Source organism: Taibaiella soli (assembly GCF_003236175.1).
GTDB lineage: Bacteria > Bacteroidota > Bacteroidia > Chitinophagales > Chitinophagaceae > QKTW01.
In genome coordinates this window covers 83,195-140,865 of the sequence record NZ_QKTW01000006.1, presented here as the reverse complement: position 1 = coordinate 140,865, position 57,671 = coordinate 83,195, and the positions used below count along the sequence as shown (strand labels likewise).

Annotated in this window: 45 protein-coding genes and 1 tRNA gene (1 of these 46 cut by a window edge); 35 read left to right on the top strand and 11 right to left on the bottom strand. The window is 44.1% G+C overall.

Annotated elements, in window-relative coordinates; translation table 11 throughout:
• Together DN068_RS22035 and DN068_RS04145 are read right to left on the bottom strand one after the other, a co-directional pair.
• Positions 1–75, bottom strand: partial view of a hypothetical protein gene (locus DN068_RS22035; RefSeq protein WP_165836274.1) — the 5' portion only. Its footprint begins 66 nt before the window's first position; 75 of the gene's 141 nt are visible here — the first part of the coding sequence; its start codon is at positions 73–75; the stop codon falls past the left edge of the window.
• Between the two features lie 272 nt (positions 76–347).
• A tRNA-Gln gene (locus DN068_RS04145) sits at positions 348–418 on the bottom strand.
• 194 nt (positions 419–612) lie between these two features.
• Here DN068_RS04145 and mrdA point away from each other — a divergent pair.
• The 3 genes from mrdA (at position 613) to DN068_RS04130 (ending at position 5,003) form a co-directional block, all read left to right on the top strand.
• Positions 613–2,634 carry a penicillin-binding protein 2 gene (gene mrdA / locus DN068_RS04140; RefSeq protein WP_110997631.1) on the top strand — a complete coding sequence of 674 codons (2,022 nt, stop codon included), beginning with the start codon at positions 613–615 and terminating at the stop codon, positions 2,632–2,634.
• Between the two features lie 34 nt (positions 2,635–2,668).
• Positions 2,669–4,003: a rod shape-determining protein RodA gene (gene rodA / locus DN068_RS04135; RefSeq protein ID WP_110997630.1), complete on the top strand. Its 1,335-nt coding sequence runs from the start codon at positions 2,669–2,671 to the stop codon at positions 4,001–4,003.
• Between the two features lie 250 nt (positions 4,004–4,253).
• Positions 4,254–5,003, top strand: a complete 750-nt coding sequence (locus tag DN068_RS04130; protein ID WP_110997629.1) for an MBL fold metallo-hydrolase — start codon at positions 4,254–4,256, stop codon at positions 5,001–5,003.
• A gap of 50 nt (positions 5,004–5,053) precedes the next feature.
• On the opposite strand, the gene DN068_RS04125 is transcribed toward DN068_RS04130, so the two are convergent.
• Genes DN068_RS04125 through DN068_RS04115 form a run of 3 tightly spaced genes read right to left on the bottom strand, consistent with a single transcriptional unit; the run spans position 5,054 to position 6,815 of the window.
• Positions 5,054–5,497 carry a Spy/CpxP family protein refolding chaperone gene (locus tag DN068_RS04125; RefSeq protein ID WP_110997628.1) on the bottom strand — a complete coding sequence of 148 codons (444 nt, stop codon included), beginning with the start codon at positions 5,495–5,497 and terminating at the stop codon, positions 5,054–5,056.
• 24 nt (positions 5,498–5,521) lie between these two features.
• On the bottom strand, positions 5,522–6,223 hold the full coding sequence (locus DN068_RS04120; RefSeq protein WP_110997627.1) for a hypothetical protein: 702 nt from the start codon (positions 6,221–6,223) through the stop codon (positions 5,522–5,524).
• Between the two features lie 31 nt (positions 6,224–6,254).
• The gene (locus DN068_RS04115; RefSeq protein WP_243630087.1) at positions 6,255–6,815 is read right to left on the bottom strand and encodes an RNA polymerase sigma factor; all 561 of its coding nucleotides are present in this window, start codon (positions 6,813–6,815) and stop codon (positions 6,255–6,257) included.
• Positions 6,816–6,945: 130 nt separating this feature from the next.
• Between DN068_RS04115 and fmt the strand changes: the two genes are divergently transcribed.
• The 7 genes from fmt (at position 6,946) to DN068_RS04075 (ending at position 21,461) form a co-directional block, all read left to right on the top strand.
• Entirely contained in the window at positions 6,946–7,881 is a 936-nt protein-coding gene (gene fmt, locus DN068_RS04110; protein ID WP_110997626.1) for a methionyl-tRNA formyltransferase, read from the top strand.
• Between the two features lie 151 nt (positions 7,882–8,032).
• Entirely contained in the window at positions 8,033–9,037 is a 1,005-nt protein-coding gene (locus DN068_RS04105; protein WP_110997625.1) for a glycosyltransferase family 9 protein, read from the top strand.
• A gap of 199 nt (positions 9,038–9,236) precedes the next feature.
• Positions 9,237–12,170, top strand: coding sequence for a T9SS type B sorting domain-containing protein (locus DN068_RS04100; protein ID WP_110997624.1), 2,934 nt, complete (start codon positions 9,237–9,239; stop codon positions 12,168–12,170).
• A gap of 192 nt (positions 12,171–12,362) precedes the next feature.
• Positions 12,363–15,500, top strand: a complete 3,138-nt coding sequence (locus DN068_RS04095; RefSeq protein WP_165836273.1) for a gliding motility-associated C-terminal domain-containing protein — start codon at positions 12,363–12,365, stop codon at positions 15,498–15,500.
• 302 nt (positions 15,501–15,802) lie between these two features.
• Positions 15,803–18,928 carry a gliding motility-associated C-terminal domain-containing protein gene (locus DN068_RS04085; protein WP_165836272.1) on the top strand — a complete coding sequence of 1,042 codons (3,126 nt, stop codon included), beginning with the start codon at positions 15,803–15,805 and terminating at the stop codon, positions 18,926–18,928.
• Between the two features lie 169 nt (positions 18,929–19,097).
• Complete coding sequence (locus DN068_RS04080) at positions 19,098–20,846, top strand: T9SS type A sorting domain-containing protein (protein WP_110997620.1); 1,749 nt, start codon at positions 19,098–19,100, stop codon at positions 20,844–20,846.
• Between the two features lie 120 nt (positions 20,847–20,966).
• Positions 20,967–21,461, top strand: coding sequence for a low affinity iron permease family protein (locus tag DN068_RS04075; protein WP_110997619.1), 495 nt, complete (start codon positions 20,967–20,969; stop codon positions 21,459–21,461).
• On the opposite strand, the gene DN068_RS04070 is transcribed toward DN068_RS04075, so the two are convergent.
• From DN068_RS04070 to DN068_RS04060, 3 genes are all read right to left on the bottom strand, one after another.
• Positions 21,451–21,918, bottom strand: a complete 468-nt coding sequence (locus tag DN068_RS04070; RefSeq protein ID WP_110997618.1) for an SRPBCC family protein — start codon at positions 21,916–21,918, stop codon at positions 21,451–21,453. The genes DN068_RS04075 and DN068_RS04070 overlap by 11 nt on opposite strands.
• A 239-nt stretch (positions 21,919–22,157) precedes the next feature.
• Positions 22,158–23,375 (bottom strand): ADP-forming succinate--CoA ligase subunit beta, encoded by a 1,218-nt coding sequence (gene sucC, locus DN068_RS04065; RefSeq protein WP_110997617.1) that lies wholly within the window; start codon positions 23,373–23,375, stop codon positions 22,158–22,160.
• Between the two features lie 145 nt (positions 23,376–23,520).
• On the bottom strand, positions 23,521–24,414 hold the full coding sequence (locus DN068_RS04060) for a DUF72 domain-containing protein (protein ID WP_110997616.1): 894 nt from the start codon (positions 24,412–24,414) through the stop codon (positions 23,521–23,523).
• Between the two features lie 185 nt (positions 24,415–24,599).
• On the opposite strand from DN068_RS04060, the gene DN068_RS04055 reads away from it, so the two are divergent.
• On the top strand, positions 24,600–25,085 hold the full coding sequence (locus tag DN068_RS04055) for a hypothetical protein (RefSeq protein ID WP_123985229.1): 486 nt from the start codon (positions 24,600–24,602) through the stop codon (positions 25,083–25,085).
• Positions 25,086–25,142: 57 nt separating this feature from the next.
• Here the strand turns inward: DN068_RS04055 and DN068_RS04050 are convergent, their stop codons facing one another.
• The 3 genes from DN068_RS04050 to DN068_RS04040 all read right to left on the bottom strand — a co-directional run bounded on the left by DN068_RS04050 (position 25,143) and on the right by DN068_RS04040 (position 30,429).
• Complete coding sequence (locus DN068_RS04050) at positions 25,143–27,263, bottom strand: bi-domain-containing oxidoreductase (protein WP_110997614.1); 2,121 nt, start codon at positions 27,261–27,263, stop codon at positions 25,143–25,145.
• A 146-nt stretch (positions 27,264–27,409) separates the two neighbouring features.
• Entirely contained in the window at positions 27,410–29,302 is a 1,893-nt protein-coding gene (asnB, locus tag DN068_RS04045) for an asparagine synthase (glutamine-hydrolyzing) (protein WP_110997613.1), read from the bottom strand.
• Positions 29,302–30,429, bottom strand: coding sequence for a glycosyltransferase (locus DN068_RS04040; RefSeq protein ID WP_110997612.1), 1,128 nt, complete (start codon positions 30,427–30,429; stop codon positions 29,302–29,304). The genes asnB and DN068_RS04040 overlap by 1 nt, the downstream gene beginning before the upstream one ends.
• 120 nt (positions 30,430–30,549) lie before the next feature.
• Between DN068_RS04040 and DN068_RS04035 the strand changes: the two genes are divergently transcribed.
• The 24 genes from DN068_RS04035 (at position 30,550) to DN068_RS03920 (ending at position 57,174) form a co-directional block, all read left to right on the top strand.
• The gene (locus tag DN068_RS04035) at positions 30,550–32,058 is read left to right on the top strand and encodes an MATE family efflux transporter (protein ID WP_110997611.1); all 1,509 of its coding nucleotides are present in this window, start codon (positions 30,550–30,552) and stop codon (positions 32,056–32,058) included.
• 367 nt (positions 32,059–32,425) lie between these two features.
• Positions 32,426–32,779, top strand: coding sequence for a 6-carboxytetrahydropterin synthase QueD (gene queD, locus DN068_RS04030; protein ID WP_110997610.1), 354 nt, complete (start codon positions 32,426–32,428; stop codon positions 32,777–32,779).
• Between the two features lie 126 nt (positions 32,780–32,905).
• A complete protein-coding gene (locus DN068_RS04025; RefSeq protein WP_110997609.1) occupies positions 32,906–33,649 on the top strand; it encodes a DUF3289 family protein in 744 nt (247 codons plus the stop codon).
• Complete coding sequence (locus DN068_RS04020; protein WP_110997608.1) at positions 33,643–34,077, top strand: hypothetical protein; 435 nt, start codon at positions 33,643–33,645, stop codon at positions 34,075–34,077. Before DN068_RS04025 ends, DN068_RS04020 begins: the two co-directional genes overlap by 7 nt.
• 153 nt (positions 34,078–34,230) lie before the next feature.
• Positions 34,231–35,619, top strand: a complete 1,389-nt coding sequence (locus tag DN068_RS04015; RefSeq protein ID WP_110997607.1) for a dicarboxylate/amino acid:cation symporter — start codon at positions 34,231–34,233, stop codon at positions 35,617–35,619.
• Between the two features lie 121 nt (positions 35,620–35,740).
• Positions 35,741–36,433 (top strand): DedA family protein, encoded by a 693-nt coding sequence (locus DN068_RS04010; RefSeq protein WP_110997606.1) that lies wholly within the window; start codon positions 35,741–35,743, stop codon positions 36,431–36,433.
• A gap of 2 nt (positions 36,434–36,435) precedes the next feature.
• On the top strand, positions 36,436–37,680 hold the full coding sequence (locus DN068_RS04005) for an MFS transporter (protein WP_110997605.1): 1,245 nt from the start codon (positions 36,436–36,438) through the stop codon (positions 37,678–37,680).
• The gene (locus DN068_RS04000; RefSeq protein ID WP_110997604.1) at positions 37,680–39,014 is read left to right on the top strand and encodes a hypothetical protein; all 1,335 of its coding nucleotides are present in this window, start codon (positions 37,680–37,682) and stop codon (positions 39,012–39,014) included. The genes DN068_RS04005 and DN068_RS04000 overlap by 1 nt, the downstream gene beginning before the upstream one ends.
• Positions 39,015–39,674: 660 nt before the next feature.
• On the top strand, positions 39,675–40,283 hold the full coding sequence (locus DN068_RS03995; protein WP_110997603.1) for a thioredoxin family protein: 609 nt from the start codon (positions 39,675–39,677) through the stop codon (positions 40,281–40,283).
• Between the two features lie 292 nt (positions 40,284–40,575).
• A complete protein-coding gene (locus DN068_RS03990) occupies positions 40,576–41,244 on the top strand; it encodes a succinate dehydrogenase cytochrome b subunit (protein WP_110997602.1) in 669 nt (222 codons plus the stop codon).
• Between the two features lie 37 nt (positions 41,245–41,281).
• Positions 41,282–43,261, top strand: coding sequence for a fumarate reductase/succinate dehydrogenase flavoprotein subunit (locus tag DN068_RS03985; protein ID WP_110997601.1), 1,980 nt, complete (start codon positions 41,282–41,284; stop codon positions 43,259–43,261).
• Between the two features lie 25 nt (positions 43,262–43,286).
• A complete protein-coding gene (locus tag DN068_RS03980; RefSeq protein ID WP_110997600.1) occupies positions 43,287–43,895 on the top strand; it encodes a hypothetical protein in 609 nt (202 codons plus the stop codon).
• Between the two features lie 21 nt (positions 43,896–43,916).
• Entirely contained in the window at positions 43,917–44,693 is a 777-nt protein-coding gene (locus DN068_RS03975) for a succinate dehydrogenase/fumarate reductase iron-sulfur subunit (protein WP_110997599.1), read from the top strand.
• Between the two features lie 68 nt (positions 44,694–44,761).
• Entirely contained in the window at positions 44,762–45,904 is a 1,143-nt protein-coding gene (locus DN068_RS03970) for an Lnb N-terminal periplasmic domain-containing protein (RefSeq protein ID WP_110997598.1), read from the top strand.
• 2 nt (positions 45,905–45,906) lie between these two features.
• Positions 45,907–46,716 (top strand): alpha/beta fold hydrolase, encoded by an 810-nt coding sequence (locus tag DN068_RS03965; RefSeq protein WP_110997597.1) that lies wholly within the window; start codon positions 45,907–45,909, stop codon positions 46,714–46,716.
• A 2-nt stretch (positions 46,717–46,718) separates the two neighbouring features.
• Entirely contained in the window at positions 46,719–48,653 is a 1,935-nt protein-coding gene (locus DN068_RS03960; RefSeq protein ID WP_110997596.1) for a PKD domain-containing protein, read from the top strand.
• Positions 48,654–48,775: 122 nt separating this feature from the next.
• Complete coding sequence (locus DN068_RS03955) at positions 48,776–50,692, top strand: PKD domain-containing protein (protein WP_110997595.1); 1,917 nt, start codon at positions 48,776–48,778, stop codon at positions 50,690–50,692.
• Positions 50,693–50,901: 209 nt separating this feature from the next.
• Positions 50,902–51,684 carry an SDR family NAD(P)-dependent oxidoreductase gene (locus DN068_RS03950; protein ID WP_110997594.1) on the top strand — a complete coding sequence of 261 codons (783 nt, stop codon included), beginning with the start codon at positions 50,902–50,904 and terminating at the stop codon, positions 51,682–51,684.
• Positions 51,685–51,703: 19 nt separating this feature from the next.
• The gene (locus DN068_RS03945; protein ID WP_110997593.1) at positions 51,704–52,117 is read left to right on the top strand and encodes an acyl-CoA thioesterase; all 414 of its coding nucleotides are present in this window, start codon (positions 51,704–51,706) and stop codon (positions 52,115–52,117) included.
• Between the two features lie 6 nt (positions 52,118–52,123).
• Entirely contained in the window at positions 52,124–53,374 is a 1,251-nt protein-coding gene (locus DN068_RS03940) for a CinA family nicotinamide mononucleotide deamidase-related protein (protein WP_110997592.1), read from the top strand.
• Positions 53,371–53,889, top strand: coding sequence for a shikimate kinase (locus DN068_RS03935; RefSeq protein WP_110997591.1), 519 nt, complete (start codon positions 53,371–53,373; stop codon positions 53,887–53,889). Before DN068_RS03940 ends, DN068_RS03935 begins: the two co-directional genes overlap by 4 nt.
• Positions 53,871–54,257, top strand: coding sequence for a DUF423 domain-containing protein (locus DN068_RS03930; protein WP_110997590.1), 387 nt, complete (start codon positions 53,871–53,873; stop codon positions 54,255–54,257). Before DN068_RS03935 ends, DN068_RS03930 begins: the two co-directional genes overlap by 19 nt.
• Positions 54,258–54,396: 139 nt before the next feature.
• Positions 54,397–55,137: a 3-deoxy-manno-octulosonate cytidylyltransferase gene (kdsB, locus tag DN068_RS03925; protein WP_110997589.1), complete on the top strand. Its 741-nt coding sequence runs from the start codon at positions 54,397–54,399 to the stop codon at positions 55,135–55,137.
• Positions 55,138–55,176: 39 nt separating this feature from the next.
• Entirely contained in the window at positions 55,177–57,174 is a 1,998-nt protein-coding gene (locus DN068_RS03920; protein WP_110997588.1) for a peptide-N-glycosidase F-related protein, read from the top strand.
• The last annotated feature ends 497 nt before the right edge of the window (positions 57,175–57,671 follow it).

Genomic DNA, 57,671 nt, shown 5'->3' with positions numbered 1-57,671 from the left:
CACATACCAGCCATACCATTTGCGGTTGGTTGTTTGGGGTGTGTCTGGATGGGATGAATGTAAATCTTGCTTCATAAAATAGCGCCGGACTACAGTATGTCCGGAAACACAAGTGTCTGCAATACTACGCTTTCTAAGAGAAAGCAGTTTGTTAAAAAAATTGGCATTTGGCTTTGGTTGCTTTGGGTATCATTTTATATTGACTGATAAAAACAGAAATGAATGGATCCGGTATTTCGATACGCCGGAGGATTATGAATTGCCTTTAAAAACGGCCGCCAGAAACTAATTTTGATTGAGGAAGGATAAAAAGGAAAAACCCGCTCAGTTGAGCGGGTTTTTTTCAGTAGTTCCACCTGGATTCGAACCAAGACTAACTGAACCAAAATCAGTTGTGCTACCATTACACCATGGAACTCTGTGTGTTTCCGTTGTTTGTGGATGCAAAAGTAGGAGCAGTTTTTAAAAAGTCAAAACTTTTTTCAAAGAAATTTTTTAATCATGTATTTTTTGCCCCAAAAAATAAACATTTCATTAGGCTGTAACACGCGTTAAAAGTGGGTTTTTTGCCTTAGGTTTGTAGCTGTTAGCCAAAAAATTAATTCACAACAAATGTCTCTTGCGGCCAACCCGCGTCAATACGTAGTCAGGTTTATTTTCATCGGCATCGCTTTGGTGATGCTGGTCCGTCTTTTATTTCTGCAACTCTTTGAGGATAAGTACAAGGTCATGGCAAATGACATTGCAATCTTCCGGAAAGTGATGTATCCGCCACGTGGTGTGATCTATGACCGGAAGGGGAAAGTGCTTTGCTTCAACGAAAAAGTGTACGATCTGATGGTCACTCCGAATGAAGTGTCCAAAACCATCGATACGATGCAGTTCTGCAATGCCCTGGGCATTGATACTGCGACGTACAACAAACTTTTGCAGAAGGCAAGATTCTTTAATGGACCAATGCGTCAAGGCGTATTTATTCAACAGCTCAGTCCTTCGCAGACGGCGCGCTTTCAGGAAAATGCTTACCAGTTCAATGGCTTTCAGTTGTTGGAACGGTCCATTCGCAGTTATCCGAAACCGGTTGCCGGCGTGGTGCTTGGATTTATCGGTGAAGTTTCGCCGGGCATGTTGAAGACGGAACGGTTTTCATCTTATCTGCAAGGTGATTACGTCGGGAAAGATGGTCTGGAGCTTTCTTACGAAGAAGTGTTGCGCGGACAGCGTGGGGTAAACTATCTGGAGAAAGATAACTTCAACCGTCCGCGTGATTCCTACAAAAAAGGTGCGCTGGATACACCAGCTATTTCTGGCCGGAGTCTGCAACTATATCTCGATCAGGCATTGCAGGAATACGGTGAAAAGCTGATGCAGAATAAGCTTGGTAGCATCGTTGCTATAGATCCGCGAACCGGCGGTATTCTTGCGATGGTAAGCAGTCCAAGCTATGACCCGAATCTGTTGCGTGGTTCTGATCGTGCTAAAAACTTCTCTGATTTATACAGTCTGGCGACCAAGCCATTGTTTAACCGCGCTATCAAAGCATTTTATAACCCGGGTTCTACGCAGAAGCCGATGACCGCGCTTATAGGGCTGGATGTCGGTGCGATTACACCTTCGTTCGGCTATCCGTGTGCCGGAGGCTATTATGCCTGTGGCCGGAGAATCGCCTGTACGCACTCGGGGGGCGGTCACGCTGCTAATCTTCGTTTGGCGTTGGCCAATTCCTGTAACTCGTATTTCTGTGATGTCTACCGTCGTTCGGTAGATCTGGGAAAATTCGGTGGTGTGAAAAAAGGCCTTGAAGACTGGTACGAACATATGTTCAGCTTCGGTATGGGACATCCGATCGGTGTTGATATTCCATATGAGATCGGCGGTACACTGTTCGACTCAAACGCCTACAACAAAATGTATCGTGGTGTCTGGAACTCCTGTACCAACGTATTCATTGGTATGGGGCAGGGTGAGTTGGCTGAAACGCCGCTGCAGATGGCGAATGCAATGTGTATTATCGCCAATCACGGGTACTATTATAAGCCGCATTTTGTGCGCGCCATCAACAATAATCCAAAGGATACAGTACTGGCTCCTTATCTCGAGAAGGAGGTGGTAACGCATATTCCGGATACCAATTACGCCATTGTAGCATTGGGTATGCAAGACGTAGTGGAGCGCGGTACGGCAAAAGTGGCGCAGATTCCAGGTATTGATATCTGTGCCAAAACCGGTACGGTAGAAAACAAAGCAAACATCAACGGTGTTGCCACAAAATTGCAAAACCACTCAATGTTCGTTGCTTTTGCGCCTCGAACTAATCCGAAGATTGCGATCGCTGTAGCAGTAGAGAACGCCGGTTATGGTGCTACATGGGCCGGTCCGATCGCCAGTTTAATGATTGAAAAATATCTGAACGATACGATTGCTACAAACCGTAAAGCGCTCGAAGACCGGATGTTTAAAGGCAATGTGATCAGTAAATATGTGTACATTCTCGACTCTGCGCAACGTGCTAAAGACCGTCTCAGAGAAATGAGAAAAATGGAAGCGCAGCAAATGGCTGACAGCATTGAGCAGGCGAGAAGATGGAGACAAGTGCAGTTCGTAGTCGACAAATACTATTACAGAAAAAAATAAAATACCGGCAATCCGTTAAAAATAGAAATCTTTCATGACGAGCAGTAGTGTAAACAGGAAAACATTTGCCAACCGTATCGACTGGTTTACGTTGTTCTTATATCTGTTGCTGGTAGGCATTGGTCTGCTGGCGGTTTTTTCTGTGGAGTACAAAAGCACTGATCCTAGTTTTTTCATGCCGGGCAAAAGCTTTGTAAAACAAGCAATCTGGCTGGGACCTTCACTTTTTGTCGGCATTATCATTTTGATGACGGACAGTAAGTTCTTTTCGTCCATAGCCTTTTTGTCATACACGATAGCCATATTTCTGCTCGTTATAACCATATTCGCCGGTAAGGATGTGAAAGGATCACATTCCTGGCTGGGTATTGGTGGCTTTGCGTTTCAGCCGGGCGAGGTTGCTAAAATATTTACATCATTGGCACTGGCACGTTTTCTTTCCATGCCGGAAACCAATTTTAAAACGCTTAAAGACCGTATGATTGGCGTGGGTATTGCTATGTTGCCTGCACTTATTATCATCCTCCAAAATGAAACCGGTCTTGCACTTGTGTACTTTTCTTTTTTCCTGGTGATGTACCGTGAAGGGTTGCCGAATGCGGTGCTGATCGTAGGATTTTCGTTGGTTGGACTTACGCTGGGAACGCTATTGATTTCGGGAAAAATATTGTTCATTATCATAACAGTATTAGCTGTTCTGATCGGTGTATTAATTCGAAAAACACTGAAACGCGATGCCGTAGCCCGTATTCTGATATTGGCGATCTGGGGAGCGTGTATTTTATTTTCGCAGGTAATTGTTCCTTTCGCTTTCAAGAAAATGCACGGTTATCAGGTAGAGCGTATCTACAATATGCTTGGTCAGGAAGTGCCGGACGAATTTAGAAAAGAGCCGACGCCTGGTGAAATGGAGAAGGCCAAGAAAAAGGACACGGATTACAATGTGCGTCAGTCGAAGATTGCAATTGGCTCTGGTGGCTTGTGGGGCAAAGGCTTGCTAAATGGTACTTCTACTAAAAATGATTTTGTCCCGGAGCAGCACACGGATTTTATCTTCTGCTCTATTGGGGAACAATTCGGTTTTGCCGGCAGTTTTGTTTTGATCGGGTTATACATCACGCTGATGTTACGCCTGGTGCATCTGGCCGAAAGACAGCGTTCCGCATTTAGTCGTATTTATGGCTATTGCGTCGCTTCTATCTTGTTTTTTCACTTTGCTATTAATATCTCCATGACCATCGGTTTAGCACCCGTAATTGGTATTACATTGCCATTCCTGAGTTATGGTGGTTCATCTCTGTTGTCGTTCAGTATTCTGGTGTTTATCATGCTCCGACTGGATATGGACAGGCAGGTCATGATACGATAAGCCTTCGCTAATTCCTCCGCGGGCGGTTTTCCCGCAAAGATGCATAAGGGAGCAAAGGACACAGCGCGTGTTTTTCTCACAGAGGTGCGTAGAGGGTCCTGACGTTTGACAAGCATTGGCGCATTGTCATTGTTTAATCGATTATCAAAATATTAAATCTCCCTATAGCCCGCGCTGAGCGGCTTTAAGTCTTACGCTTTGAGCTTTTAGCTTAATTTTGCTTTTGACTTTGAATTTTGACTTTTTATCCATGGCTAAGATATTTCCTTTGTCCGAAGGCGTTTTTACGGTTGGTCGCGACAAACAATTTATTCCTTTCGATCTCAATAATGATGAACTGACTGACCGCTCTACGGGTTCGTTGCTGGTAGAAGTGCAGCCGTTTCTGGTAGTGACGGATAAAGATCTGATCGTTCTTGATGCAGGTTTAGGTTTCTCCGGAAAAGACGGCATTATGCAGATTCATGCAAACATTGCGCAGGCTGGTTACAGCTATGAAGATGTAACGAAAGTATTACTTTCTCATCTGCACAAAGACCACACTGGTGGCGTATTACAGAAAGATGCAAACGGGCTGGTGAAGCCAACTTTTCCAAATGCAGAGTACTATGTATATCGTCCGGAGGCGGATTACGCGCTGAAAACGGGTTACCCTTCTTATCATCCTGAGGAAATAGAAGCTTTGCTTTCTACTGCGAAAATTCACTGGTTGGATGGACAGAGTGGCCTGATTGATGATTATATCACATACACACATTCCGGCGGCCACTGTCCGGAGCATATTGTTTATTTAATTGATGATGGTTCGGATAAGGTTTTTTACGGTGGAGACGAAGCACCACAGCTGAAGCAGATGAAAATGAAGTATGTAGCGAAGTACGATTTTGACGGAAAAAAAGCAATGGCTTTACGTGAGCAATACGGTGAAGAGGGTAGAAGAGAAGGATGGAAATTTCTGTTTTATCACGATGTAACCACACCAGTTGCGGTGTTGAGCTAACGATAAAAAAATAAGGGCGACCAAAACGGTCGCCCTCGTTGTTTCGTGTTCTATTTTTTAGTTTCGTTTTTGTCTTTAAGTTGCTGCAGCAGCAAGCCTTTGAAATCTCTTTCTGCCTGATAGAGCTGTGCCAGTTGTTGTGGCGTAAGTACTTTCAAAAACTCATCTTTATACTTTCTTTTCAAGTTAAGTTGCGCTTCCTGAAAATTTAGATTATCGTCAATGTACTTGCGCGATTCTGCCTCGCTAAGAGTCTTGTTTTGTCCGGGCTGACCATACTTGTCAAAATAGCTGCGGCGCAACGATCTGATGGCGTCGTCGTATTGGTTGTAAACTGGCCAGAAACGAGCAGCCTGTTCTGAAGTAAGATTCAGTTTGTCGGTAATATAACTCACTTTGGCAGCATGAATCCGCTCAAAGCGTTCTTTCTGTGGTTGTGCATTGCTGGCTGTAAATCCGGCAATGATTAAAATAATAAGCAACAAGCGCTTCATAGGTCTCAATCTCTTTGTAAAATATTAATTAGTTTCATTTTTCTCACTCCATCCGGTTTCATTCAGATACTGGATGATTTCATTCTTGTCGATTTTGTTGATTTGCGAATGATATTCGTCCTGGCGCACCGTTTTCGCAGTTGCAACATTATTCTCCAGCATATCGGCATCAAATTCGTCCAGGTTTGCCTGTACAAATGCACCGATCGTATCTGTTGAAATTCGGGACATGCGATGTTCTGCAGACGGGCTGACCGGATAAATCATTTTATAAGAACCAATACCTATGCTGCTGATCAAAATTGCTGCAGCGGCCCATCTGATGGACCCCCAGAAATTTATCTTTCGTTTGCGGATTGGTTTATATTCTACCGGTTCATGATCTGCTTCGTTTTCTACCGCAGCCATTATATTGGCAGAAAGATTTTCAAAATAATTTCCTGGAACAGTGAATGGATTTGATTTCGGAAAACCGGCAAGCATTTCTGCTTCGATACGGTTCATAATCACCTCCGGATTTTTCTCGAAGTAATCTTGTGGAACCGCAAATGGCGGATTGGCCACTTGAGGCAGAAGCCCGTTTTCTATTGCCTGAATTGCAATAATACGATCACTCAATGCCTCGAAATATCCATCTGGAATTTCATAGGGCATTTTACGCGACATCCCAGCCAGTGGGCTATTCCAGGCGCTCAGTTCCTCTACTATGTCGTTATGAATGTTCATTTATCTATTGACTTTCTGATGGCGAAATGGTTTAATCATTTTTGATGAAAGCCTCTACTTTTTTCACTGCGTGATGATAAGAAGCTTTTAGTGCACCTACCGAAGTATCAAGCACTTTGGCCATCTCTTCATAAGGCATCTCATCGTAATAACGGAGATTAAAAACAATGCGCTGTTTGTCCGGTAATGCCTGTATCGCCTGTTGTAACCGCCATTCCAGTTTGTTGGGATCAAATCCTTTCTGTGCTACCAATTTGTCTGCCAGCGCACTTTCATGATCGCTGAGTGAAAAAGCAGTTCTTTTTTTCTGCTGGTCAATCCAGGTGAGCGTTTCGTTGGTGGCAATCCGGTAGAGCCAGGTATAGAGGTTTGATTCTTCTCTGAAAATCAAAAGGTTTTTCCAGACTTTGATAAATACGTTCTGTAAAATATCGTTAGTATCCTCATGCTCCGTTACCATTCTTCTGATATGCCAATACAAACGCTCCTGATATTTTTTTATCAGTAGGGTGAACGCTTTTTCGCGGGTCGCTTCATCCCGGAATGCGATTAGTAATTGCTGGTCATCTTGTTGGGCCTCGATAGGCATCATATTCGCTGCAGTTGTAACATAGACGGGGTCAAGGTAGTAAAGTTTAACCACATATGGCTGACGATAAACACTTAACATAATATTTGCATTACTGGTTAGAGCAAGTGTATTGTATTAAATTTGTGAGATCATGCGATCATTTCAAGATTTAAGAATAGTTTTTTTCGGAACGCCCGATTTTGCCGTAGCCTCTTTGGCCGCTCTGGTGGAAGCGGGAGCGAATGTAGTGGCGGTTGTTACTGCGCCCGATAAGCCGGCCGGCCGTGGCAAGCAAATGCATTCGCCAGCGGTAAAAGTTTATGCAGACAGTAAAGAGATTGCCGTATTGCAACCGCCGAAACTGAAGAACGAGGAGTTTTTAGCTGAACTTAAATCGTTGAATGCGGATCTGCATGTGGTTGTAGCGTTCAGAATGCTGCCAGAGGTAATCTGGAATATGCCGCCGTTGGGCACCATTAATGTGCACGCGTCACTTTTGCCACAGTATCGCGGCGCGGCGCCAATCAACTGGGCAATTATCAATGGTGAAACAGAAACTGGTGTTACCACGTTTAAATTACAGCATGAAATAGATACAGGGAATGTGCTGTTGCAACATAAGGAAACGATTTTGCCGGAAGATAATATTGGTACACTGTATGAAAAACTGATGAATGCAGGGGCCAAATTGCTGATTGAAACTGTGAAAGGCTTGGCAGAAGGTAGTTTGAAGGAAATGCCGCAAACTGAAATGAATGCAGCGACGTTGAAGCACGCGCCGAAAATCTTTAAGGAAGACACTTATATCAACTGGAACAATACTGCCGAAAGTATTCATAACCTGATTCGCGGTATGTCGCCACATCCGGCAGCGTATTCAGATCTTGGCGATAAAATCGTTAAGGTTTACCAATCTCATTTTGAAAATGTCGAAACCGGCTTAACTCCGGGTACTTTTGACACCGATCACAAAACTTATCTTCGTTTTGCTGCCTCTGACGGATGGTTGTATTTTGATGAATTACAGCAGGAAGGGAAGAAACGGATGAATGTGGCTGATTTTTTGCGCGGATTCAGAATTGCCTGATTTAATGTGTTGATAGTGAATTGATTATTTTGCAATAAAATGCCAGTCGGGTATTTTGCTTTTTAACTTAATTAATTCATTGATATGTGGTTGTCCACATTTGTTGAAAATCTTTTCTGCGCTTTGCGCTAAACTTTTGTATGTTTTCAAAATGAAGGTACTTATAGTACGTTTTTCTTCTATTGGTGATATTGTGTTGACTACTCCGGTAGTGCGTTGTTTGAAACAACAGCGGCCTGATGCGGAGGTGCATTACCTGACAAAATCGGCTTATCGCGCAGTTGTCGCACATAATCCGTATATTGACAAATGCATTTACCTCGAAGACGACCTCAATAAAACGATCGAAGAGCTGAAAAAGGAGCGGTATGATTATGTGATCGACCTTCATAACAATCTCAGAACTGCGCGTGTAAAAAAAGCCTTGGGTGCTGAAAGTCACGCTTTTCCGAAACTGAACGTTGAAAAATGGCTGCTGGTTAATTTCAAGATTGACATGATGCCGGATAAAAGCATTGTGGAGCGCTATTTTGAGGCGGTAAAACCGTTAGGAATCAGGAATGACGGGCAGGGGCTGGATTATTTTATTCCGGATACGCAAAAAATTACCAATGACGATATTCCGATGAGTCATTGGGCTGGATATGTGGCTTGTGTGATCGGTGGGTCTTATAACACTAAGAAGTTTCCTGTAGAAAAATGGAAAGAATTTTGTGCAGCAGTGCCATTTCCGGTGATGTTGCTGGGGGGGGCGGAAGACCGTGATGAAGGGCAATTAATAGTAGGTGAGGATAGTATTAAGATATATAACGCCTGCGGAAAATTTAATCTGAATGAATCGGCGGACCTGGTAAAAAGAGCTAAGGTTGTCGTGACAAACGATACCGGGCTGATGCACGTTGCGACAGCTTTTAGAAAAAATGTGATTTCGCTCTGGGGAAATACCTCGCCGGAAATGGGCATGTTCCCGTACTACGGCTTTAATAATCTTAAAGATAGGGTAGCTCCTCAGTCGGTCATTATGGAAAAAAAAGGGCTTCGTTGTCATCCCTGCAGTAAGCTAGGTTATGACAAGTGTCCTAAAAAGCACTTCAAATGTATGCGGGATTTAAATGTGACCACTATTGTTGAACAAGTTATAAGTTTTTGGAATTGATATATAATTTAAAAAAGTTTCTAAAATAATTGCTTGTCGACCCAACTTAATGCACTGTTTTTTTGTCTAATCATTTTAACGGGACAGTAAAAGCAAAATTTAGTTGGTCAATAAGTGTGAGAAGGGTTGCATAATTGCCATGAAATGGTAAATTTGTTACCGTCGCGTTAAAAATTGATTAAAAAATAATTAAAGTAACATGAAAAAAGTTACGTCATTACTTTATCTGTGTCTTGCTCTTGTTTGCGTGCTCTTGTTGCCTTCATCTGCGAAAGCTACACACTGTGCGGGCGGGGAGCTCACGTACACGTGGTTGCATGACTCAACTTATCAATTCACACTGCATTTTTACCGTGACTGTTCCGGTACTACCGGTGCCGGTCCGTTCCCGCTCTGTTATTATAACGCAGCGGGTACTTCCTATACGGCAGGTAACATGACACAGATCAGTGGTCCGGTGGAGATCAGCACAGGTTGTCCTGGCTATTCTACTCGTTGTGCAAGCAGTGCGAGTACATTGCCTGGCTATCAGGAATATGTTTTTACCGCTACGGTAATCATGCCTTCGCAAAGTAACAAGTGGACGTTCTACACTTACCTGAGCGCCCGTAACTCTGCGAACAACTACACTGGTCAGCCGTATTTTTACATCGATTGTACGATGGATAATCTGAACGCGCAGGGCCAGTCTTCGCCGTTCTTCTCTGTAAAGCCAGTTCCTTACGTTTGTATTAATCAGCCGTATACCTATAATAATGGTGCGATCGATCCGAACAATGACTCGCTGGCTTATGAAATGATTTCTCCACGCTCTATCAATACATTTACTTGTGTGGCGAATCCCTCTACTACAGACATTCTGAATACACCTACTTATAATCTTACAAATAACCCGTTCCCAACCGGTAACACCTTTGTGCTGAATGCGACAAATGGCCAGATGTCATTTACGCCCAACCAAAGCGGGCCAAGTGTGGTAACGATTAAAGTGAAAAAATACCGCAGTGGTATTTTGATCGGTTCGGTGCTTCGCGATATCCAGATTGTGGTATTGAACAACTGTAGCAACATTCAGCCAACCTTAGGCACTATTGCCAGCTCAATCACAGGTGCGATAACGGACACTTCCGGACGTATTCTGGGTTGTGCCGGTCAGGCATTGCATTTCTGTTTTGATTCTAAGTCTACAGATACGGGAGCTCGCCTGGTAGTTTCTGCCAACAATGCGGCAATTGCTCCGGGATCTACGCTTACATTCAATAATACTTACGCGGATTCTGTAAATACTTGTTTCGACTGGACTCCGGGCTTGCTGGATACAGGTGTTAGAAACCTTGTAGTAATCGTAAAAGACTCAGCGTGTAAACCGCCGGGAATCCTGATGCAGCAAAACTTCATCATCCCGATTTACATTGCGCCGATCACTCAGATCATGAATGATACCACTATTTGTCCGGGTGACTCAACAACGCTGACAGCAGTGGGTGGGTCTGTGTTTACTTGGACGGTACTGGCTGGTGGTTCTCCATTGTCTACATTAAGCTGTACCAACTGTAAAAGTCCGGTTGCGAAGCCGACAATGACAACACGATATGTAGTGACGTCAAACAACCTTTCTTATTGTAACCGCAATAAGGATACGGTGACGGTAACAGTTGTAACACCTGCGCCAATTAATGCGGGGCCTGATACCACAACATGTATCAACAACTCGTTGCAGATGAATATCAATCTTAACCCGATACCTGGTACAAACTACCATGTGCAGTGGACTCCGTCTACGGGTTTGAGCAATGATACAATTCCGAATCCGATTGCAACACCTACAACAGATATCATTTACTATGTAAAAGTAACACCAAGTGGTCTGGGACGTTGTGCATCATTTGATACCATCAGTGTACGCGTTCTGCAGGGTTACAAATTGTATACCCCGGATACTGCAGTCTGCGCAGGCAGCACAGTGAATGTGAAACTGCTGGGTGACAACCGTTATAATTTTAGCTGGACTCCAACGAACGGCGTGGTAAGTCCTACTGATATGGCGCCGGCAATTACACCGGATACATCACATCTTTATACTGTGACTGCATCTTATCCTGGTTGTCGCGACAGTATTTCGGAATTCTTCCTGGATCTGCAGCCAATACCGACAGTATATGCAGGTCCTGATCAGACACTTTGTTATGGTGATACGATGACGCTGCAATGGACAACAGTTTCTCCGTCTTCTTATCCTAATTACATCTACGACTGGAATCCAGGCGGTGGTCTTGATGATCCTTCCAAACTGCATCCGTTGTTTACTGCGGTATCAACTACAACATTAACTTTCACTGCGTCAACACCTGCAGGTTGTAAAGCGTCAGACGATATTCAGATGACTGTTAAGAAACCTAAATTCCTTACTGCATCTGCAGATACGCTCCTTTGTCCTGGTGATACAGCGCAACTACGCGTAACAGGTGATGCGGTTTCCGTAATCTGGACTCCGAAATCTTATATTGACAACGATACCAGCTTTGATCCTAAAGTTTATCCGACTGCAACTACAGACTATACTGTGGTAGGACGAGATAAAGATAATTGTGCCGATACAGCAACTGTGAATGTTACAATTAAACCAATGGCGGTAATTAATCTGCCAGATTCAACGACGATCTTCCCTGGTGAATCTTACCAGATGGATCCGGGTGGTAACTGTCTGTACTTCTCATGGTTCCCGCCGCTAGGCCTTTCAGCTACCAACATTGCTAACCCGATTGCATTGCCTGGCGTAAATACCCGCTACTTTGTAACAGGTACTACTGAGTATGGCTGTTGGGTTAAAGATTCTATAGATGTGTTTGTTTCTCCGGAATCTTATATCGATGTACCCAACGCTTTTGCTCCAGGAAACGGTCCTAATAATGTGATCATGCCAGTACACAGAGGAAATGTAACACTGAAGTCTTTTGTGATCTACAACCGCTGGGGTGCTAAGATGTTTGAAACAAACCGACTGGATGATGGATGGGATGGTCGTCTGAACGGACAACCGCAACCAATGGGTGTTTATGTGTACATGGTTGAAGCGGTAACACCAACAGGTAAACGATTCTACAAACAAGGAAATATTACGTTGTTACGGTAGGCTTCTGCCGTAACAATTTTAACGAAGCAACAAAAAACTTATAATAGGCACCACGAGAACCATAAAAAAGGTGCATAGTCTATCAGCCCTACAAATTTTAAAACCGATTTTTCATTCAAATTGTAAAGGAGACAGACTATGATCTCTAATTTTAAATTCACAAAGAAACTTCTCTTTTGTTTCGCACTTCTGATGTGCGCACTGGGAGTGGACAAAGCACTGGCTTCCCACTTTGCGGCTGCGGACATGTATGTAACCTACATCGGTACAGGCCCAACAGACCTTAAGTACAAGGTTGTATTGGATGTGTACAAGGCGTGTGAGCCAAACAACTCTGATCTTTACTATCCAGAGTACATCAGTTATTCATCTACAAAATTAGGGGTCAGCGTAGGTCAGATTGTAGTGGATACGGCAGGTACAGGTCACCGTAGCGATACGCTTGATCAGCTGTGTCCGAACTTTGCTCCGATCAACTCCTGCCGCGTGCCGGGCTCTCAGTGGCCGGGTTTCGTAATGTCGGAATACACTACGATTATCACATTGCCTGATACCAGCGATGACTGGGAAATTCTCTGGACTGATGGTAGCCGTAACTCTGGTATTGCAAACCTCTGTAACGCAGGTAGCCAGAATATCACGATTCGTGTAGGTATCAATAACGCGTTCCGTTATAATAACAGTTCTCCGCGTTTCACAGTAAAACCAATTCCGTATCTGTGTCAAAACCAGGCAGCGGCGTTCTTTAATGGACCTGTGGATCCAAACGGTGACTCGCTGCGTATCGAAAATAAACAACCGGAGGGTTGTACATTCGGTTCCGGTACCTGTTTGTGTGGTCCGAACACTGAAATCGGCTATAACACAGGTTTTTCTCTGACAAATCCGATTAACTCATCTGCTCCTTATACGGTAAGCCCAACGAGTGGTGTTGCGACATTTGTTCCTACTACGCAGGGTAAATTCGTACTGGCATTCCGTTGTTATGAGTACGACCGTACTACCGGTACACGTCTCGGTTATATTACCCGTGACGTACAGGTTTCTGTGCTTGGTTGTAACTCTCCGGCTCCGGTTATCGACAGTATTCCAATTAACGTACAGGGGGGTAAATTCACTTCCTCTTCTGGTAACGTAATTCTGGGTTGTCCTGGTTCTAACTTCTCGTTTAGCATGCAGGCACACTCTCAGTCTGCTACCAACTCTGTAAGCTTATACGCTGACACAACTGCAACTCCGGGTGCACTGTTTACAGTAACGAACAACGGCAGTGGTAACCCAATTGGTAATTTCTCATGGAATCCAACTAACAATGATATCGGAGATCACATCCTGATTATTCAGGCAGTTGACTCTACTTGTACCAACCAGCAACCAATCGTATTCCGAAGCTATCTCGTAGTACTTATTAAGGTAATTACCGGGGTAGATGCGGGGCCTGATAAATTTGGTTATTGCGCACTCAATAATAAACCGGTTCAGTTAGAAGCTTCTGCAGGTATTTCTGGTCTTTCTTATGTTTGGACAGACGTTAATGGCGGTCCGGCGATAGGCCTCAATAACCCGAATATTTATAATCCTCAGGCAATTGTTCACAGTACCACGTCATATAGGGTGTCCGTCATTAATAATCAGCTGCCGGCCAATTGTAAGCAGATGGATACGGTAACGATTCATATTGACAGTTCAAACACAGTAACGATCAGTCCGTCGACACCGGTTATTATGTGTCGTCCGGGTTATAAAGAATTCTCTTTAAAAACTACAGGACCTAATCCGCTGAGAAATCTGTCTTGTGGTACGCTTGATACGATTTCATGTGTACACCCGGATTCTTCCGATGTAATTCCTGATGGTCTGCTCCCGAGCGCAAACCTGACCAACTACAACAGTACACCGTTCTACGGATATTATAATACTTCTAAACACCAGTACCTCCTGCGTAAAGCGGATCTGTTGACAAGTGGTATACACTCTTCTACACTGAAAAGCGTTGCCTTCAAATTGAACCCGGCTTATTCTGGTCCGGCTACAATCAACAATCTGAAAATTGCGCTGAAATGTACAGGTGCATCAAACCTGAGCGCTACTACAGGTCTCCTGTCTGGTACAACACCTGTGTACACTGCGACAGGTCCGGTAACGGTTACCGCTGCAGCGAATGGTTATGTGAAATTTGATTTCGATACGCCATATAGCTGGGATACTACTCAGAACCTGATTGTAGAAGTTTGTTACGCAAATGCGAGCACATTCACTCCGATCTATACTTACTACATCAGCACTGGTTATGTAAGTACGCTGAATGAATACTACTACTCTGGTAACGTTTGCGGTAGTAATCCAACATTCTACGGCCCTTACGCTTATACTGAAATGCCACAAATGCGTTTCAACTATTGTGAAGCTGATACAGTTCCTTTCACTTTCACATGGAGCCCTGGTACATTCTTGTCTGATTCTACAAGTTCAACGCCATTGGCTTACATCGCTAAGAGCACGAAATACTATGTGTCTACAGCAGGCCGTAGCGGTTGTAAAGTAGTTGACTCCGTAGATATTTATGTTCCGATTCACAATGTAATTACCTGGCCAAAAGATACAGCGGTATGTGCTGGTGAATCAGTAATCCTGCACGCACGTAACAGCTACACTTACCACTGGTACGAAGACAAAAACTTCAATCCGGCAACAAGCCTGAGCTGTAACAATTGTGAGGATCCGCTGGCGACACCTCCTGCAGATCGCGACTACTACCTGGTAACAAGTGATAGCGTAAACTGTAACGACACATTTAAGTTGCACGTAACAGTGAAACCACTGCCAAATGTGAACATTCTGAACAACGATACAATGATTAAATACGGACAGAGCGTTCAGCTCCTTGCATCCGGTGCGTACCTCTACTACTGGTCGCCAACTGCAAGCCTGAATAATCCGAACGTGATTAATCCGATTGCTTCTCCTACTGAGCCGACTGTATACTACCTGACTGGTATTGCTACCAATGGTTGTCGTCAGATCGACAGTGTGAAAATCAGCATCGATTATCGTGATCATCTGATGATTCCTTCAGCGTTCACACCAAATGGTGACGGCCGTAACGACGTCTTCAAGATCGTGAACCTGACATTCCAGAAAGTAATGGAATTCCGCGTATTCAATCGTTGGGGCCAAGAAATCTTCAGTACTACAGATGGTACTAAAGGCTGGGACGGTACCTGGAAAGGTGTTACTCAGGAAATGGGCACTTACAACTACATCATTCGCGTAGGTTATCCTGACGGTTATGTAGAAACTTACAAAGGTGATGTTACACTCGTAAGATAATATTGGTTCTACCATAGAAAAATCCTCCCCGCGGTTTTGCAGGGAGGATTTTTTGTTTTAGCTCATCGGCTTTTTTCTTTAAAAAAATGCAAACCGGAATAAGATCCGGTTTGCATTTTTTCGTTGAAGACGTTTCAATTTGGCCTGATAATTGATATAAGGTTACATAGTCTAAACCCCGCATATGCTGCGGCGTTATTGACTCACAAATAGTTTTAACTCAAATTGTAACGAAAGAACGGATGAAGGTTAATTTTAAATTCGCTCAAAAAATAGTCTGGTGCTTTGTCTTAATCATTAGTTTGTCGGGAGTAAATAAGACGCTGGCTACTCACTTTGCGGCTGCAGATATGTACATTACCTATATCGGCACAGGCCCAACGGATCTCAAATACCGGGTTGTATTGGATATTTATAAAGCATGCGAGCCGGGGGCGGCTAACCTGACTTATCCGGAGCATATAAGTTATTCATCGGCGAAATTGGGCGTTAACGTTACGCAAGTCGCCGTTGATACCACCGGAACGAATCATCCAAGTGATACACTAGATCAGCTGTGTTCCAGTTTTACCGCTATTAATTCTTGCCGTGTACCGAATTCTCCGTGGCCGGGCTTCGTTATGTCTGAATACACAACAATCATTACGTTACCCGATACGAGTGATGACTGGGAGTTTGTCTGGCGGAATAGTTCCCGCAACGGAGGCATCTTAAATCTTTGCGTACCGGGTGGGGAAGATATTTTGATCCGGTTGGGTTTTAATAACGCGTTTCGTTATAACAACAGTTCTCCGCGTTTTACAGTACAGCCAATTCCTTATTTGTGTCAAAACCAACAGGCCATATTTTTTAACGGTCCCGTCGATCCGAATGGAGATTCACTGCGAATAGAAAATAAACAGCCGGAAGGTTGTGTCAGCGGAGGAAGCTGCGCCTGCGGCGTAAATACGGAGATACCTTATAGCGGAGGTTATTCGTCCCTGAATCCGATCCATTCAGGAATTCCTTATCATGTAGATTCAACCACTGGTATGGCTGATTTCTTACCAACGCTGCAAGGCAAATTTGTTCTGGCTTTCCGTTGTTATGAATACGACCGGGCGACGGGTACACGCCTGGGCTATATCACACGCGATGTACAGGTTTCTGTACTGGCCTGCAATTCCACTGCACCGCGAATTGACAGTATTCCTTTAAACGTACAGGGTGGAAAGTTTATTTCAACTTCTGGCAATGTACTTGTCGGTTGTCCGGGTACCACTTTCTCATTTGGCTTGCAGGCACATTCTCAATCTGCCAGCAATTCGGTAAGCTTATATGCGGATACCGCAGCAACCCCGGGTGCAACGTTTACAGTCACAAATAATGGTTCTGGTAATCCGATTGGGAATTTCTCCTGGCATCCGACCGTCAATGATATCGGCGATCATATTTTAAAGATTGATGCCGTAGATTCCTCTTGTACGACACAACAGCCCATAGCTTTCCGGAGTTCAATGGTAATATTGATTAAGGTTATCACCGGTGTCGACGCCGGTCCGGATAAATATGGTTATTGTGCACTTAATAATAATCCGGTTCAATTAGAAGCTGCCGCGGGTATTAGTGGCCTGTCTTATGCCTGGACGGATGTAAGCGGCGCCCCCGCAATAGGGTTGAATAATCCTAATATTTACAATCCACAGGCCATCATTCATAATACCACTACTTACCAGGTAAAAGTTGTCAACAACGGACTCCCGGCTAATTGTAAGCTGATGGATACCATAACAGTTCATGTTGACAGTGCTAATAAAATAACGATTACTCCAAATGCAGTTGTTCTGTGTCAGCCTGGTTATACGACGCTACAGGCCCAGGCTACAGGTCCTGCTCCTTTGAGGAATCTCTCCTGCGGCACTGTAGATATTGTATCCTGCACCGCTACCGATTCTGCCGACATAGTCCCGGATGGCTTATTGCCGTCAATTGCGCATTCAAACACGGCTACCAGTCCATTTTATGGCACTTATATCACCGCGAAACATCAGTACCTGCTCCGCAAATCTGACTTGCTGGGAAGTGGGGTACATTCCGCTACTTTGAAAAGCTTGTCTTTCCGGTTAAATCCTGCGTCATCAGGTCCGGCGGTGTTCAACAATTTAAAGATTGCATTGAAGTGCACAGGTATGTCAAATCTGAGCGCCACAACAGGACAGGTATCGGGCACTACACCTGTATACACCGCAACAGGTCCTGTCAGTGTAGTGGCGGGAGCAAATGGCTATGTGAAATTTAATTTTGATAAGCCTTATAGCTGGGACACCACGCAGAATCTGATCGTAGAGATTTGTTATGCCAATCCAAGTGCCGTGGCGCCAGTTTACACGTATTATATCAGCACCAGTTATATCAGCACTTTGACTACATACTATACATCTGGCAATATCTGTGGCAGTAATCCGGCATTCCTTGGTCCTGTTGCGTATACCGAAATACCGCAGATGCGCTTTAATTATTGCAATGCCGATACAATGCCATTCAGCTATACCTGGAGCCCGGGCATGTTACTGTCTGATTCAACGAATGCAAGTACAATTGCCTATGTGCCGGAAAGTACGAAGTATTATGTGAGTACAGTGGGGCACAGCGGTTGTAAAATAACCGATTCGGTGGGTATCTACGTGTCTACCCATAAAGCGCTTGTGTGGCCAAAAGATACTATTGTATGTATGGGAGCGTCTATTGTATTACATGCGAGCAGCGCCTATAGTTATCATTGGTATGAAGATGGAAATTTCAAACCTGCTGTCAGCCTGAGTTGTAGTAATTGTGCAAATCCTGTGGCGACACCTCCCGGAGATCGTGAATATTACCTGATTGTTAGCGATAGTGTAAACTGTCGTGACACATTTAAAATTCATGTAACAGTGAAGCCGCTACCGAATGTGAAGATTGTAAACAGCGATACCATGATTAAATACGGGCAGAGCGTTCAACTGCATTCGTCCGGGGGATATCTGTATTCCTGGTCTCCGACAACAAGCCTGAATAATCCTAACCTCATGAATCCGGTTGCTTCGCCTTTAGAACCTACAGAGTATTATCTGACGGGTATTGATTCCAACGGTTGCCGCGAAACTGACAGTATCAAAATCAGTATAGATTATAGGGATCATCTGATGATTCCCTCCGCTTTTACACCGAACGGAGATGGCAAAAATGATGTATTCAAAATCGTAAATCTTAGTTTCCAAAAGGTAACCGAGTTTCGGGTATTCAATCGTTGGGGGCAGGAAATATTCAGCACAGGCGATGGTCAAAAAGGCTGGGATGGGACCTGGAAGGGAGTTGCTCAGGATGTGGGTGTTTATAATTATATTATCCGGATTGCGTATCCGGATGGCTATGTTGAGACTTATAAAGGGGACGTTACACTGATAAGATAATGTTAGTTTCAAGCTATTGGAAAACCGCTACGCAATGTGGCGGTTTTTTGTTTTAGGTGAATATTCCCAGCGAACATCAGCAGGGATTTTTAATTAATTGCGATTATCAGTAAATGTTGATTGCTTTTTTTGTCATATGTTTTTATTTTAAAGTTGAAAAACCGAAAATATGAACAAGAAAACCCTGCGTACCGCAGTCCTATCGGCTTTAAGCCTGTTTCTTTCTTCCAGTTTCGCCCATGCACAATACAACAAAAACTACAGCGTCCCCAGGACTGCAGAAGATGTTGTTGCGTGTGCCAATGGAGAATACTGTACCGTTTCTTCTATTACCGGTTTTCGACGGTATGATTACAATGGCAATTTGTTATGGGAACGGACCTATTCTAATTTGCCGATGCACGTTGGCGATTATTGGGGTCGGTTAGTGCATACCGATGATGATGGAATTATTTTTTTTACGGTCGGCCAGTATTATAATCCCATGGCTATTAAAATCGATATTGGGGGAAATTTGGTTTGGGCTAAAGAGTATCTGTCTAATTCAGATTCGGTTAATTTAGATGCCGGCTTACGTATTGATGCGACACACATGGAGAACGCTTCTTCAGAAGGCTATATGATGGTTACTTCAGGACATACAGGGTATGTTGACTATAGAGATAACCTGGCGCCATATCGCTACCGTAGCGTATTGAATGTACTTAGAATTGATGGAGATGGTAATCTTGTCTGGAATAAAAAATATGCTGAAGACATCAGCGATGCGTATTCTGTAAATGATCTTGCTAATACAATTTCATATTCCGGCCGCGATGATTTTGGTAACAATAGTTACTATATCGGCGGGCTAAGAAATCAGAATCCGATAAGTCCAACCGATCCCGGCGGAAGTTTTTATTTCCAAATGAGTATCGACGAAAACGGTAACATTGTTAATGACTATCAGGCTTTGACCGCTTGTTCTTATCCGACTGGTTTTGATTCGGAGTACGATTGGGATGATAACACTGTAGCTGTGACATTCCAATTTGCAGCTTGCCCTCAGGCAGGTCCGGGAATTGCTTCTCAAATAGGCTTGATCAAAGTAGATCATTCCTTGAACATGACCATGCAGAAATTTTATTGGTTTCCGAGTTGCAACGAGGTAGTTCCCCATAGAATTCAGAAAAGTCAAATAGATGGTAGCTATTTAATTGCCGGGCAAGCAGCGGATCAGGGTACATTGTCACAGAGCATAATCAACTTTTTTCTGATTAAAGTTCGACCTGATGGAACTTCACTTTTTTCAAAAAGGTACATGGTTGCAGAAAACGGATATGCCAACGGATTAATTGTTAATTACAACCCATCCCTGCATGATGAAAATTATGTGATGATAGGGGCATCCGGGCCATATAATAGCACAACGATCGGATATGGGCGGATTTTGAGCACCGATCATAATGGGGTTGTTTGCGGACAGTGGGATTTTCCACTAGAAGACGGTAACGCGAGTTTACCAACCGCCAGCTATCATTATTCGTCTTATGATGTCTATGGCCAGAATGATTATAATATTCCGGAAATACAGCCATATGTTACTGGTTATCATGATTGCAATTTCTATCACGAAAGTGGTTATAGAACAATTCCGGCTAGTGTAGCGCAAACAGATGCACAATGCAAGGTTTATCCATCTGTGCTATCGGAAAATGAAAATAATCTGTCTGTTGACGTAACATTGAGTGCGGCTTCAAATTTGAGTATCGTTGTATATAGCATAGACGGTCGGAAAATCACTGAACAGCAATACCATGATGTTTCCATAGGAAAATTGAAAGTTTCATTGGGTGGGCTATTACCTGGCAACTATCTGGTAAATATTCAAAGTGACAATAAAGAAATTCGGAACACAACCCGTTTTTCAAAATTATAATTGAAAGGGCGCATAAGCGCCCTTTTTGTTTTGAAGTTCCATGTTAACCGTCAAGATAAACCATCAGCGATTTTGTGGCATTATTCTTATAGTATTTGATGCGACTATGGGCGTGATTTTATGAAAAAGAAGACTAGTAGACTCAGACTTATTTTTGACCGGTTTTCTACCAAAGTGACGCAAGTTACCGGAAGGCCTGTATCTTTTATCCTCGCCATTCTAATTGTTGTAGTATGGGGTGCCACTGGCCCCATTTTTCATTATTCGGACACCTGGCAATTGGTAATCAATACAGGCACTACGATTATTACTTTCCTGATGGTATTCGTAATTCAGCAGTCGCAAAATAAAGATACGGCGGCCATTCATCTGAAGCTAAACGAATTGATTGCCGCTTCGGAGACTGCAAGCAACAGATTAGTGAGCGCAGAAGATCTGACCGAAGAGGAGCTACTTACATTGAAACAATTTTACGTCACGATTAGTGAACTGGCGAAGAAGGATATTGAACTTTTTACCACGCATTCAATCGATGAAGCAAAGGAAAATCACGAGGAAAAATCAACTGCCAAGAAGCGAGATAAAATGTCTGAAAGTGCTAAAGCTAAAAACTGATCAGTTCGGCGTTGAGTAGTTGCGCTAATCCTTTCGCACCCCACTGCATTACTTTATCGTGGTTATGTTTGAATACAGGCCTGAGCAGAAATGCCAATTGGGTCATCCATTTTTTTTTAGTCCGTACCTGCCAGAGATGGTGGATATGACAGACTCCGTCTTTTTCTTCAAAACGCCAGGTGCCTTGTCCTTCGAGATCGCCCGAAACAGCGCCGCGCAACATCTGATAATCTACTTTTTCTTTTAATTCTATGGTAAAAGAAAGCGAATAGGGTAGATTACCACCTTTCCATTTATAGGCAAAGAGGACCCCGATGTCATTGACGGCTCCCTCCCGGATTTCTTTTACTTCCAGAACGCCTTTCCACCAGTCCGGCCAGGAAGCAGTGTTATAAAGCACGTCCCAGACTTTCTCAAGCGGTGCTTTTAGCTGCCAGTGTGTGGTAAAAGAATACATGAACTAAAGTTAAAAGTCAAAAGTCAAAAGTCAAAAACACTGGCGGGGGTCTTCCGAAGGGCGACTCGTGTCTATCATCTTTAGCAGTCTCGGACTGCAGCTTGGTATTTCACTGCTATGAGGTGCCAATAGGGAGACTGGCAAGATATTTAAACACTAAGAACGCTATGTAACTCTTGTGCCGGAAGCAAAAAAGCCTCCCGTTGGGAGGCTTTTTCAAAAAAATATGCTTGATGAGATTAAGCGCTCACAGCTTTTTGAACCAGTTCAGCAGCTTCGCTCAGCAGGATAGCAGATTGTACTTTCAGACCTGAGTTTTCAATCAGTTCTTTCGCGATTTCAGCATTGGTACCTTGCAGACGAACGATGATCGGAATATTGATTGTACCCATGTTTTTGTAAGCTTCGATTACACCAGCAGCAACGCGGTCGCAACGAACGATACCACCGAAGATATTGATCAGAATTGCTTTTACGTTAGGATCTTTCATGATGATACGGAAACCAGCTTCAACAGTCTGAGCGTTTGCAGTACCGCCTACGTCCAGGAAGTTTGCAGGTTCACCGCCCGCCAGTTTGATCATATCCATAGTAGCCATTGCCAGACCAGCGCCGTTTACCATACAACCCACGTTACCGTCGAGTTTTACATAGTTCAGGTTGCTTTCAGCAGCTTCTACTTCTGTAGGATCTTCTTCGCTTTTATCACGGAGATCAGCCAGATCACGATGACGCATCAGTGCGTTGTCATCGAGGTTCATTTTACAGTCAACTGCGAAGACTTTATCATCTGCAGATTTGAACAGTGGGTTGATTTCGAGCATCGCGCAATCCAGGCCAACATAAGCGTTGTACAGGTTAGTCACGAATTTCACCATGTTTTTGTGTGCTTCACCGCTCAGACCGAGGTTGAATGCGATGTTGCGCGCCTGGAATGGCAACAATGGAGAATTAGGCTCTACCCATTCTTTGTAGATTTTTTCAGGAGTGTGGTGTGCTACTTCTTCAATATCCATACCGCCTTCGGTAGAATACATGATTACGTTTTGTTTTTTAGCACGATCCAACAGGATAGAAATGTAAAATTCTTTACGCTCGCTAGGACCATCGTAATACATATCCTGTGCAACGAGGATTTTGCTTACTTTTTTACCAGCAGGGCCCGTCTGGATTGTTACCAGCGTATTACCCAGAATATTTTTAGCAACTTTTTCTACGTCTTCTGCACTTTTAATCACCTGTACACCGTGCTGCTCAGGCACTTCGATCATGGTACCTTTACCACGGCCACCTGCGTGAATCTGCGCTTTTACAACCGCAAATTTGCTACCAGTATTTACAGAGATCTCTTTATATGCTTTTGCTGCGTCATCAGCGTTGTCAACAGCGATACCTTCTTGTGTAGGTACGTTGTAACGTTTCAGCAGCTCCTTGGCTTGATATTCATGCAAGTTCATGTGTGCAAAAATTTTGGCGAAGATAGCGTAAAATGTATATGCCTGTCAAGTTTTTTGACCGTTATTTTAGGTTGGAAGTTTTAAGTTATACGTTTTAAGTTATACGTTATAAGTTTTGAGTTGTAAGCAGTGTGGTGTTTCGCTTTTAGAATAGCGTGTTTTCTTGTAATATGGGGGCTTTCAGTTCCGTATGGTTCTTTTTATTCATCTGCTCTACGAAATATTTGATCAGTTCCGGCGAATGCAATTCCTCGTGCTGATGCATAAAAAAATAACACTGTTGCAGTCCTTCTTTCATCCATTTGCCTAACCTGTCTACCCATTCGTCTATCCGTTCATAGTCGGTGTGGTGAAGTGAATTACCCACAAAACGGATAAAACATTCCGGTGTGCTCAGATGCATATGGACGCAATCTCTGCGGCCGGCGGCATCTGTAATAATTGTGCCCCGTTTGTGCTTTCGTAGAAATGCATACAGCTCAGGATTATAACCATCTGTGTAAAATTCTTCATTGCGGAGCTCCAGAAACAGGGCCACATCTTTCGGAAAGTCTTCAATAAATGCTTCAATATCCGGCAATGTTTTCAGGTTCATGGAAGGATGCGGCATCAGGAACAACGGCCCGAGTGTATCACCGAAAGCGTCAACGATATTGAGAAACGAATCGACCTCGGCACGGGTGTCTTTCAGTCTCTTAAAATGGGTAATGGATTGCGTGAATTTCGGACAGAATTTAAAGCCTTTCGGCACTTTTTCTTTCCATTTTTCTACCTGTTCGCGCGAATGCTGGCTGTAAAAAAATCCGTTAAACTCTATGGAATTGAACAAATGCGCATAATATTCAAGGAAGTCTTTTTCCTTAGTGCCTTTCGGATATAATTTCCCGATCCAGTCCTTCCGGCCCCATTTGGCGCAACCTACGTGAAATTTTGTTTTTCCTTTCCCCTTCTTCAGCGTTTCTGTGGTTACCGCAGGATCGGGCGGCAGTGTAAAGTCAATTTGCTCCAATTCACGTTCCGGTACTTTCCCAAAATCCATAGTTCATCGGTTTTATTTCAAAGTTAGCAAACAGAAAGGTTTTGGAAAGCGCTGCTCAGTGGATTGATTAATAGGTAAATAAAGTTGGCCTCAAATTTGATGGATGCAAAGAATAAGTAAATAAAGGATCGGATTAAGTGGTCCTCTTGTCTGTTGGAATTAAATGAGATGTATAAAAAGTGGTTATGGAATTGAAACACTACTACAAGGAAGCAGAGGGATATGTTTTAAAGAACAGCTTTACCCCAAAAAGAAAAATAGTCTGCAGAACGGTTCGAACCATTTTCTTTTTGATGTTTATTCTCATTTGTATGTTCAGCGCAAATATTAAGACGGTCATTTCCGCAGGCCTCGCGCCAATAGGGATGGAGATATTTGTATTTTTTTGTGCTCAGGTTGATGTCAGTGTCCGGCCGAAAAATGAGCTGATTGTTTTTTGTCGGGACAGCATTGAAAAGCAATATTATTTCAAGACACTTTTAAAACTAAAGAAAACGCCGGTAAAACGTTTTGGTTTTATGAAAGCACAATGGCGCGCCGTTATGTATTTTAACGAAGATGAAAAGGAAATGAAGGTGGTGCTTTGTGATCGGAAAAATGAGGCAACCGTAGACGAAATCATTTCAGAGACCGCCATGTTGCTTCATCTGGGAAAACGTGCAATAGCTTAATGTTTCGACAACCAAATTATTTCAGAACTACTTTTCGGGTAAAAGCACTTTTGACCGCTAATGATCACTGATTGGTATCCATCGCGCTTCAGTAAGACTCTGCAATGCTGCAATGCAAGCCTGGGTGGTGTTGATCAGGGAATCAAATGGAATCAATGCTGGTCCGCCATTTTTAAAACGGTTTAGTAACAATTGGAACTGTGCGGCGTGGCCCTTGTTCTGACTGCCTGATACAGACGAAAATCCTTTGAATCCGTAGCCCGTAAGTTTTTTCCAATTTTCGAGAACGAGTGTGCGTCCCTGGTTGTAAACTTCTACGCGTTCTTTATCATAAGCCTTGCTGCCGTTGGCAAAGAAATGGATGGTCGCATTCGTACCATTGGCATATTGCAGCAACAGGGTGACGTTGTCGGATGTAATATTTTTTTCCGGCCCCATTGCATTCATGCAAACAGCCTGCACATAAGACCCAGAAAGGAATGTGCAGAGATCTACAAAATGACAAGCCTCGCCGATAATTCTGCCTCCGCCGAGCGCCATATCCTGCAGCCAGTTATTATGAGGAATACTGCCCGCGTTTACGGTCACAATAATATTCGACGGGATATTTTCACTGCCGGAAATTAATTGTTTCATTTTTTGTGCCAGTGGAGCAAACCTGCGATTGAAGCCTACATTCAACGTTTTTTTGCTTTGCTGATAGGCCGTGATTACCTCGTTCAGTTCGCTTTCATTAATTGCCAAAGGCTTTTCCACAAATACATCTTTTCCGGCAAGCAGCACTTCTGAAACCATCGTTGCATGCTGATGATGACGCGTGGTAATAAATACTGCGGCTACCTGGTCATCGTTCAGAATCGAGCGATAATCACTCGTGACAGTCGGTATTTCAAATTTTTTCGCCAGAATAGCGGCGGAAAGTCCATTAGCACTCGCTATAGTCTTAATCTGTGCACCATTTTTTTTCAACTCCGGCAAAACAAACGACGAAGTGAAATTCCCTGCGCCAATTAATCCCAAAACAGTATTGCTTCCGGAAAAATCGTGGGTTTGCAATTGAATACTTGCCGCACGGTTCACCATTTCAGGGTACTCCATCAATGCTGCGATTACCTGATTGTCGGAAAGGTGATCGTAAATGTCTTTATAGTTTGTAAGTGGCACACGTTTGGTGATCAGCGGACGAACATCGAGCTGGCCGGATGCGATGGCTTGCAGCACGGCTTCAAAATTCCGCTTCGCTGTCCAGCGTACATAACCGATCGGGTAATCGCTGCCTTTCTCTTCGTATTGCAAATCGTAGCGGCCAGGGCCATAAGAGCAACTAACCTGGAAGCTGAGTTCTTTTTCGTAAAAGTCAGCGCGGTTCAGTTCGAGGCCAATGACGCCCGTCAATACAATGCGTCCGCGTTTGCGACACATATTTGCCGCCTGCGAGATAACTTCATTGCTTTGTGTTGTTGCCGTTATAATTACTGCATCGGCACCATATTGATTGGTTGCTGTATAAACGGCTGCAGCTGCGCTATCCGCGTGCACGGCTTCAATGCCTGCATTTCGCGCCAGCGTTAGTTTTACTTCATCAATATCAATGCCAATCACGCGACAACCATTTGCTTTCAGCAACTGCGCGGTGATTTGTCCGATAAGTCCTAAACCCGTAACCACAACGGTTTCGCCTAAAGAAGGCTGTACCAGCCGGATGCTTTGCAGCGCAATGGCGCCCGCTACTGTGAAAGCAGCAGCTTCATCAGAAACACTATCTGGTACCTTTGCAACCAGATTTTGTGGAACGGAAACAACTTCTGCATGTGCGCCATTTGATGCCACACGATCTCCAATCTGGAAACCTGATACATTTTTTCCGATGCCGATTACAATACCTGCGTTGCAATATCCGAGCGGCAATGGCTGGTTTAGTTTATTATTAACCGCGTTGAAAGTGGATTTTAGTCCGTCGGTTTTTATTTTATCGAGCACCATTTTTACACGTTCCGGTTGCTGACGTGCTTTTTCAATCCATCCGGCTTTTCCGAAGGCCACCAGCATCCGTTCTGTACCCAGTGAAACCAGGGTGTAGGTAGTACGTATCAATACTTCACCGTCTTGTATTGCCGGTGCCGGCACTGTTTCAAGTGTGGTATCGCCGTTCTTTAAATCCTGGATGATCTGGTACATGGGGTAAATTTAATGAATGTGCGGAATGTGTGTAAATGTGGTCAATGTGTTTAATGTGGGGAATGTGAAAATGGCATGTGACAAATGTGTTTAAATGTAGTGAATGTGTTTTTTCGTGTAGCACCACATTTTTCAGATTTCGCACATTAAACACATTTTGTAGAGAATTGCTGTAACCAAGAATCTATCGCCAACAGCGACCAGATGGCATAAGCGCCGTCTGTGGTGCCGGAGGCGGTATCGCTGATGAGTTTTTTCACGGCACTGGGTTCAAAAATACCAGACCGAAGAAGGGTTTCTTCACTTAATCTTTCGCCAACCATTTCTTTCATCTCATTATTTACCCATTGTCGGATCGGTGCGCCAAAGCCGGTTTTGGGACGGTAAATAATCTCATGGGGCAGATAGCGTTCGGCCAGTTTTTTTAGAATATATTTAGTCTCCTTGCCTTTCAGTTTAAGGGAAGGCGGCATTTTCGCGGCCAGCGCAATAATGTGTGTGTCGAGGAAAGGAACCCGGATTTCTACACCTGCAGCCATTCCCATTTTATCGGTGTAGTTCAGATTCTGATCGGGAAGAAAACTGTGTAGCTCCCAATACAGCATTTGATTGAGCGGCGATTGCTCGGCCGGAATTTCTTTTAGCAAATCCAGGAAAAATACGTCCAGGTCGGGTAGTGAGCTGCGCAGCTCCGTCCTGAATAATTCTTTTGTCTGCATTTGCGGCAACCAATAATAATAACTTGTTCTGCGTTGCAAAGGCGTTTGGCCAGGTTGTAGTAATTTTTGTACGCGTCTGGTTTGTGCATTTTGCGGCAGCAGTCTTGCAATAGTTTTAATCCCTTTCTGTACGGGCGTCGGAATTTTAGAAAGATATTTTTCCAGATGCAAAGCCAGATGCCTTTTGTAGCCTGCAAACACATCATCGGCGCCGGTGCCGCCTAATAAAACTTTGATTCCTTTTTCTCGGGCAGCGGTTGCAATTTGTTGCACAAATAAGGATGCGGGATCGGTTTGCGGTTCGTCCAGCTGCCAGATCATCTGATCGAAGTTCTTGAGCACATCGGAATCCGCAGGAATGACCTGCAACGGAACATTCAGCCATTTGGCCACTTTCTGTGCGTAAGGCAGGTCATCATCAAAACCTTCTTCTTTGAATAGATGACCCGTATCAATAGTGAAGGCCTGCAGTGGGAGGCCCGGTTGTAATTTTTTTGCGATAGCTAAAATTAAGCTTGAATCCAGTCCGCCCGAAAGAAAATAACCGACCGGAACGTCTGACAGCAATTGTTGTTTTACGGCGTTTGTGAGTTGTTTGTCCAGTTCGTCCAGCCATTCTTTTTCTGAAAGCGGCTCGTACTGGCCGTTAAACGGTGCGCGGTAAAAGGTTTTTTCTTCTTTGATTTTTCCCGAAGCAGTATCGATAACCAAATAATGACCGGGTAATAATTTATGGATATGCCGGAATGGTGTTACGGTACCAGGACTGTAAAGAAGCGATAAATAGCGGTAAAACGCTGTCTGGTCGAGGCTGTAGTTTAATGGCAGGTGCAGCAGACTTTTCAGTTCTGAAGCGAACAGAAAAGATTCGCCGTCGGTGTAATAATAGAGTGGTTTTACGCCAAGTGGATCACGGACTACCCAAAGTTCCTGTTTGCTTTTATTGTAAAGTGCAAACGCAAAAATGCCGTTCAGTCGCGACAGGCATTCTTTTCCGTAAGCGATATAGGCTTTGAGCAAGGTTTCTGTATCGGACTGTGAGCGGAACGAAAACCCTTTCCGCTGAAGATCTTCACGCAACGCAGCATTATTGTAGAGTTCGCCGTTGTAGACGAGCACATAATTTTCATCTTCGCTGACCATCGGCTGGTGGCCACGTTCCGAAACATCTTGAATGGATAGTCGTCGATGTCCGAGCCACAGATCGCCATCACGATACATACCCATATCGTCCGGACCGCGATGGGCCATTTTTTCGAGACAAGCCGCAGCTTGTGCATCGGTCAGGTTTTTATGTATGCTTCCAGCAATGCCGCACATTACTCAAACCTATCAATAATTTCTGAGAAAGATTGCGCTACGCGTTGCCAGTCGGGCATTTCGTCCAGTATTTCATGGCCTTTTCCAACTTTTGCAATGATTGCTTCGGGCTGCGCAAATGCGTCAGTGATGGTGCGTAAGATAGAACGGGCATCCAGCGGATTGAAATAAAACGCTGCGTCTTTGCAGAGATGCGTGGCGAAATCAAAACGGCTGGTAAATATTGGTTTGCCTGATTTCATTGCTTCCAGGTAAGTGCCCGAAAATGACTCCAGCAGCGTAGGAAAGAGTAGTCCGTCGTAATAATGGAAGGTCTGTTCAATCTCGGCCAGCGGCACATGTCCACGATTTTTAACGACATCCGCCAGTTGTTCTTTCTGAATGGTTTCCAGGAAGGCTGCCGTATCTTTTGATTCGTTTGCGTCCAGCGTAAGCGTAATCGTGATGTTTTGCTTTTGTTGTTTTATTTCTTTCGCCAGCGGCAACAGGATCTCGAAATTTTTATGCGCATAGTATTTGCTTAGCACCAGCAAACGAATGCCGTCGTTTTTCGCTGTTCCGATATTGTCATTTCCAGAAGAAGAATGCGCAATGGCATTCGGAACAATGGAAACTTTTTCCGGATCGATGTCAAAAAGCCTGCAAAGCCGTTCTTTCATTACAGCCGTTTGCACGGCATAAGCGCTGGCAAATTTGAGGTGTTTGGCGGTATACGCATTCATCATCCGGTTGTAAGTAAATTGCCTGATGTTCATTCTGCTCCAGGCGGGCGATTCCGGATAGAAAAGAAAAGCATTTTGTATCAATAGCAACTGTGTTATGCCTGGCGATGGAAATGCAATGTTGCCCAGACTGATGATTTTATCGGCATTCGCCTGCTTCGCCCATTTTTCAAAAACTGAACGATTGTAATAATACTTGCTGATGCGGGAATAATGAAAACGGTCCGGTACGAATATCAGCTGCACATTGGGCGTTTGCGCCAGTGATTCATAACCTGCGCCATTTGGCACTACAATCGTAATCTGATCGTTTTTCCGCAACGGCAATAATGCCTGCAATAGCTGCTGGGTAAATGTAATGCCACCGCCAAAGCGCAGATTGGATGCGTTGAAAAACAAATTCACGGGTAGTGCTTTTTAAATAATACTGCAAAGTCGTAAAATAGATCGTGGCCACAAAGAGTTTCAGAACGCATCGTATATTTAGGCGAGGAAATTTATGGACCATCAAACGCTGCATAGCCTATGAATAGCCGGAAAAGCATTGTAAAAGGTTCTTTCTGGGCAGGCCTCCGTTATGTAATGGTGTTTCTGAAAAGTATTCTGCTGCTGCCATTGATTCTTAGTTTTTGTGGCACTGATTTCTACACTTCCTGGATATTGCTTAATGCCGCGAATGCCTTACTGCTCGGCTTTTATGATGCTTACATCCGCTATGTTGCCAATCACTACAATCTTTATTTTTACGAAAACAAAGAAAAAGCCGGGTTTGTACTTGGGAGCGGCATCCGGTTTGCGTTGGCGATGAGTGTGGTCATCAGTGCGGGGTGTGCAATATTGCTTTTGCTTTTCCCTGGTGCTACTGCCTGGGTTTTTAAAACTTCGGCAGCGGTGGTTCAGGCGCAACATTTAAGTGTCGTGTTGTTTTCGTTTGCCGTTGGAAATATTTTAATGAGCCTGCTGCGGTTTTTCTATGCATTCAACGAGCCCGTCGGTAATCTCTGGAAGAACTTCCGGTACGAGGTCATTTTTAGTGTGTTTGAATTGCTGGTTTTACTGTTGAGTATCGTTTTTATTAAAGATTTTGCCAGCGTTATTTTGTGGAATTGCGCGGTGTATCTTGTCACTGCTATAATTTATATAGGCTTGGCGGTCCTTCGTCGCCCGGAAGCTTTTCTGCTGATCAGACAAGGCACTTATACAGAAGGCCGGAAGCAGTTTGCCGGGTCGATTCCCTTCATTGTTAATAATTTTATTGAAAAGCTGGCGACCGATTCTTATGCGCTGGTGCTTTCCTGGTTTTATTACCCACTGGCTGCAATACGTCAATTGGTTTCTGTTCGCACCATGACGAATGCCGCGTTGAGCGGAATCAATGTGTTTCAAACCGTGTTTGTGCCCAAAATGCAGGAATTTCAAACCAGGGGAAACAAAACACGGTTATTGTATCTCTTCCGTCTGATCTGGATGTTTGCGGCGGTGATTATGGGCGTGGCGGTGATTTTGTGCTATCCGCTGCTGGAACGTGTTTACCTGATCTGGAGCCGTAACAAGATTGAATGGAACGGCGTTGCTTTTGCCGGTTTGTTTATCGCCCTGCTGCTCACTTTGTTTGGTAATCTGATGTTGTTTTATCTGAAAATGATCAATAAAACACGTCCGGTTCTCATTGCCACAGCTACGAAAACGGTCTGTTTGCTTGGTTTGTTATGGATATTGCCGGTTAGTTTGCTTAATAGTATTCTGGCACTGGCTGGGGCGGAGATATGGGTAGGTATTTTGCTGTATCCATTCCTCCTTGCAAGGCTTTGGCAGGAAAATGGCCGCACACAGCTCCGGCTGCTTTATTCTTTTGTTCCCTTTCTGATTATTGCGGTTACTGTTCTTTGCTACCTGAAATGGGGCTATTCGCTGCCGCTGGCAATTGGTGGGTTTGTGGTGTTTGGTGGAGTCGTTGGGACGCAGGCGTTCAGATGGCTGCCAAATTCAAAAGTTAATTCCATTGATAGTGAACAGTTGACGGTTGACAGTTGACAGTTGCTCCGGTCGGGAGACCGGTTTCCACTTCGACAAAGTCTGGAGACTTTGCCGAACGCAGGGTCTACCTTATATTGAACAAGGTCCACCTTGTAAATCAGTAGGTCCACCTAGTTGTTGAACAAGGTTCACCTGGTAAATCAGTAGGTCTACCTAGTTACTGAACAAGGTCCACCTGGTAAATCAGTAAGTCCACCTAGTTGTTGAACTAGGTCGACTTCGTAAATCAGTAAGTCCACCTAGTTGTTGGACAAGGTCCGCCTGGTAAATCAGTAAGTCGACCTAGTTGTTGAACTAGGTCGACCTCGTAAATCGGTAGGTCCTCTCTTAAATAATGAGTATTTTTGCGGCGCAAATTGTTTTCATGCTTATATATAGAGAAATTACCTTTGATTCAGCCCATTTTCTACCGAATGTTCCGGAAGGACATAAATGCCGTCATATGCACGGGCATACATATCGCCTGAAAGTGTTTATTGAAGGGCCACTGACGAAAGAAGGCTGGGTAATTGACTTTAAGGACATGAAGGAAGCGATGATGCCGATTATAGATGTGGTAGATCATAAAGTATTAAACGACATTCCCGGTCTGGAAAATCCGACTTGTGAGCTGCTGGCGGTTTGGTTATGGGATCAGCTGAAACCCGTTTTGCCGGGTCTGAAGAAAGTGGAGCTCAACGAGACGCCGACTTCCGGTGCGATTTATGAGGGAGTTTGATCGATATGTGTTTTGTTGGCTAGCAAGCACTTAATTATTGCAAAATCAATGTTTTGATATACCTTCCCCGCCGGCTTCCATTATCGGGGCTTATTTTTAATAAAACAATTTTTATTAAAAACTACAATGGGGTACCAACTAACATTTTGGAAAAAACTGGTGAAATCCGATACCGACAAATATTATGATGCGGTCGGGCAGATACCAAACGATTGGCGGTACAATGACTATCCGCCAATACATGGGCTGGATCTGGTGCAGACCATGAAAAAAACAGATCAGGAGCTAAAAGACGATTTGTGGGCCCTGATATCGTGGACCTCTACAGGCAATTTGCAAGTAATAGCCAGTCATGCTTTTAGGCAATTTACTTGCCGAATGGGTGGCAAATTTTCAGACAACGAACTGACCAATATTGTAAAAAATGACGACAATACAGTTGCGTGGGTATCAAAATTTAAGAATGATTTTGATAAAGAGTTACAAAATGCCAAAGGAAATATTGATAAGGTTATCATGAGGGCGCCGTCGCGCCCTGTGTTTGACGACATGGGGTCGCGCATAGGGGGGCTGGGCATCTTAATACACCAGGTATGGGCCTATGAAGTGTGGCTAACCAAATTTTCGGTTGATCCTAAAAATGGTATGTACACTGGCAACTTGGAAATAAGATTTTACGATCATTTTGGGCTAGATGGGGAAGATGTGATGAAAGGTAATAAAAGATGGTTGCAACCCTACGGCAGCGAAGATGGTTTTAAGGCCTGGTGGGTGCTGCAGCACTACCGCGGCTACCCTCCATTACTGACGGAAATAATATTTAATACCCCGATTTTTGGCAAAATAAGGATCAACCAACACGCATGGTAAGAACATTCCTTTTATTGACCTTGATCGGCGGCTTGGTGGCCTGCCGCCGCGAGCCTATGCATATATACCCGCTCGCGCCATATGTGACATCTGTTTATGTGGAGGGTGTTGAGCGGATGCGGGAATATTATGTAGTGGAAAACTATCATGGAGATACTGCGGCGCTACGGCAGTATTTGGATAAATTTGTAGCTACGGTAATCAAAGACAAGCCGCAAAAACACGACCAGTTTTATCTGTACATATACCAATCTTCGGGCAACGCCAATAAAAATACGTCGAATACCGGCCATATAGAACCTGAGTTTGACTATGTACATGATTTAATAGCAGATCGCACCTGGGGGCATATACCATCAAACCGTGAACTTCATGATGCAGGTTGGTCGTTCTATGAAGATGGTAAGTTTCTGCTGCCTCAAAATTGAATTTACAAGCGATACCGTTAAAAGTAAATAGGCCATGAGCTTTCACTTTTGTTTGTTCGATTACATGAGCAGCTTAAGCTTTATGTTTTAAGCTTTGGAACCTAGGCTTTATTGAATCTCAAATGGATTATCTTGCGGCATTAATCGTTCCGAATGTTAGCCACCGCACCTGTTCCTAAAAAGAACCGTCTTACCTTATATATATTCATTGCCCTAATGCTGGGCATTGGTCTCGGTTTTGTTTTCAACAATTCTTATGTGAAAGACGAAAATGATCGCATCGCTGTTCTGGCAACGAATATTGATCATTTGCAGAAGCAACAGGAATTGATTAAAGACACAACAGCTGTGGCTTACCTTGATTTCGGGAAACAAATCAGCGCAGCAAAAGCAGAGAAAACCAAACTGACGAAATCGGTAGACCATAAAATGGAACCGTTTTCCCTGCTGGCCGATGTATTTCTGCGTCTGATCAAAATGATTGTGGCACCGCTTGTGTTTACAACATTAGTAGTGGGTGTAGCCAAGCTGGGCGATATTAAAGCAGTTGGCCGGATTGGTGGTAAGACTTTGCTGTGGTTTGCGAGTGCCTCATTAATGAGTTTGCTGTTAGGGATGATATTGGTGAATGTTTTCAAACCAGGAATGTCTATGCATCTGGAATTACCGGATGTCAATGCGGAAACCGGTGTGCAGAAAGCGGCGATGTCGCTGAAAACGTTCCTGTACCACGTGTTTCCGTCTAGTGTTATCGAAGCCATGGCGAACAATGAAATTTTACAGATCGTTGTGTTTGCGCTTTTCTTTGGGGTAGCTACCGCGGCTATTGGTGAAAAAGGACAAGTGGTGGTTAAGCTCTTTGACGCCATAGCAGATGTTATTCTTACCGTTACCGGTTACATTATGAAATTAGCCCCGATTGCTGTTTTTGGTGCTATGACAGCCGTAATTGCGAAAGAGGGCGGTGGCATTCTGAAAACCTATTCCATCTTTATTGGTGAATTTTACTTTGGATTATTGCTATTGTGGCTTTGCATCTGTGGTATCGGATCGCTGTTTATCGGTAAGCGCATATTTCCTTTGCTCAGCGGGGTCAAAGAACCTGCTTTGCTGGCCTTTAGTACCAGCAGCAGTGAAGCAGCCTTTCCGAAAACCATGCAAATGCTGGAGCGCTTCGGCTGTCCTAACAAAATCGTAAGTTTCGTTTTGCCGCTGGGTTATTCCTTTAACCTCGACGGTTCTATGATGTATATGACCTTTGCTTCCATCTTTATCGCGCAGTCGTATGGTATTCACCTGCCGTTTGGTACTCAGATCAGCATGTTGCTGGTGTTGATGCTCAGCAGTAAAGGTATTGCGGGTGTACCGCGTGCTTCGCTGGTAGTAATAGCGGGTACACTGGCGAGCTTTAATATCCCTGAAGCTGGCATTGCATTGCTGCTTGGCATTGATCCGCTGTTAGATATGGGCAGAAGTGCTACCAATGTGCTGGGAAACAGTGTGGCGACAGCGGTAGTAAGTAAATGGGAGAAAACGCTTTAAGTATCAGGTATCAAGCTGTTTTACGATACGGTTTTAGGCTTTAGGCCTTAAGCTTTATGCTTTCATCTTTAAGCTTTTTTATCGGTTTAATTATCTATTTTCACGGCCCGAATACAATAAGATGCACGAAATAATTAATTTCATCAAGGAACTTTTAGACGCGGAAAAACTGGCTGCATTAGTAACTCTTTACGGAGGCCTTTATTTAGTAGCGTTAGTCATATTTGCAGAAACCGGTTTGTTTGTTGGTTTCTTCCTGCCCGGCGATTCTCTGTTGTTTGTTACAGGTTTGATGATTGCGAATTCCAAAAGTCCGTTTGGCAACGATGCTGCCAATCTTCTGTACTGGCTCGCTATAATTAGTGCTGCTGGGATATTAGGTAATATGGTAGGGTATTGGTTCGGTCGTAAGACAGGGCATATTTTGTTTGATCGGAGAGATACCTGGCTGTTTAAGCAGAAACACCTGAAGCAGGCGCATGATTTTTACGAAAAAAGAGGCGGTTCAGCCATCATTCTGGCCCGCTTCCTGCCGATTGTACGCACGTTCGCGCCGATTGTGGCCGGTGTGGTCAAAATGGAACGTAAAACTTTCTTCATTTATAATGTTATTGGCTGTGTGGCCTGGGTTGCGAGCATGGTGCTGAGTGGTTATTTCCTGGGTGAAAACGAATGGGTAAAACACAATTTCGAAAAGATTGTGATCGGTCTGATCGTAGTGACTACCGGTCCGGTTCTGTTCAAAATGTTTTTCGGCAAAAAGAAGCATGATTTAGTCGCAGAAGGTACACCTGAAGACACGCTTCAACCGTAATCATGGAGCATACCAAGACTATTGCTGCGGATAAAAAAGTTGTCGCGCTATTCAGTATTCCCGTTTTAGTAGCTGCATTAGGCTATTTCGTTGATATTTATGATTTGCTGCTCTTCGGCATTATCCGCATAAAAAGCCTGCGTGATCTGGGCCTGAGCGAGGAAGCGATCAATATAAAAGGAACGGCCATTCTCAACTACCAGATGTTTGGGTTGCTGATTGGCGGTATTATCTGGGGCGTGCTCGGCGATAAGAAAGGTCGTCTGAGTGTGCTGTTCGGTTCTATTCTTCTGTATTCTGTAGCCAATATTTGCAACGGTTTAGTGCATACCATCGAGCAATATTCCTGGTGTCGCTTTATTGCCGGCATTGGTCTGGCGGGTGAACTCGGTGCGGGTATTACGCTTGTGAGCGAATTGCTTCCTAAAGAAAAGCGTGGCATTGCTACATCAATGGTGGCGGGTATCGGTTTGAGCGGAGCTATCCTGGCTTATTTCATTGCGAAAACATTTTCCTGGCAAACCTGTTATTTTATCGGTGGTGGATTAGGACTTTGTCTGCTGCTGTTGCGCGTGTCTGTTTTTGAATCGGGCATGTTTAAAGATATTCAGCATGCAGAGGTGAAGAAAGGTAATTTCTTCATGTTCTTTTCCAATGGCAAGCGGCTCAAAAAATACCTTTGTTCTATTTTGATCGGGCTACCGACCTGGTATGTAATCGGTATTCTGATTACGTTCAGTAATAAATTCGCTAAAGAGTTCGGTATTACGGAAGCGGTAGATCCGGGGAAGGCGATTATGCTGGCGTACGTGGCCATTTCTATTGGTGATGTACTTATCGGTTTTGTCAGCCATTGGCTGAAAAGCCGTAAAAAAGCCTTGTTTATTTTCTACGGAATTACTGCCATTGCGATTGCCATGTTCTTTAATCTGAAAGGAGGCACCGCCAGCCAGCTATACTGGATAGCGATGCTGTTGGGCTTCGGTACCGGCTTCTGGGCTATTTTCGTAACAATGGCAGCCGAGCAGTTTGGTACTAATCTTCGTGCGACTGCCGCTACAACGGTTCCTAACATGGTGCGCGGTTCGCTACCGCTGATGAGCTTGCTGTTTCAGACGTTACAACCGGGTCAGGGTTATGTGCCGGCGGCCATTATAACAGGTATTATTGTGATGGTGGTTTCTATTGTTGCGGCCTTAATGACAGAAGAAACATTCGGTAAAGACCTCAATTTCCTCGAATACTAATGAAGCAAAAGATTATTGGCAACTGGCCGGTATTGCTTTGTGTGTTACTTTTCGGTGTCAACGTTTTTGCATGCTATCCGGGGTTCATTTCACCCGATACGATTGATCAGTATCATCAGGCACTGACCGGTGTATATGACGACTGGCATCCACCAGTCATGGCGTTGCTCTGGCATTGCTTTATGTTCGTGCAAAAAGGTACAGGGCCCATGCTGTTGTTTCAGCTAGCCATGCTCTGGACTGCCTGTGCGATTTTAATGTCTTGCTTTCGCAATAACGTTATCAAGCTGTTTGTCCTTCTTTTTTGTTGTTCGCCAATCGTGCAAAATTTCGCCGGGTATATCGTGAAAGATGTGCACATGGCGTTTTCCTGGCTGCTGGCAATATCAATTATCTTAAGAGCTATTGTACAAGAGCGCAAACTTTCGAAGCCGGAAGTTGTGGCCGTTCTGGTTTTGCTTTTATATGGAACCTGGGTTCGGATTAATGCGCTGCCGGGTGTTTTGCCATTATTATATCTTTTAGTTCGCCAGCAATTTCCGCTTCTGAAGGAAATAAAAAAAGCGGGGTTGTCGGTGGCGGGTTGTCTCGCTTTACTGGTGATCATGTCTGGTGTTCAGAATCTGGTCATTAAACCAGAAGCAACCCATCCCGAGAATAAATTGTTTCTGCAAGATCTCTCGGGCATATTTGTGCATACCAACCAGAATGTGTTTCCTGATTTTATGTACGATCCGGATGCTAATTTCGATACTGCCTATATCCGTACGCATTTTACCACTGCAACATTTGACGATATATGGGCGAGAAATATGATCGTAGACGGAGATAGCGTGGCAGTTCTAAAACATAGCTGGCAAAAGGCAGTAAAGGAAAACTTCCCGTTGTATCTGCGAAACCGCTACGATGGTTTTCTTTATTTTCTTCGCATCAAAAACAGACCGAATGTAAAGCTGACCTATTATTGGTTTTTCGCGACACCTAATCAATTTCAGTTTGCTGTCCGGCATAATGGTTTGCTGGATGCCATGGAACGGTCTGTTAAACTGCAGGCAAATTTCATTTATATGAAGCCGTGGTTTTGGCTATTGGTGAATGTGCTTCTGTTTCCACTGGCTTTTCGGATGAAACGCGGCAAAATGCAGCTCCCGTTTCTGATGTTATTGATTTCTTCCTTGTTTTATCTGCTCCCGCAATTTTTCATTTACCAGATCGATACTGATTTCCGGTATTTTTATTGGAATTGTGTGGCTGTTTCGCTGGCGGCGATTTTGTTGGTGAATGGTCAATGGGCAAAGGTGAAAGATGAAACGTCAAAAGTCAAAAATGCGTGAATGGTCAATGGGCAATGGTGAATAGCGTGCAACCCTTCCTTCGTGCCAATGACACACTTAAGCTTAAAGCACAAAGGCTTCCCACAACATTAAAGTTTCCCGCAAAGACGCATTGCTTCGTTCCTCGCAAGGACGGGAGCAAAGATGCAAAGCTTACATTAAAAACAAATGGTGCAATAAAATGAATTGTTGCGTCGTTCACCTCAGGGCTCTTAGCCTGGCAGCACAGTAGCACTGAAGTTGATCGAGCGACCGCCTAAACCACGGAGTGATCTGGTTTAGGCCGCCTTTTTTGCCCTACTTTTTTTGCGGAAAAAAAGTAGGAGAAGAACGATTCGAAGTTTGCTAGAACTACTACTGTCTAATCAAGGTGTCATTCCCTTTTGATTATGGGCACCATATAATTGGTCAAGGTGATCAACGCGGTAACAGTCTGTTACCAATCATCGAGCCTCGAACCTCGCCTCATATGCTTGCAAGGAACGAAGCAATGCATCTTTGTGGAAACCTAAATAAATGCCCGGCACATTTGAATACTCGCGCAAAGAAGCCCCTTCAGGGTATGGGGTATTGATATTGTATAAGTATCTCTTATCCTATCTTAATGTTTGGCCATTTAGTATGTGCTAACTTTGCGGCGACCCAAACAAGGAGCAAGTAATGAATCATTTTAGTAAAGCAACTCAGTATTATAACTACGCTGAATTCCTGCATCTTATCGAAACATTGATGGCCGAAGGGAAAACTACCGGCAATAATCAGAGCGAGCAATATCAGTTTTATACCAAACTTAATTTTCAGCGGATGCAGCGCTGGAATAAAACATTTCATTTGACCGAATCATTCGCAGAGCAGCTGAAAAACCAACCGCAACAAACCTGGTGGGTAATCACCGAAGGCTGGTGTGGCGACAGCGCACAAAATCTGCCGGGTATCGCGAAAATGGCCGCTGCTTCCGAAGGAAAGATTGAACTGCGCATCGTTTTGCGTGACGAACATCCCGAAATTATGGACCAGTACCTGACAAATGGCAGTCGCAGCATTCCAAAACTGGTGTCGCTGGATCTGGATGGTAATGAAGTATTTCAATGGGGACCGCGTCCTGCAACAGCACAGGAATTAATGATGGCCTGGAAAAAGAATCCTGAGGGGAAAGATTTTGAGACTTTTGAAAAGGAATTACATACCTGGTATACGCAAAATAAAGGCATCGAATTACAAGGAGAAATAGCGGCGCTGATGCCGGTGAAAATAATGGCTACGCTTTAGGTGTCGGGTAGATTTTCATCGTGAAATCTATGTTGTTTCACCTGAAAATAACTCCGTGATAAAAATCACTAATGGCTGTAAGTGAATGCCGGCAAGTCACCATTTTTTATGAAAGAAGGTATATAATTAACCTTCAAGCGTTTGGTGAAAGGCTTTATTTACGGCCATTTATCGATAATTTCCGGAAGATAATTTCAAAAAAGGGAATTTTTAGGTTTGAGGTTGTAAATTCGGCTATTATCTTTGCAGAGATTTTACAAAACAGTTACAATTCTAATACTGTCCCACTGTTATGAACTGGAAACAAGCATTCACATCTTCCATCGGTAAAAAGCTAGTAATGAGCTTGACCGGTATTTTCCTGATTACGTTCCTGATTGTACACTGCTATATCAATGCCCAGATCTTCTGGATGGATGGCGGCGTAAAATTCACCGAAGCAGGTCACTTCATGGCTACGAACCCGGTAATCCGCTTTGTGGAGATCGGCCTTTTCGTACTTCTGTTCCTGCACATTATTCAGGGGCTGATGCTTTGGTCTCAGAACAAAAGCAAACGTAATACCCGCTACGCAGTGAGCGCCGGAAATCATACAAGTAAGTGGTACAGCCGCTCTATGGGTCTGCTTGGCACACTCATCCTGCTGTTCCTCTGCATGCACCTGTATCATTTCTGGATTCCTAACCGTTATCAGCAGACGTTCGGTTCAGGTGAAATTGACCTGTTCGGTAAAATGCAGGCGGTATTCTCAAATCCAGCTGTGGTAGTCGTGTATGTCCTTGGTTGTATCGCTTTGGGTTATCACCTGGTACACGGTTTCTACAGCGCATTCCAAACGCTGGGTCTGGGTACACACCGTTATAAGAAAATGATTCGTAACATCGGTATTGCGTTCTCGATCATCGTTCCGCTGATCTTTGCACTGATGCCGATCGGTTTCATGGCAAACCTGATTCATTAATCATTTTTATTCGCTCACAATTTCTTGTCGTCACTATATGGCACCGCTTAATTCAAAAATACCAGCAGGTAAACTCCAGGAAAAATGGATTGATTACAAATCAACTTGTAAACTCGTTAATCCTGCCAACAAGCGTAAGCTCGAAGTTATCATCATTGGTACCGGCCTGGCTGGTGCTTCTGCTGCAGCTTCACTTGGAGAATTAGGTTATAAAGTAAAAACATTCTGCTTCCAGGATAGTCCGCGTCGAGCGCACTCTATCGCGGCACAGGGTGGTATCAACGCAGCAAAAAACTATCAGAATGACGGTGATAGTACTTACCGTCTGTTTTACGATACTATTAAAGGTGGTGACTACCGCGCACGTGAAGCTAACGTTTATCGTCTCGCTGAAGTTTCTGCAAGCATCATTGACCAATGCGTAGCGCAAGGTGTTCCTTTTGCCCGTGAATATGGCGGATTGCTCAGCAACCGTTCTTTCGGCGGTACTCAGGTACAACGTACGTTTTACGCGGCAGGTCAGACTGGTCAGCAATTGCTGATCGGTGCTTATCAGGCGCTGGAGCGTCAGGTAGCACTGGGTAACGTTACGCAATATTCCCGTCACGAAATGCTGGAAGTCGTTATGATCGACGGTAAAGCTCGTGGTGTGATTGTTCGTAACCTGGTTACCGGTGAACTGGAACGTCACTTCGGTCACGCTGTATTGCTTTGTTCCGGTGGTTATGGTAACGTATTCTACCTGTCTACAAACGCAATGGGTAGCAACGTAACTGCTGCCTGGAAAGCGCACAAAAAAGGTGCTTACTTCGGTAACCCTTGTATGACGCAGATTCACCCTACATGTATTCCTGTAAGTGGTGATCACCAGTCAAAACTGACTTTGATGTCAGAATCACTGCGTAATGACGGACGTATCTGGGTTCCGAAAAAGCAAGGTGATACCCGCAAACCAAATGAAATTCCTGAAGAAGAACGCGACTATTATCTGGAGCGCCGTTATCCGGCCTTCGGTAACCTGGTACCGCGTGACGTAGCAAGCCGTGCGGCTAAAGAGCGTTGCGATGCCGGTTATGGTGTAGGTGCTTCTAAACAGGCAGTATATCTTGATTACGCTTCTGCGATTGACCGTTATGGTAAAATCGAAGCTGGTAAACAAGGCAACCACAGTCCAGACGCGACTACAGTACGTACACTCGGTATGGAAGTGGTAAAAGAAAAATATGGTAACCTGTTTGAGATGTATGAAAAGATCACAGGTGAAGATCCATATCAGGTACCAATGCGTATTTATCCAGCCGTTCACTATACAATGGGCGGTCTGTGGGTAGATTACGAACTGCAGACTACAATTCCTGGTCTGTATGCGTTGGGTGAAGCAAACTTCAGTGATCACGGTGCTAACCGTCTCGGTGCGTCTGCATTGATGCAGGGTCTGGCTGATGGTTATTTCGTGATTCCTTATACAATCGGTAACTATCTCGCTGACGAAATCCGTACGAATGCTATTCCAACTTCACATCCTGCGTTTGAAGCTGCAGAAAAAGAAGTAAGCAGCCGTATTGAGCGTCTGATGGGCATCAAGGGTACTGAAAGCGTTGAGTCTTTCCACAAACGTCTCGGTAAGATCATGTGGGAAAAATGTGGTATGGCTCGTAACGAAAAAGGCCTGAAAGAAGCGATTGAAGAAATCAAAGCACTGCGTAAAGAATTCTGGAGCAACGTTCGTATCATGGGCGATGTGAAAGAATTTAACCCTGAGCTGGATAAAGCCGGCCGTGTGGCTGACTTCCTGGAACTGGGCGAACTGATGTGTATCGATGCACTGAACCGCAATGAAAGTTGTGGTGGTCACTTCCGCGAGGAATTCCAGACAGATGAAGGGGAAGCACTGCGTCAGGATGACCAGTACATGTACGTTTCTGCGTGGGAATACAAAGGCGACAGCAATTATGAACTGCACAAAGAAAGCCTGGATTACGAAGTAGTACATCCGAGCGCACGTTCTTATAAATAATAAACAAACGAATAATTTACCTGAAATGAAATCCTACGTATTAAAGGTGTCAGCGCTTTTGCTGGCTGGCGCCGCCTTATTAACTGCCTGTCATAAGGACGATAACAATAACCCTGCTCCAAGTAATAACGGTAACGGTGGAAACACCTCAGGAAGCTGCACCAACAACGGTTTGGCCAAGTTTCTGAAAGTGGGAAACAAACTGGTATACGATTATAGCGAAGTTTATACGGATGATTCGGTGTTTACGATGGAAGTGACAGGTACGACATCTGCAGGTTCTTATCAGTTTGCGCTTACCGGTGGTGGCCAGGTTTTTGCCTCAGCTCCTGCACGTGTTATGAGAGAGTGTAATGACTGGGTAAAGGTTTCTGCAAGTGGCGAACCTACTAATCTGACCTACAAACTAAACCGTGCGCAAGGAGATAGCTGGGTGGTAGGCTCAAGTACTTATACTGTCGTGGAAAAAAATGTAACAGTGTCCACACCGGCGGGTAATTTTGTTTGTGATAAGCTGTCGTACTATACGCCAGGAACGATCAATACAGACACTATTTATTATAATAATGATATTGGTCAGGTCAAATATGATGGCCTCCTTTATGAATACACATTAAGAAGTAAGAATTTTTAATCATCAGATAAATATTTCCAGATGGAGCATTATAGCATGAACCTGACTTTAAAAGTCTGGAAGCAAAAGAACAAAAACGACAAAGGTGGTTTTGAAACATACCAGGTGAAAGGCATTTCTTCAGAAATGTCGTTTCTGGAAATGTTCGACGTGTTGAATGAGCAATTGATTGCGGAAGGTAAAGAACCAATCGCTTTTGATCATGACTGTCGTGAAGGTATCTGCGGTATGTGTAGTATGTACATCAACGGTCGTGCACACGGCCCTTGGCATCAGACTACTACTTGTCAATTGCACATGCGTGAGTACAAAGATGGCGATACCATCGTGGTAGAGCCTTGGCGTGCCAATGCTTTCCCGGTTATTAAAGACCTCGTGGTAGATCGTCAGTCATTTGACCGTATCATCCAGGCTGGTGGTTATATTTCTGTAAATACAGGTAATGCAGTTGACGCCAACGCGCTTCCGATCGAAAAACAAAAAGCAGACGAATCATTTGCAGCAGCGGCTTGTATTGGTTGTGGTGCTTGCGTGGCGGCTTGTCCGAACGCATCAGCAATGCTGTTCGTTTCTGCAAAAGTTTCACACCTCGCTTTGTTGCCACAAGGTGATCCTGAACGTAAGACCCGCGCTACGAACATGATCCAGCAAATGGACAAAGAAGGTTTCGGTAACTGTACCAATATCGGTGCATGTGAAGCAGAATGTCCTAAAGGCATTTCTCTCGAAAACATTGCCCGCCTCAATCGCGAATACATTGGTTCTGTATTCTCAGGTAGCGGCACTGGCAATCTTTAATGCTAAATTTCCGAAAATTATAAATCAAAGGCTGTCTGTATAAGGCAGCCTTTTACTATTTTGCCTCAATGTTTAAAAGACTATTCCTTTCATTATTAATACTACTTCCGTTTTTCCAGGCTTCCGCACAGATTGATTCCAGCCATTTGCGGATATCACTGGTCACATGCGGGCCCGGAGATGAGATCTGGGAAACCTTCGGTCATACGGGTGTGCGCGTTACGGACACACTCGCGCATACAGATATGGTTTTTAACTACGGTACTTTCAATGGTTTTGAAAAAGACTTCGAGTTGAAATTTATGCGCGGCAAATTGCTGTACTATGTTTCCTATTACCCGTTTCCTGAATTTATGGAAGAATATGTGCAGGCGCATCGAAAAGTAGAAGAACAGGTTTTGCAAATCGACGGCAAAAGCAAAGAAGAAATTTATGCTTTCCTCAAATGGAACGCTGAACCGCAAAATCGCGAGTATAAGTACGATTTCCTTTTCGATAATTGTGCCACGCGGATCCGCGATATTTTTCCGAAAACATTGGGCAACGGTTTTCAGTTCGGTAAGACTGCGGCAGCAAACAAAACAATCAGCTTCCGTCAGATTGTCAATCAATATCTGTACAAAGAACATTTTGAACGATTGGGCATTAATCTTTTGCTCGGTTCAAAAGTCGATAAGAAGATGGATAACGCTGCGATCATGTTTTTGCCAGATTTTCTGCGCGACGGCCTTGCTGGCGCAACGTTAGATAATAAACCGGTAGCTGAAAAAACAAAATTGTTGCTTGATGGATCAGCGCACGAACCTGCGCGTACTAACTGGGCATTTATAACGTTGTTGTTTGTGAGTCTGCTGACCATCGTAACGATGTTTACACCCGCATTGCATGGTCTGGGTATGTTCCTTGGACGATTTTTACTGGTAATAACGGGTTTGCTTGGATGTCTCATGTTGTTTATGTGGTTTGGCACCGATCATCAGGCGTGTCAGGATAATTTTAACGTGCTCTGGGCATTACCAACAAATCTTATTTTCGCATTTACCCGCAACCGCAGCCGTTATGCAGGCATCGCCATTGTGTTGTTGTTTGTCTCGCTGCTGTTGCATGTATTGCATATACAAGAATTGCCATTGGGTGAATTATGGCCGCTGTTGCTGGCTTTGCTTTGTACCTATGGCACGATTTATAAACGCAGTAAACCGGCAATTTAATTATGGTAGCGTATCACACATTCGAAGCAGAGAATTTTCCTAAAATATCTTACCGTAAAACAGGCAATGGTGATCCATTGATACTAATACACGGATTTCCTGAGAACGGCACACTCTGGCAACAAGTATGGCCGGAATTATCACAGCGTTTTATGGTCATTGCGCCTGATTTACCAGGGAGTGGAGAAACCGTGTATAACGGCGGCGAACTTTCTGTAGAGGTAATGGCGCTTACCGTTCAGAAAATAATGGAACGCGAGGGCATTGAGGAAGCCGTAATAGCCGGTCATTCGATGGGAGGGTATGCCGCACTTGCTTTCGTAGATTTCTTTCCGGAAATGACCAAAGGGCTCTCTCTGGTACATTCTTCTGCTTACGCCGATACCGAAGAGAAACGGGAAACGAGACGCAAGGCAATTGGCATCATACGGAAAGGCGGCAAAGATGTTTTTGTGCGACAGATGGTGACGAACCTGTTCTCCGCGTACTTCAAAGAGAATCAGACAGCAGCGATCAACCGCCAGATTGAAACATCATTGGTATTACCAGAAGATAGTTTGGTAGATTTTTACAATGCTATGATAAACCGTCAGGGAAGAGTAGAAGTATTACGCAGTGCGGCTTTTCCTGTACAGTGGATCATTGGTAGAGAAGATAATGCAACACCAATGGCGCAGGCGCTGCAACAATGCTACCTCGCAAACGTTAACTTTGTAAGTGTTTATGCAGACTGTGGGCATATGTCGATGATTGAACAGCCTGCAAAACTCGTATCTGATTTGGGCTCTTTCACTGCTTACTGTTTTAAATAACGATGTCTTTAATAAAAAAAATCTGGCGCATCACAGGTTTTCTGTTGTTGCTGTTTTTGGTCACCAATAACGTTTTTGCCTCGCACATTGTGGGTGGTGAAATGACGTATCGGTGTCTTGGTGGCAACTCATACCTGATAACGCTCAGTATTTATGAAGATTGTATTACCGGTAATCCCGAAGCCATTGCAGGCGACGTTCCGGCCTATATTGGTTTCTTTGATGAAGGAACCAAGCAGAAGATCCGGGGTGATGATACCATGAGTCTGGATCTCCGGGCACTCGTGCCGCCCAATTTTAAAAATGATTGTGTAAACAATCCACCGAATGTTTGTCTGCTGAAATCGACGTTTTCTAAAGTTTATACATTCCCTAATAATCCAAACGGAATTCGCATTATTTATCAGCGCTGTTGCCGTAATGCTACGATCAGCAATATTGTGAATCCGGGAAATATCGGTGCTACTTACTCCTGCCTGATTCCTACGAGCCGATGCAATAATTCAGCTATTTTCAAAAACTATCCGCCACAGATTATTTGTGTGAACAACCCTTTGGTGTATGATCACTCTGCAACGGATCCCGACGGAGATTCGCTCAGTTATGCGTTTTGTCCTGCTTATACCGGTGGTTCGCCACAAACAAGCAGCGGACCTGCGCCGATTTATTATCCCAATCCCGGTGATTCGGTACAGTATGCTTCGTTTTATAATTCACAGCGGCCGATGGTGGGTTTCCCGCCAATCAAAATTGATCCGGTTACCGGGATTATAACCGGCAAGCCTACAGTGCAGGGCCGTTTTGTAGTAACGGTATGCTGTTATGAATGGCGCAACGGTGTTGTCATTAATACGGTGACAAGAGAGTTTCAGTTTGTGGTTACGAACTGTTCTAAAGCTGTTGTTGCTGATATCCCGCAGTACTCCACAGAGTTCAATACTTACATCGTAGAATGTGATTCGTTCAAGGTACATTTTGTCAACAACAGCACCACGACTCAGGGAACCAAATACTTCTGGGATTTTGGTGTGCCGGGCATTAATGCAGATACTTCGCTTGATTTTGAGCCTGATTTTGTATATCCGGATACGGGCGTTTATACCGTAAAACTGATCGTAAATAAAGGAAGTACCTGTTCGGATAGTATTAGCCGTTTTGTAAAAGTATATCCGACTTTCAAAGCCAATTTTTCATTTGCAGGAAATCTCTGTCCGAATACTCCGGTATTTTTTACAGATCTTTCTACGGCTACTTACAAGCCAATTGATGGTTGGTTCTGGACTTTCGGCGATACCGTCGGCTCATCAACAGAGCAGAACCCGACATATACTTATGCCAAAGGCGGAACTTATAATGTGAAGCTAGTGGCAACTACCATAAAAGGTTGTGTGGATACGGCGGTAAGGCAATTAGACGTTGAGAATTTCCATCCTTCGTCTGGCACCGGCGATACGATTATCGTAAAGGGAGAAAGTATCAATTTTGAGGCGAGTGGTGGCAGTCAGTACACATGGATGCCGTCTACGTTCCTGAATAATCCGAATATTGGCAATCCGATAGGTTATTATCCCGATACAGGACGGATTACCTACGTCGTGCATGTAAAAAGCGATGCAGGTTGTGAGGGCAACGATACGTTCAGCGTTTGGGTGGTGGGGCAGCCTAGTTTTTATGTTCCATCTGCATTTACGCCAAATGGTGACGGGCTCAATGATATCTTAATTCCGATCGGTATCGGCTACCGTAATGTTAATTATTTCCGCATTTATAACCGTTGGGGACAGGAAGTTTTTTACGGCACGAAATTCAAATTGGGATGGGATGGCACCTTCAACGGTGTGCCGCAAGATCTCGGCGTTTACTTCTGGGTGCTCGGAATGACGGACCGCTTTGGAGCACAGCAAGTTTATAAAGGGGATGTTACGTTAATACGATAAAATGCTGTTCTGGCAAGCCTTTTAACACTTTTTAGTATTTGATTTTCTTTACGAACGAATAACAAAATCGCCGTCGGAAAGAAATTAATTATATACTATTAATTCGTTAACTTAGTATTAGGATGCGTTACCTATTTGCCATTCTTGTTATAATGCTCGTCGCAGGTGGATTTTCCCCGGCAAGGGCGACTCATATCGTAGGTGGTGAATTGACGTATCGCTGTCTTGGAAATAATCAATACCAGATTACCATCAATATTTATCAGGATTGTATTAGTGGCGATCCGACTGCTATTGCACAGGATGATCCTGCCTACATCTGCATCTTTGATGGCATTAATCCCACACGTATTTTATTCGATTCTATTCGGTCTGCTGCAAAACAATTGGTGCCGCCGAATTTTAAGAATGAATGTGTGAAAAATCCACCGCCGACTTGTCTCAATAAGGTAACGTTCACAAAGACCTATACACTGGCTGAAAATGTAAATGGCTACCGGGTGATTTATCAACGTTGCTGTCGTAACGGTTCCATTGTGAATATTGTAAATCCCGGCGCAGTTGGCGCTACTTATTCTTGTGTGATTCCACCTTCCCGGGATGCAATCTGCAACAACAGCGCGGTGTTCAAAAATTATCCGCCGCAGATTATTTGTATCAACAATCCATTAGTGTACGATCACTCTGCAACAGATGCGGATGGAGATTCGCTCAGTTACGAATTTTGCGAAGCATATACTGGTGGTAGTCCGAATGATGCCAAGCCAGTTCCTGAACTGCCGGCTCCGGGCGATTCGGTGCAGTATGCAGCATTCTATAATTCCCGTCGCCCGATGACGGGCAATCCGCCGATACAGATCAATCCTACAACCGGCCTCATTACAGGTACGCCAAATATTCAGGGTCGTTATGTTGTCACGGTTTGTTGCCATGAATGGCGTAACGGTGTAATGATTAATACTGTAAAAAGGGAATTCCAGTTTGTTGTTACCAACTGTTCGAAAGCTGTAGTGGCCAATATTCCGCAGTACTCTTCAGATTTTAATACCTATATCGTAGAATGTACCAGCGATCATGTGCATTTCGTCAATCAAAGTACAGGTGGCTTCACTTATTTCTGGGATTTTGGGGTGGCTGGCGCAGCTGGTGATACATCCAATTCATTTGAACCAGACTTTGTATATCCAGACACCGGTACTTATTATGTAAAACTGGTTGTAAACCGCGGTACTACTTGTCCTGACAGTATTACACGTGCCGTGAAGATTTATCCGACATACAAAGCCGATTTTACTTTTTCAGGTTTGCTTTGTCCGAATACGCCGGTGCAGTTTACCGATCAGTCAGTGGCAACTTACAAACCAATTATCTCCTGGAACTGGGATTTTGGCGATACCAGCGGTACATCTACCGAGCAGAATCCTGTGTATACTTATCCTAAAGGAGGAACTTATAATGTGAAGCTAGTCTCGCAAAGCAGGCGCGGGTGTACCGATACCGCAATTAAGCAAATAACGATAGAGGATTTCAAACCATATGCAGGCGGAGGTGATACCATCATCGTAAGAGGAGAAAGTATCAACTTCAATGCAAGCGGCGGTGTGCAATACACATGGACGCCTTCAACTTACCTGAACAATCCGCTCATCGGTAATCCGGTGGGCTATTATCCCGATACTGGCCGGATAACTTATGCAGTTCATATCGTAAGTGAAAACGGGTGTCAGGGAAATGATACGCTGTCCGTTTGGGTTGTAGGGCAATCGAGTATTTATGTGCCTTCGGCATTCACGCCGAATGGCGATGGGCTTAACGATATGCTGATCCCAATTGGTATTGGCTATCGCAATGTCAATTTCTTTCGCATTTATAATCGCTGGGGACAAGAAGTTTATTACGGCACCAAATTTAAAATCGGCTGGGATGGCACCTATAATGGTCGTCCGGCAGAGCTCGGCGTATACTACTGGGTGCTCAGTCTTACCGATCGTTTTGGAAAAGAAGAAATCTATAAGGGCGATGTTACCTTAATCCGATAATTGAGGTTTCATTTTTTTTTGACTGAATCATCGTTTTTGTTTTTGACTTTGTCAAGACATCATCGATCCGAATTATACGTCTTTTTAGTTATAAATCATAGCCAGCCAGTGCTATAGCTTTTTCAACATTTCGCTCAAATTATTCACATTCACCGGGTAATGCCGTTTTTAGCGTTATGTTTTGTTGCATAGTCTGTATCTTGCTTCCTATGCGTAAAACAATTCTCATCACAGGAGCTACGTCAGGCTTCGGCAATGCCATTGCCCGGCATTTTGCAAAAAACGGCTACGATCTTATCATTACAGGTCGCAGGGAGGAAAGGCTCGCAGCGGTAAAAGCGGAATTGGAACAAGCCTGGTCTTGCAAGGTGATTACGCTGGCGTTTGACGTACGTGATAAAGAATCTGTAAAAGCTGCAGTGGCAGAGCTGATGCTGCAAACGGACAAAATAGATATACTTGTCAACAACGCAGGGCTGGCTTCGGGCTTGTCTTCCATTGACGAAGGTGATACCGACGACTGGGACCTCATGATCGATACCAATATCAAAGGGCTTTTGTACATGACACGGCAGATTGTGCCGCTGATGAAGGCACAGGGTGGCGGCCATATATTTAATATTGGTTCTACTGCCGGAAAGCTTGTTTATAAAAACGGCAACGTATATTGTGCTACTAAGTTTGCTGTTGATGCACTTACGCAAGCCATGCGCATAGACCTTCTTCCCTACGGTATTAAAGTAACAGGAATAAATCCGGGTATGGCGGAAACCGAGTTTTCGCTGGTTCGCTTTAAAGGCGATACCGACCGTGCCGGAAAAGTTTATGAAGGCGTACAACCGCTGCAGGCGGAAGATATTGCCAATGTAATTTATTTCTGTGCTACACTGCCGCCGCATGTTTGCGTCAACGATCTTACCCTCACTTGCCTTACACAGGCTAATGGAATCTATTCTATTAAGAACGCTGAATTGGTAAAGCCCAAACAATAAATTTTAAAGAACCGAGACGATGTACGAATCAGTAACGGAAATACGTGTGCGATATGGCGAGACCGATCAGATGGGGTATTTGTACTACGGCAACTACGCGCTTTATTATGAAGTGGGCCGTGCAGAAGCTATCCGTCAGCTTGGATTTACCTATCGCGAACTGGAAGAACTGGGAATATTTATGCCGGTGATTGATCTGCATGCCCAATACTTGCGTCCCGCACTTTATGACGATCTGATTACCGTGAAAACGATTCTGAAAGAATTGCCCGAAAGTTCCAGAATACAATTTCATTCGGAACTATATAATGAACAAAAACAACTGCTCAATAAAGGAGTGACCACGCTCGTATTTTACGACCCGAAAGAAAAGAAGAAAGTAAACATGCACCCTGAACTTCGGAAAAGACTGGAGCCATATTTTCAAAAATAGAGAAAGATGAACAACGTACGAGCCATACTTATTACCATTGGAGATGAACTATTGATCGGGCAGACCATTGATACCAATTCAGCCTGGATGGCACAGCAACTTAATGCGATCGGTATAGAAGTGGTGCGCCGTGTGGCTGTCGCCGACCAGAAAGAGGCGATCATTGCCGCGTTGGATGAAGAGTCTTCCAAAGCATCCATTATTTTGATGACCGGCGGTCTTGGTCCGACATCGGATGATATTACCAAGCCGGTACTGTGCGACTATTTTGGTGGTAAAATGGTGGTGAATGAACGTGTACTTGAGCATGTAAAAGCAATATTTTCCCGCAGAAACCGACCGTTTCTGGAAAGTAATATGAAACAGGCGGAAGTGCCGGATGTTTGCGATGTTATGTTTAACAGCATGGGCACCGCACCGGGTATGTGGTTTGAGAAAGACGGAAAGATTTATGTGTCGATGCCGGGTGTCCCGTTTGAAATGGAATACATCATGACGGAGGAGGTATTGCCGCGGTTAAGCACGCGTTTTGTTTCCGATGCCATTGTACACCGTACTTTGATTACTGCCGGTGAAGGCGAAAGCTTCATCGCCGAAAAAATAAAAGATTTTGAAGCAGCATTGCCTGCATATATCCGTTTAGCCTACCTGCCATCGCCGGGTAGTGTAAAACTGCGACTTACCGGTCGTGGGGCGGACGGCGAAAAACTCAGCGTAGAAGTAGAGGCCTGGCATCAAAAATTTGCCGAGCGTCTGTACGATATTACGATCGCCACTGAAGATCTGCCGATCGAAGCGATTGTAGGCGCGGCGTTCGCCGGAAAAAATAAAACCGTTGGATTGGCGGAAAGCTGTACTGGCGGGTATATTGCGCATAAGTTTACACAAGTTCCCGGATCTTCAAACTATTTTCAGGGTTCTGTCGTATGTTATAGCGTTGACGTGAAAGTCTCTTTGTTGGGGATAGCAAGAGAACTGATCGACGACGCCGGTGTGGTAAGCGAACCCGTGGCCGAAGAAATGGCAAAAAGAGCAAGAACTGTTTTAAACGCGGACTATGGTCTTGGTGTTACCGGGCTGCTGAGCCCCGATGATTCCTATACGGTGTCACCGGGCACGGTGTGCATTGCTGTAGCAAACAAAGACAAAGTGGTGTCTAAGACATTTCAATTTTATTATGACCGCATTCGTAACAAAGAACTAGCAGTACAATACGGCTTTCTTCTGTTATGGAAATTTTTGAATGAACGGATATGATTAAGTTTATTTTTCTCATCGGTATGCCCGGAGTGGGCAAGACGTACTGGGGTAAAAAGCTTGCAGAACATCTTCGTATGCGTTTTGTAGATCTTGATGACTTTATTGAAGATCGCGAGGACGATAGTATTCTGGCTTTGTTTGCCCAACAGGGTGAAGAAAAATTCAGAGAGATGGAACGTAATGCGCTTCACGCGGTGCTGGCTGACAACACAGTGCCGACAGTGGTTGCATGTGGCGGTGGTACTCCTTGTTTTTTTGATAATATGGACAAAATGAAGGAGGCAGGCTGTGTTATTTTTTTACGTGCAGAGATGGATACGCTGCTGAGCCGACTTTTTGTGGACATTGAATTCCGTCCGTTGTTACAGGCAGATAGTGTACACGACAAGCTGTATCAGTTGGCCGGACACCGAATGCCTGTTTATAAAAGAGCGCATCATATTTTAGAGGTAGAAACAGTTTCTGTCAATACCTTTGAGGAAATTATCCTTCAATGTACAAGCGAGCCTTAGTCAGCGGAGCGTTATTGCTTGCGCTGGCTGTTATATTGGGAGCTTTCGGCGCCCATGCTTTAAAACAAATTTTGCCGGCAGATCAGTTGCCGGTTTTTGAAACAGGTGTCCGTTATCATTTCTATCACGGGTTTGCACTTTTGATTGCCGGTATTCTTTATCAGTCCTTTCCCGATAAAAATATTGTACGCGCTGCCAGCTGTTTCCTGTTTGGCATTATCCTTTTCAGCGGATCTCTTTATGCGATGTCTTTACTGAGTGCTTATGGCATCAGCCTGGGACCGGTTGGCATCATTACACCGATCGGTGGCTTGTTTTTTATCGTCGGATGGCTCCTTTTGCTGCTCGCGATCATCAAAAAGAGGTAACAAGTTTTAGTGAAATTTATACCTACTTTTAATGATTTTTCTACTGTGGAAAACGTTCGTTTTTCCGCCGGAAAAGTAAAAAACAGACACAACGAGCAGTCGTTTCTTTAACTTTACAACCTTAAAACAAGAGAAAAAAATGAGAGCTATAGCACTGATACCAGCCCGACTCGGAGCCACCCGTTTTCCTAAAAAACTGCTGGCAGAAATTAAGGGCAAAACAGTGATTCGTCGTACTTATGAATCGGCAGTTAATACCGGTTTATTTGATGAGGTAGTAGTCGTAACTGATAGCGAAGAAATACGTGAAGAGATAGAAAAAAACGGAGGGAAAGCAGTGATGAGTAAAGGTACTTATGAAAGCGGAACTGACCGTATTGCAGAGGTGGCGATGGATATGGAAGCAGACGTTTTTGTCAATGTGCAGGGCGATGAGCCGTTCGTTCAGAAACAGCCACTGGAAGCACTTTTGCAGGTGTTTAGAGGTGATGGCGGGACGGCCGTACAAGTAGGTTCTCTGGTGCAGGAATTGAAAGAGCAAGAGTTTATCGAAGATCCTAATTATGTCAAGGTAGCTCTTGATCTGAATCAGAATGCGCTCTTCTTTTCACGAAGTGTTATTCCTTATCCGCGCAACAAAGAAATTGCTACAATCTGGTACGAACATATCGGTGTTTATGCGTTCAGAAAAAAAGCGCTGATGGACTTTACCACATGGCCAATGACACCGCTTGAATCAGCAGAAAAAATCGAATGTTTGCGTTTTCTGGAACATGGTGTTCCGATGAAAATGGTGGTGACAAATTATATGGGTGTGGAGATCGATACGCCGGAAGATATCATAAGGGCGGAACGTTATATGGAATTGAGAAATCTGTAGCAGAAAAATATATTTGTGGGCATAATATTGTCTGCAAAAATGAATAAAACCTTACTTACTCTTTTCGTCGCTATTTTAAGTTCTTTTGGTTTTGCTGCCAAAGCAAGCCAGGATACAACAGTGGTCACATCGCACCAGGATGTGGTGATCAAAACCAATCCGGCGGTGGGCCACACGCTGTACCCGCAATGGGCGGAGTTTCCCAATACCAATGTCTCTTACCGTCGTGTCATGATGATGCTCGAGTTTGAATGTGCGCCAGGTCTGATGTGTGGCGAGTGGGATTATATCAACAACGTATATATCGGCCATCTCGGTGGTGTAAACGGCGATAGTCTCGGTTATGAAATTGCCCGTTTTATTACGCCATATGGTAAGGGTCGCTATGCATCTTCTAACTGGAGTCATACCTGGTATTATGATGTAACTGATTTTGCACCGCTGTTGCATGATTCTGTAGAGGTAATTTATCAGCACACGGGTTATGAAGGAAATACTGATCGTGGCTGGAAAATCAATGTGAAATTTATCTGCGTAGAAGGTACGCCCGTTCGTGAGCCAATTGCAGTCCATAAACTCTGGAGTGGGTCTTTCCCAATGGGCAACATAAACAATCCGGTAGAATCTCATCTTATTCCGGTACAGCAAACGCTGAATTCCCAGACCAATAATGTGCGTATCCGCATGATGAATACAGGCCACGGTGCGGATAGCGCTGAAAACTGTATGGAGTTTTGCGCCAAATACCGCGAGATTATGTGGGACAACAACATGGTAAGTCATAAATCTATCTGGCGTAATGATTGTGGTTCTAATGCGCTGTATCCGCAAGCCGGTACGTGGATATATGACCGTGGTGGCTGGTGTCCGGGTTCTCCTGTGCGCTATGACGATGTCGATATTCTCAATGTTGCCGGCAGTAGTCAGCATACTGTTGACATGAACATGGAACCTTATACTGCATACAAATCTTTTGGTAACATTAATACGACTGGTTTCCTGATCGAGTATAAGCCGATTGCAAGTACTAATGATGCAACATTGGAAAACGTAATTGCCCCAAGTCCGGAAAGTGAATTCCTCCGTTATAATCCAATCTGTAATCAACCGATCATTGTGATTCGTAATAGTGGCAGTACTGATCTGACATCGTTGAATATTCACTACGGTGTAGAAGGTGGTCCGACATCGCTCTTTCAATGGACCGGCAATCTGAAATTCATGCAAACAGATACAGTGACGCTGACTACGCCAGTAAACTGGACTGCAAGCAGTGGTAATTTTGTGATTTATACTTCTGAACCAAACAATGCTACGGACCAATACAATGCTGACGATACTGCTCGTACAACATTTGCTACGCCACGTATCATGCCGAAAAGCTTTGTTGTCTCGCTGAGAACGGATGGTGCGGCAAGTGAAAAATACTATCGCATCATTGACATGAACAACGGCAACATTGTGTTTGATAAAAATAATCTGACTGATAATACTACTTACAACGACACAATCAACCTTGCGGCCAATGCTTGTTATAAATTCTATTTCGGCTGTGATGGTCCGTCAAACTGGGGTGGTCAGAATAAAAGCGGATTGAATTTCTGGGCTTATACGCAGTATATCGGTTCCGGTTCGTTGTCATTCAAAAATCTGGGTAGTACATTGCCAATAAATGGCCTGAGCCTTAGCGGTTCAGCAACTGCTTTTGCAGCAACAAGTGCAGATTTCGGTGCTTTCTACAGCTTTAATTTCACGACAGAAAGTACGCTGTCTGTGTCGCAGGTAAACAAGGCAGAATTTGGACTGGAAGTGTATCCGAACCCAACTTCAGATCTGATCAATGTGATTTATTCCAGCAATGAAGAAAAATCGCGCATTGAACTATTTGATATGCAGGGCAGAAGACTAGATTATCAGACTGCGACGCAAAAAGCCGGTGTGGCAGAGTTTAATCTTGCTGCATATCCTACAGGTATTTATTTCATCAAATACCTGGCTGGCGAAGATGTGATTGTGCGTAAAGTGATTAAACAATAAATTATTTGCTCTAAATAGCAAAAGCCCGGCGCATGAATTTGCTGCCGGGCTTTTTGTTTGAAATGCTATTTTTGCTTTCCAATTGACAGTTGATAATGGACAGTTGAGTAACCCTGAGGGGAGACGAAGGGAGTCATGAATGGGCGTCTATGCTTCGACTCCGCTCAGCATGACAAAAAAGTGGCGTCGCAATGAGTTGTGGTAAAACAAGTGTCACCGTAAACGGAGACAAAGGGAGTCGTAAATGGCGTCTATGCTTCGACTCCGCTCAGCATGACAAAGAAGTGGCGTCGCAATGAGTTGTGGTAAAATAAGTGTCATTGTAAACGGAGACGAAGGAAGTCGTAAATGGCGTCTATGCTTCGACTCCGCTCAGCATGACAAGAAGTGGCGTCGCAATGAGTTGTGGTAAAATAAGTGTCATTGTAAACGGAGACGAAGGGAATCGTGAATGGGCGTCTATGCTTCGACTCCGCTCAGCATGACAAAGAAGTGGC

Bases quoted from the DNA above. Each gene is read 5' to 3' on its own strand.
- mrdA (WP_110997631.1), top strand. From the start codon at position 613: ATGTCTCTTGCGGCCAACCCGCGTCAATACGTAGTCAGGTTTATTTTC.
- rodA (WP_110997630.1), top strand. From the start codon at position 2,669: ATGACGAGCAGTAGTGTAAACAGGAAAACATTTGCCAACCGTATCGAC.
- DN068_RS04130 (WP_110997629.1), top strand. From the start codon at position 4,254: ATGGCTAAGATATTTCCTTTGTCCGAAGGCGTTTTTACGGTTGGTCGC.
- DN068_RS04125 (WP_110997628.1), bottom strand. From the start codon at position 5,497: ATGAAGCGCTTGTTGCTTATTATTTTAATCATTGCCGGATTTACAGCC.
- DN068_RS04120 (WP_110997627.1), bottom strand. From the start codon at position 6,223: ATGAACATTCATAACGACATAGTAGAGGAACTGAGCGCCTGGAATAGC.
- DN068_RS04115 (WP_243630087.1), bottom strand. From the start codon at position 6,815: ATGATGCCTATCGAGGCCCAACAAGATGACCAGCAATTACTAATCGCA.
- fmt (WP_110997626.1), top strand. From the start codon at position 6,946: ATGCGATCATTTCAAGATTTAAGAATAGTTTTTTTCGGAACGCCCGAT.
- DN068_RS04105 (WP_110997625.1), top strand. From the start codon at position 8,033: ATGAAGGTACTTATAGTACGTTTTTCTTCTATTGGTGATATTGTGTTG.
- DN068_RS04100 (WP_110997624.1), top strand. From the start codon at position 9,237: ATGAAAAAAGTTACGTCATTACTTTATCTGTGTCTTGCTCTTGTTTGC.
- DN068_RS04095 (WP_165836273.1), top strand. From the start codon at position 12,363: ATGTGCGCACTGGGAGTGGACAAAGCACTGGCTTCCCACTTTGCGGCT.
- DN068_RS04080 (WP_110997620.1), top strand. From the start codon at position 19,098: ATGAACAAGAAAACCCTGCGTACCGCAGTCCTATCGGCTTTAAGCCTG.
- DN068_RS04075 (WP_110997619.1), top strand. From the start codon at position 20,967: ATGAAAAAGAAGACTAGTAGACTCAGACTTATTTTTGACCGGTTTTCT.
- DN068_RS04070 (WP_110997618.1), bottom strand. From the start codon at position 21,918: ATGTATTCTTTTACCACACACTGGCAGCTAAAAGCACCGCTTGAGAAA.
- sucC (WP_110997617.1), bottom strand. From the start codon at position 23,375: ATGAACTTGCATGAATATCAAGCCAAGGAGCTGCTGAAACGTTACAAC.
- DN068_RS04060 (WP_110997616.1), bottom strand. From the start codon at position 24,414: ATGGATTTTGGGAAAGTACCGGAACGTGAATTGGAGCAAATTGACTTT.
- DN068_RS04055 (WP_123985229.1), top strand. From the start codon at position 24,600: ATGGAATTGAAACACTACTACAAGGAAGCAGAGGGATATGTTTTAAAG.
- DN068_RS04050 (WP_110997614.1), bottom strand. From the start codon at position 27,263: ATGTACCAGATCATCCAGGATTTAAAGAACGGCGATACCACACTTGAA.
- asnB (WP_110997613.1), bottom strand. From the start codon at position 29,302: ATGTGCGGCATTGCTGGAAGCATACATAAAAACCTGACCGATGCACAA.
- DN068_RS04035 (WP_110997611.1), top strand. From the start codon at position 30,550: ATGAATAGCCGGAAAAGCATTGTAAAAGGTTCTTTCTGGGCAGGCCTC.
- queD (WP_110997610.1), top strand. From the start codon at position 32,426: ATGCTTATATATAGAGAAATTACCTTTGATTCAGCCCATTTTCTACCG.
- DN068_RS04025 (WP_110997609.1), top strand. From the start codon at position 32,906: ATGGGGTACCAACTAACATTTTGGAAAAAACTGGTGAAATCCGATACC.
- DN068_RS04020 (WP_110997608.1), top strand. From the start codon at position 33,643: ATGGTAAGAACATTCCTTTTATTGACCTTGATCGGCGGCTTGGTGGCC.
- DN068_RS04015 (WP_110997607.1), top strand. From the start codon at position 34,231: ATGTTAGCCACCGCACCTGTTCCTAAAAAGAACCGTCTTACCTTATAT.
- DN068_RS04010 (WP_110997606.1), top strand. From the start codon at position 35,741: ATGCACGAAATAATTAATTTCATCAAGGAACTTTTAGACGCGGAAAAA.
- DN068_RS04005 (WP_110997605.1), top strand. From the start codon at position 36,436: ATGGAGCATACCAAGACTATTGCTGCGGATAAAAAAGTTGTCGCGCTA.
- DN068_RS04000 (WP_110997604.1), top strand. From the start codon at position 37,680: ATGAAGCAAAAGATTATTGGCAACTGGCCGGTATTGCTTTGTGTGTTA.
- DN068_RS03995 (WP_110997603.1), top strand. From the start codon at position 39,675: ATGAATCATTTTAGTAAAGCAACTCAGTATTATAACTACGCTGAATTC.
- DN068_RS03990 (WP_110997602.1), top strand. From the start codon at position 40,576: ATGAACTGGAAACAAGCATTCACATCTTCCATCGGTAAAAAGCTAGTA.
- DN068_RS03985 (WP_110997601.1), top strand. From the start codon at position 41,282: ATGGCACCGCTTAATTCAAAAATACCAGCAGGTAAACTCCAGGAAAAA.
- DN068_RS03980 (WP_110997600.1), top strand. From the start codon at position 43,287: ATGAAATCCTACGTATTAAAGGTGTCAGCGCTTTTGCTGGCTGGCGCC.
- DN068_RS03975 (WP_110997599.1), top strand. From the start codon at position 43,917: ATGGAGCATTATAGCATGAACCTGACTTTAAAAGTCTGGAAGCAAAAG.
- DN068_RS03970 (WP_110997598.1), top strand. From the start codon at position 44,762: ATGTTTAAAAGACTATTCCTTTCATTATTAATACTACTTCCGTTTTTC.
- DN068_RS03965 (WP_110997597.1), top strand. From the start codon at position 45,907: ATGGTAGCGTATCACACATTCGAAGCAGAGAATTTTCCTAAAATATCT.
- DN068_RS03960 (WP_110997596.1), top strand. From the start codon at position 46,719: ATGTCTTTAATAAAAAAAATCTGGCGCATCACAGGTTTTCTGTTGTTG.
- DN068_RS03955 (WP_110997595.1), top strand. From the start codon at position 48,776: ATGCGTTACCTATTTGCCATTCTTGTTATAATGCTCGTCGCAGGTGGA.
- DN068_RS03950 (WP_110997594.1), top strand. From the start codon at position 50,902: ATGCGTAAAACAATTCTCATCACAGGAGCTACGTCAGGCTTCGGCAAT.
- DN068_RS03945 (WP_110997593.1), top strand. From the start codon at position 51,704: ATGTACGAATCAGTAACGGAAATACGTGTGCGATATGGCGAGACCGAT.
- DN068_RS03940 (WP_110997592.1), top strand. From the start codon at position 52,124: ATGAACAACGTACGAGCCATACTTATTACCATTGGAGATGAACTATTG.
- DN068_RS03935 (WP_110997591.1), top strand. From the start codon at position 53,371: ATGATTAAGTTTATTTTTCTCATCGGTATGCCCGGAGTGGGCAAGACG.
- DN068_RS03930 (WP_110997590.1), top strand. From the start codon at position 53,871: ATGTACAAGCGAGCCTTAGTCAGCGGAGCGTTATTGCTTGCGCTGGCT.
- kdsB (WP_110997589.1), top strand. From the start codon at position 54,397: ATGAGAGCTATAGCACTGATACCAGCCCGACTCGGAGCCACCCGTTTT.
- DN068_RS03920 (WP_110997588.1), top strand. From the start codon at position 55,177: ATGAATAAAACCTTACTTACTCTTTTCGTCGCTATTTTAAGTTCTTTT.